General features: G+C 62.1%; 52 protein-coding genes, 1 tRNA gene and 1 riboswitch (1 of these 54 only partly in view). Of the genes, 26 read left to right on the forward strand and 27 right to left on the reverse strand.

The window, feature by feature from the left end; translation table 11 throughout:
- A protein-coding gene (hrpA, locus tag H7E91_RS00270) for an ATP-dependent RNA helicase HrpA (protein WP_182353070.1) crosses the window boundary here: on the reverse strand, positions 1–1,647 show its start. It extends 2,145 nt beyond the left edge of the window; 1,647 of the gene's 3,792 nt are visible here — the first part of the coding sequence; its start codon is at positions 1,645–1,647; its stop codon lies beyond the left edge, outside the window.
- Positions 1,648–1,687: 40 nt separating this feature from the next.
- On the opposite strand from hrpA, the gene H7E91_RS00275 reads away from it, so the two are divergent.
- A complete protein-coding gene (locus H7E91_RS00275; RefSeq protein WP_182353071.1) occupies positions 1,688–2,695 on the forward strand; it encodes an endonuclease/exonuclease/phosphatase family protein in 1,008 nt (335 codons plus the stop codon).
- Positions 2,696–2,765: 70 nt separating this feature from the next.
- Here H7E91_RS00275 and H7E91_RS00280 read toward each other — a convergent pair whose 3' ends face one another.
- The gene (locus tag H7E91_RS00280) at positions 2,766–3,356 is read right to left on the reverse strand and encodes a hypothetical protein (RefSeq protein WP_182353072.1); all 591 of its coding nucleotides are present in this window, start codon (positions 3,354–3,356) and stop codon (positions 2,766–2,768) included.
- Positions 3,357–3,523: 167 nt separating this feature from the next.
- Between H7E91_RS00280 and H7E91_RS00285 the strand changes: the two genes are divergently transcribed.
- Complete coding sequence (locus H7E91_RS00285) at positions 3,524–4,600, forward strand: VIT1/CCC1 transporter family protein (RefSeq protein WP_182353319.1); 1,077 nt, start codon at positions 3,524–3,526, stop codon at positions 4,598–4,600.
- 31 nt (positions 4,601–4,631) lie between these two features.
- Complete coding sequence (locus H7E91_RS00290; protein WP_182353073.1) at positions 4,632–5,594, forward strand: ADP-ribosylglycohydrolase family protein; 963 nt, start codon at positions 4,632–4,634, stop codon at positions 5,592–5,594.
- Between the two features lie 26 nt (positions 5,595–5,620).
- Here H7E91_RS00290 and H7E91_RS00295 read toward each other — a convergent pair whose 3' ends face one another.
- A complete protein-coding gene (locus H7E91_RS00295; RefSeq protein WP_182353074.1) occupies positions 5,621–6,733 on the reverse strand; it encodes an App1 family protein in 1,113 nt (370 codons plus the stop codon).
- A gap of 269 nt (positions 6,734–7,002) precedes the next feature.
- Between H7E91_RS00295 and H7E91_RS00300 the strand changes: the two genes are divergently transcribed.
- Positions 7,003–7,740: a CPBP family intramembrane glutamic endopeptidase gene (locus H7E91_RS00300; protein ID WP_182353075.1), complete on the forward strand. Its 738-nt coding sequence runs from the start codon at positions 7,003–7,005 to the stop codon at positions 7,738–7,740.
- A 139-nt stretch (positions 7,741–7,879) separates the two neighbouring features.
- Here H7E91_RS00300 and pgm read toward each other — a convergent pair whose 3' ends face one another.
- Genes pgm through H7E91_RS00325 form a run of 5 tightly spaced genes read right to left on the reverse strand, consistent with a single transcriptional unit; the run spans position 7,880 to position 15,084 of the window.
- Positions 7,880–9,532 (reverse strand): phosphoglucomutase (alpha-D-glucose-1,6-bisphosphate-dependent), encoded by a 1,653-nt coding sequence (gene pgm / locus H7E91_RS00305; protein WP_182353076.1) that lies wholly within the window; start codon positions 9,530–9,532, stop codon positions 7,880–7,882.
- Between the two features lie 45 nt (positions 9,533–9,577).
- Positions 9,578–10,861, reverse strand: a complete 1,284-nt coding sequence (locus H7E91_RS00310) for a DUF2079 domain-containing protein (protein WP_206680302.1) — start codon at positions 10,859–10,861, stop codon at positions 9,578–9,580.
- Positions 10,858–13,443 carry a lysylphosphatidylglycerol synthase transmembrane domain-containing protein gene (locus tag H7E91_RS00315; RefSeq protein WP_182353077.1) on the reverse strand — a complete coding sequence of 862 codons (2,586 nt, stop codon included), beginning with the start codon at positions 13,441–13,443 and terminating at the stop codon, positions 10,858–10,860. The genes H7E91_RS00310 and H7E91_RS00315 overlap by 4 nt, the downstream gene beginning before the upstream one ends.
- A 10-nt stretch (positions 13,444–13,453) precedes the next feature.
- Positions 13,454–13,699, reverse strand: coding sequence for a hypothetical protein (locus tag H7E91_RS00320; RefSeq protein ID WP_182353078.1), 246 nt, complete (start codon positions 13,697–13,699; stop codon positions 13,454–13,456).
- Positions 13,696–15,084: a hypothetical protein gene (locus H7E91_RS00325; protein ID WP_182353079.1), complete on the reverse strand. Its 1,389-nt coding sequence runs from the start codon at positions 15,082–15,084 to the stop codon at positions 13,696–13,698. The genes H7E91_RS00320 and H7E91_RS00325 overlap by 4 nt, the downstream gene beginning before the upstream one ends.
- Before the next feature lie 54 nt (positions 15,085–15,138).
- On the opposite strand from H7E91_RS00325, the gene H7E91_RS00330 reads away from it, so the two are divergent.
- Positions 15,139–16,083, forward strand: a complete 945-nt coding sequence (locus H7E91_RS00330) for a Ppx/GppA phosphatase family protein (protein ID WP_182353080.1) — start codon at positions 15,139–15,141, stop codon at positions 16,081–16,083.
- 101 nt (positions 16,084–16,184) lie between these two features.
- Here the strand turns inward: H7E91_RS00330 and H7E91_RS00335 are convergent, their stop codons facing one another.
- Both H7E91_RS00335 and purB read right to left on the reverse strand, forming a co-directional pair.
- Positions 16,185–16,889, reverse strand: a complete 705-nt coding sequence (locus H7E91_RS00335; protein ID WP_206680303.1) for a DedA family protein — start codon at positions 16,887–16,889, stop codon at positions 16,185–16,187.
- On the reverse strand, positions 16,886–18,223 hold the full coding sequence (gene purB, locus H7E91_RS00340; RefSeq protein WP_182353081.1) for an adenylosuccinate lyase: 1,338 nt from the start codon (positions 18,221–18,223) through the stop codon (positions 16,886–16,888). Before purB ends, H7E91_RS00335 begins: the two co-directional genes overlap by 4 nt.
- Before the next feature lie 129 nt (positions 18,224–18,352).
- Here purB and H7E91_RS00345 point away from each other — a divergent pair, with 129 nt between their 5' ends.
- Positions 18,353–20,029, forward strand: a complete 1,677-nt coding sequence (locus H7E91_RS00345) for a long-chain-fatty-acid--CoA ligase (RefSeq protein WP_182353082.1) — start codon at positions 18,353–18,355, stop codon at positions 20,027–20,029.
- 17 nt (positions 20,030–20,046) lie between these two features.
- Here the strand turns inward: H7E91_RS00345 and H7E91_RS00350 are convergent, their stop codons facing one another.
- Both H7E91_RS00350 and H7E91_RS00355 read right to left on the reverse strand, forming a co-directional pair.
- Positions 20,047–20,805 (reverse strand): fructosamine kinase family protein, encoded by a 759-nt coding sequence (locus H7E91_RS00350; RefSeq protein ID WP_182353083.1) that lies wholly within the window; start codon positions 20,803–20,805, stop codon positions 20,047–20,049.
- Positions 20,802–21,185: a phage holin family protein gene (locus H7E91_RS00355; RefSeq protein ID WP_182353084.1), complete on the reverse strand. Its 384-nt coding sequence runs from the start codon at positions 21,183–21,185 to the stop codon at positions 20,802–20,804. Before H7E91_RS00355 ends, H7E91_RS00350 begins: the two co-directional genes overlap by 4 nt.
- Positions 21,186–21,220: 35 nt before the next feature.
- Here H7E91_RS00355 and hisC point away from each other — a divergent pair, with 35 nt between their 5' ends.
- The gene (gene hisC, locus H7E91_RS00360; RefSeq protein WP_182353085.1) at positions 21,221–22,276 is read left to right on the forward strand and encodes a histidinol-phosphate transaminase; all 1,056 of its coding nucleotides are present in this window, start codon (positions 21,221–21,223) and stop codon (positions 22,274–22,276) included.
- Between the two features lie 57 nt (positions 22,277–22,333).
- Here the strand turns inward: hisC and H7E91_RS00365 are convergent, their stop codons facing one another.
- From H7E91_RS00365 to H7E91_RS00375, 3 genes are all read right to left on the reverse strand, one after another.
- Positions 22,334–23,113 (reverse strand): YwiC-like family protein, encoded by a 780-nt coding sequence (locus tag H7E91_RS00365; RefSeq protein WP_182353086.1) that lies wholly within the window; start codon positions 23,111–23,113, stop codon positions 22,334–22,336.
- A gap of 110 nt (positions 23,114–23,223) precedes the next feature.
- Positions 23,224–24,057, reverse strand: coding sequence for a hypothetical protein (locus H7E91_RS00370; protein WP_182353087.1), 834 nt, complete (start codon positions 24,055–24,057; stop codon positions 23,224–23,226).
- Positions 24,058–24,130: 73 nt separating this feature from the next.
- A complete protein-coding gene (locus H7E91_RS00375) occupies positions 24,131–26,125 on the reverse strand; it encodes a cytochrome c oxidase assembly protein (RefSeq protein ID WP_182353088.1) in 1,995 nt (664 codons plus the stop codon).
- Positions 26,126–26,143: 18 nt separating this feature from the next.
- Between H7E91_RS00375 and H7E91_RS00380 the strand changes: the two genes are divergently transcribed.
- From H7E91_RS00380 to H7E91_RS00405, 6 genes are read left to right on the forward strand one after another with little or no spacing between them, the layout of a single operon-like run.
- A complete protein-coding gene (locus H7E91_RS00380) occupies positions 26,144–27,184 on the forward strand; it encodes an AAA family ATPase (protein WP_338401677.1) in 1,041 nt (346 codons plus the stop codon).
- Positions 27,181–28,071 (forward strand): DUF58 domain-containing protein, encoded by an 891-nt coding sequence (locus H7E91_RS00385; RefSeq protein ID WP_182353089.1) that lies wholly within the window; start codon positions 27,181–27,183, stop codon positions 28,069–28,071. Before H7E91_RS00380 ends, H7E91_RS00385 begins: the two co-directional genes overlap by 4 nt.
- On the forward strand, positions 28,064–28,486 hold the full coding sequence (locus H7E91_RS00390; RefSeq protein WP_182353090.1) for a hypothetical protein: 423 nt from the start codon (positions 28,064–28,066) through the stop codon (positions 28,484–28,486). The genes H7E91_RS00385 and H7E91_RS00390 overlap by 8 nt, the downstream gene beginning before the upstream one ends.
- Complete coding sequence (locus tag H7E91_RS00395) at positions 28,480–29,481, forward strand: vWA domain-containing protein (protein WP_182353091.1); 1,002 nt, start codon at positions 28,480–28,482, stop codon at positions 29,479–29,481. Before H7E91_RS00390 ends, H7E91_RS00395 begins: the two co-directional genes overlap by 7 nt.
- Entirely contained in the window at positions 29,463–30,455 is a 993-nt protein-coding gene (locus tag H7E91_RS00400; RefSeq protein ID WP_182353092.1) for a vWA domain-containing protein, read from the forward strand. Before H7E91_RS00395 ends, H7E91_RS00400 begins: the two co-directional genes overlap by 19 nt.
- The gene (locus H7E91_RS00405) at positions 30,452–31,036 is read left to right on the forward strand and encodes a tetratricopeptide repeat protein (protein WP_182353093.1); all 585 of its coding nucleotides are present in this window, start codon (positions 30,452–30,454) and stop codon (positions 31,034–31,036) included. Before H7E91_RS00400 ends, H7E91_RS00405 begins: the two co-directional genes overlap by 4 nt.
- Position 31,037: 1 nt before the next feature.
- Here H7E91_RS00405 and H7E91_RS00410 read toward each other — a convergent pair whose 3' ends face one another.
- The 3 genes from H7E91_RS00410 to H7E91_RS00420 form a co-directional block, all read right to left on the reverse strand.
- Complete coding sequence (locus H7E91_RS00410) at positions 31,038–31,694, reverse strand: TetR/AcrR family transcriptional regulator (RefSeq protein WP_182353094.1); 657 nt, start codon at positions 31,692–31,694, stop codon at positions 31,038–31,040.
- 111 nt (positions 31,695–31,805) lie between these two features.
- On the reverse strand, positions 31,806–32,222 hold the full coding sequence (locus H7E91_RS00415) for an NUDIX domain-containing protein (RefSeq protein WP_182353095.1): 417 nt from the start codon (positions 32,220–32,222) through the stop codon (positions 31,806–31,808).
- 165 nt (positions 32,223–32,387) lie between these two features.
- Positions 32,388–33,644 (reverse strand): glucose-6-phosphate dehydrogenase, encoded by a 1,257-nt coding sequence (locus H7E91_RS00420; protein ID WP_182353096.1) that lies wholly within the window; start codon positions 33,642–33,644, stop codon positions 32,388–32,390.
- Positions 33,645–33,744: 100 nt separating this feature from the next.
- On the opposite strand from H7E91_RS00420, the gene H7E91_RS00425 reads away from it, so the two are divergent.
- A complete protein-coding gene (locus H7E91_RS00425; protein ID WP_182353097.1) occupies positions 33,745–35,550 on the forward strand; it encodes a glycoside hydrolase family 15 protein in 1,806 nt (601 codons plus the stop codon).
- Between the two features lie 17 nt (positions 35,551–35,567).
- Here the strand turns inward: H7E91_RS00425 and H7E91_RS00430 are convergent, their stop codons facing one another.
- Both H7E91_RS00430 and H7E91_RS00435 read right to left on the reverse strand, forming a co-directional pair.
- Positions 35,568–36,503: an aldo/keto reductase gene (locus H7E91_RS00430; protein ID WP_182353098.1), complete on the reverse strand. Its 936-nt coding sequence runs from the start codon at positions 36,501–36,503 to the stop codon at positions 35,568–35,570.
- A 102-nt stretch (positions 36,504–36,605) separates the two neighbouring features.
- A tRNA-Gly gene (locus H7E91_RS00435) sits at positions 36,606–36,679 on the reverse strand.
- 154 nt (positions 36,680–36,833) lie between these two features.
- On the opposite strand from H7E91_RS00435, the gene dcd reads away from it, so the two are divergent.
- The gene (dcd, locus tag H7E91_RS00440; protein ID WP_182353099.1) at positions 36,834–37,412 is read left to right on the forward strand and encodes a dCTP deaminase; all 579 of its coding nucleotides are present in this window, start codon (positions 36,834–36,836) and stop codon (positions 37,410–37,412) included.
- Positions 37,413–37,519: 107 nt separating this feature from the next.
- Here dcd and H7E91_RS00445 read toward each other — a convergent pair whose 3' ends face one another.
- From H7E91_RS00445 to H7E91_RS11900, 5 genes are all read right to left on the reverse strand, one after another.
- Positions 37,520–38,482 carry a carbohydrate ABC transporter permease gene (locus H7E91_RS00445; protein WP_206680305.1) on the reverse strand — a complete coding sequence of 321 codons (963 nt, stop codon included), beginning with the start codon at positions 38,480–38,482 and terminating at the stop codon, positions 37,520–37,522.
- On the reverse strand, positions 38,479–39,834 hold the full coding sequence (locus H7E91_RS00450) for an ABC transporter permease (RefSeq protein WP_206680306.1): 1,356 nt from the start codon (positions 39,832–39,834) through the stop codon (positions 38,479–38,481). Before H7E91_RS00450 ends, H7E91_RS00445 begins: the two co-directional genes overlap by 4 nt.
- 71 nt (positions 39,835–39,905) lie before the next feature.
- Positions 39,906–41,273 (reverse strand): ABC transporter substrate-binding protein, encoded by a 1,368-nt coding sequence (locus tag H7E91_RS00455; protein WP_182353100.1) that lies wholly within the window; start codon positions 41,271–41,273, stop codon positions 39,906–39,908.
- 206 nt (positions 41,274–41,479) lie between these two features.
- Positions 41,480–41,995 carry a GNAT family N-acetyltransferase gene (locus tag H7E91_RS00460; RefSeq protein ID WP_182353101.1) on the reverse strand — a complete coding sequence of 172 codons (516 nt, stop codon included), beginning with the start codon at positions 41,993–41,995 and terminating at the stop codon, positions 41,480–41,482.
- 5 nt (positions 41,996–42,000) lie between these two features.
- Positions 42,001–42,957: an AEC family transporter gene (locus tag H7E91_RS11900; protein ID WP_182353102.1), complete on the reverse strand. Its 957-nt coding sequence runs from the start codon at positions 42,955–42,957 to the stop codon at positions 42,001–42,003.
- Between the two features lie 203 nt (positions 42,958–43,160).
- Between H7E91_RS11900 and H7E91_RS00470 the strand changes: the two genes are divergently transcribed.
- Positions 43,161–44,129 carry a flagellar basal body-associated FliL family protein gene (locus tag H7E91_RS00470; RefSeq protein ID WP_182353103.1) on the forward strand — a complete coding sequence of 323 codons (969 nt, stop codon included), beginning with the start codon at positions 43,161–43,163 and terminating at the stop codon, positions 44,127–44,129.
- A gap of 60 nt (positions 44,130–44,189) precedes the next feature.
- On the opposite strand, the gene H7E91_RS00475 is transcribed toward H7E91_RS00470, so the two are convergent.
- A complete protein-coding gene (locus H7E91_RS00475; RefSeq protein WP_338401679.1) occupies positions 44,190–46,370 on the reverse strand; it encodes a heterodisulfide reductase-related iron-sulfur binding cluster in 2,181 nt (726 codons plus the stop codon).
- A gap of 132 nt (positions 46,371–46,502) precedes the next feature.
- On the opposite strand from H7E91_RS00475, the gene H7E91_RS00480 reads away from it, so the two are divergent.
- The 10 genes from H7E91_RS00480 (at position 46,503) to H7E91_RS00525 (ending at position 56,873) form a co-directional block, all read left to right on the forward strand.
- Positions 46,503–49,532 carry a Na+/H+ antiporter subunit A gene (locus tag H7E91_RS00480; RefSeq protein WP_182353104.1) on the forward strand — a complete coding sequence of 1,010 codons (3,030 nt, stop codon included), beginning with the start codon at positions 46,503–46,505 and terminating at the stop codon, positions 49,530–49,532.
- Entirely contained in the window at positions 49,529–50,002 is a 474-nt protein-coding gene (locus H7E91_RS00485) for a Na(+)/H(+) antiporter subunit C (protein ID WP_182353105.1), read from the forward strand. The genes H7E91_RS00480 and H7E91_RS00485 overlap by 4 nt, the downstream gene beginning before the upstream one ends.
- Positions 49,999–51,570 carry a Na+/H+ antiporter subunit D gene (locus H7E91_RS00490; RefSeq protein WP_182353106.1) on the forward strand — a complete coding sequence of 524 codons (1,572 nt, stop codon included), beginning with the start codon at positions 49,999–50,001 and terminating at the stop codon, positions 51,568–51,570. Before H7E91_RS00485 ends, H7E91_RS00490 begins: the two co-directional genes overlap by 4 nt.
- Complete coding sequence (locus tag H7E91_RS00495; protein WP_182353107.1) at positions 51,567–52,202, forward strand: Na+/H+ antiporter subunit E; 636 nt, start codon at positions 51,567–51,569, stop codon at positions 52,200–52,202. Before H7E91_RS00490 ends, H7E91_RS00495 begins: the two co-directional genes overlap by 4 nt.
- A complete protein-coding gene (locus H7E91_RS00500; RefSeq protein WP_182353108.1) occupies positions 52,199–52,579 on the forward strand; it encodes an MrpF/PhaF family protein in 381 nt (126 codons plus the stop codon). Before H7E91_RS00495 ends, H7E91_RS00500 begins: the two co-directional genes overlap by 4 nt.
- The gene (gene mnhG, locus H7E91_RS00505) at positions 52,569–52,949 is read left to right on the forward strand and encodes a monovalent cation/H(+) antiporter subunit G (RefSeq protein ID WP_182353109.1); all 381 of its coding nucleotides are present in this window, start codon (positions 52,569–52,571) and stop codon (positions 52,947–52,949) included. The genes H7E91_RS00500 and mnhG overlap by 11 nt, the downstream gene beginning before the upstream one ends.
- Before the next feature lie 41 nt (positions 52,950–52,990).
- Positions 52,991–53,251 carry a DUF4235 domain-containing protein gene (locus H7E91_RS00510; protein WP_182353110.1) on the forward strand — a complete coding sequence of 87 codons (261 nt, stop codon included), beginning with the start codon at positions 52,991–52,993 and terminating at the stop codon, positions 53,249–53,251.
- A 15-nt stretch (positions 53,252–53,266) separates the two neighbouring features.
- Positions 53,267–53,371, forward strand: a riboswitch (TPP riboswitch).
- A gap of 49 nt (positions 53,372–53,420) precedes the next feature.
- Positions 53,421–54,401 (forward strand): thiamine ABC transporter substrate-binding protein, encoded by a 981-nt coding sequence (locus H7E91_RS00515; protein WP_182353111.1) that lies wholly within the window; start codon positions 53,421–53,423, stop codon positions 54,399–54,401.
- A 1-nt stretch (position 54,402) separates the two neighbouring features.
- Entirely contained in the window at positions 54,403–56,028 is a 1,626-nt protein-coding gene (locus H7E91_RS00520) for an ABC transporter permease (RefSeq protein WP_338401680.1), read from the forward strand.
- Complete coding sequence (locus H7E91_RS00525; RefSeq protein ID WP_182353113.1) at positions 56,025–56,873, forward strand: ABC transporter ATP-binding protein; 849 nt, start codon at positions 56,025–56,027, stop codon at positions 56,871–56,873. Before H7E91_RS00520 ends, H7E91_RS00525 begins: the two co-directional genes overlap by 4 nt.
- Here H7E91_RS00525 and H7E91_RS00530 read toward each other — a convergent pair.
- The gene (locus H7E91_RS00530) at positions 56,830–57,642 is read right to left on the reverse strand and encodes a glycerophosphodiester phosphodiesterase family protein (RefSeq protein ID WP_182353114.1); all 813 of its coding nucleotides are present in this window, start codon (positions 57,640–57,642) and stop codon (positions 56,830–56,832) included. The genes H7E91_RS00525 and H7E91_RS00530 overlap by 44 nt on opposite strands.
- Positions 57,643–57,671: the final 29 nt, after the last annotated feature.

Consider the following 57,671-nt stretch of genomic DNA (forward strand, 5'->3'; position numbering starts at 1 on the left):
GAGCTGAAGGACAACGTCCCGCCACTCCCGGAAGCGCAGATAGTTGAGATACTCGGCGCGGCATAGCCTCCTGAACGCGGAGCCAGAAAGGTCGCGCTCCATAACGTTGAGATACCGCCAGACGTTGAGGTAGGCGATAAAGTCCGAGCGGGGGTCCGTGAACCGCTCGTGATAGGCATCGGCTTCGACTCGCTTCTCGCTCGGTCGTTCTCGGACATCTTGGACCGAGAGGGCGGCGACGATGACGAGGACCTCGGAAATGACGCCATTGGTTTGGGCTTCGAGCAACATGCGACCGAGCCGCGGATCGATAGGAAGCTGCGCGAGCTTGCGGCCGACCTGGGTGAGCCGTCCACTCTTGATCGCACCGATCTCATCGAGCAACTGGAGCCCGGCCCGGACGGCCGTGACCTGGGGCGGGTCGACAAACGGGAAATCCGCCACTTCTCCAAGGCCCAAAGCCGCCATCTGCAAAATGACGGATGCGAGCGAGGTCCGCTGGATCTCCGGCTCCGTGAACTCCGGCCGGGACTCGTAGTCATCCTCGGAGTAGAGGCGGATCGCGATACCGTCAGCGACGCGACCGCATCGTCCCGACCGCTGGTTGGCGCTCGCCTGAGAAATGTCCTCAATGGGAAGACGCTGGACCTTCGTCTTGTTCGAGTAGCGGGAGATGCGGGCGGTGCCGGGGTCGATGACGTACCGAATGCCGGGCACGGTCAGCGATGTCTCGGCGATATTGGTCGACAGGATGATCCGCCGCCACTCGTGATGAGCGAAGATTCTGTGCTGCTCGGCGGAGCTCAGCCTCGCGTACAGGGGTAGGACCTCGATCATCCCGGGACGGCCGTGCCCGGGAGCGGCGTAGTGCCGCAGGGATTCCTGTAGAGCCTTGTCAGCATCACGGATCTCGCCCTCCCCGGAGAGGAACACGAGAATGTCTCCGGGACCTTCAGCCGTGAGCTCGTCGACTCCGTCGACGATGCCGGAAATGAGGTCGCCGTCATCCGGCTCCCGGTAGCGGATCTCGACTGGGTACGTCCGTCCGGAGACGCTAATGATCGGTGCGACCTCCTCCGGTACGGCCTGTTTCGGACCGAAGTGCTCCGCGAACCGTTCGGAGTCGATCGTGGCAGAGGTGATGATGAGTTTCAGGTCCGGGCGCTGGGGCAGGAGCTGTGCGAGATAGCCGAGGAGGAAGTCGATGTTGAGGGACCGCTCATGCGCCTCATCGATGATGATCGTGTCGTATCGCGTGAGCAACGGGTCGCCCTGGATCTCGGCCAAGAGAATGCCGTCGGTCATGAGCTTAACGAGCGTGCGGTCTGATACCTGGTCAGTAAAGCGAACCTGGTAGCCGACTTGCTCGCCGAGCTCGACACCGAGCTCGAAGCTGATCCGCTCCGCAACGGAGCGCGCCGCGATCCTGCGTGGCTGTGTATGGCCGATCATCCCGTCGATTCCACGGCCGAGTTCGAGGCAAATCTTCGGTAGCTGGGTTGTCTTCCCCGAACCGGTCTCGCCCGCCACAATGACAACCTGATGATCGGCAATTGCGCGCGCGATCTCATCCCGCCGCGCTGAAACTGGCAGGTCGGGGTAGATGATTGTCGGAAGAGCGGCTCGCCGGGTCTCGCGGTCTGTCATATCTGCATCGTCACCTATTATCGGCCCTGAAGGAGAATGGATGAAATACCTGTACGCGATGCTCGTGATCATCGGGCTCGCGATCGTTGCCGTCACCCTGGATCCGTCGCTCGTGCCGTACGACGGTTCCAACCTGGCACTCACCTACCCGATCAGCCAAATGATCGCTATGAGGGGGATCGTTGCCGCCGTTCTTGCCACGCTCGGCTTCATCTTCGCACTCATCGCTATCGTCCGCGCGCTCATGCTCCGCAAGGGTTTCTTCCTCGCCGTTTTCGGGTTGGGTCTCATCGCCGTCGCAGCGGGACATGTCGCCATCCTTGCGGACAGGGGACTTGATGCGGGACGTATGCCTCCGGATCGCGGCCTCACCCACGTGTCGCAGGGCACCGGCGAGCTGACCGTCATGTCCTACAACACGCTCGGTGGGGAGACGACGATGGACGATCTCCTGCCCATCGTCCTCGACACCGGTGTTGACGTCATTGTCCTCACCGAGACATCCACACAGAATGGGGAGCGACTGGCGAACCTCCTCGGGAACGAAGGCAGGCCGTTCACGATCTTCCATTCGGATGCCGACCCGTATGATTCTCAGATCAAGTCGACCGTCGTTCTTGTGTCGGGAGCGCTTGGTGAATATCGGCAGGGCCCCAACCTTGGGCTGACGTGGGGTTCGGTCCACATCCGCTCCGTCGCTGGCGGCCCCGACATCATCGCTGTCCACCCGGTCGCGCCCGTCGGCGGCCTCGCGGATACGTGGCTCGAAGAGATTACAGCGGTCTACGAGCAGTGCGACACGATGACGAACACAATCATGGCTGGCGACTTCAACTCGACAATTGACCACATGCACGCAACCGGCGCCTCATGCACATCCGCACTCGACGGGACAGTTGGCGGTTACGGTACGTGGCCCGCATCTGTCCCCGGGATTCTCGGCTCGCCGATCGACAACGTCTACACCGACTGGGAGACACGAGCCGCCGCCATCATTGACGTCGGCGGATCTGACCACCGAGGAGTGCTCGTCAGGCTGGCCCAATAGCGGGAACCCTCCCGAGTCGAAACCAAACGCTCATGAAGAGGCTCTGCGGGCAACGGTGGCCGAGGGTCTGTCAGTCCCGGAACAAAGCCGCCAGACGTTCGAGCGCATCCTGCCAGAACTGTTTTGTCTCGGGCACGGCTTCGCGGCCGAGGCGCATGTGATTGATCGAGATTTTGCAGCGGGGCCGTCCCGACTTTGTCGGTGGCGTTGCATCGAGATTGAGAGCGACTCGGGTCCTCTCCCCGCCGTCGAAGCGAATCGACTTCTCGGACTGGGCGACTTCCTGAAGCTCGAGATCAAGCCAATCGCGACGTAGTTGATCATCGGCGAGGTACGGCCACACGTCTGAGACCTTCGCAGAAAGCGTCTTCGAACTGTTGACGGTAAAGCTACCGTCCTTCGCCTGGCCGGGGGCTCGGAGCCCGCGTGACTGCTCGTAGCTCACCGTCACACCCTGCGCCCACCACGCATCGACTTCGTGCTTGCCGCCCATCCAGCGGGCGATCGTCGCATGGTCCCAATGCCGCGCGCCCGCCTCGTCGAGCAGCTCAAACCACTCTTCGCGGGTCCGGCCCGTCGCTTTCATCACCGCATCATCGGACACCATGGATTCCTGTGCCCGCACGGCGGAAGGCACGTTCTCATCATTGTGATCGGCCATACATCGACCTTACCCCGCTCGCTTGACAAGGTCACGAAAAGTCTGACGGTGACGCGAGAAACAACGTTTAAGTGCATCACCCGCACCGTCGCGAGTCTCGTGATGTGATGACGTCGGCCAAACTCCGATCGTGCGCATCGGCAGCGATGGGGGAGAATGGTCCGGTGATGGGCGAGAAGCGTAAGAGCGAGCGACAGATTCGCGAATGGCGGCGCAACCTTGCCGAAGAGCGGGCCGAATACTGGGTCTACCGGCGCCTGGCCGACACCCGGACCGGTGAGGAGCGCGAGATTCTGCTCGATCTGGCCGAGGCTGAGAAGCGGCACGCAGATCATTGGTGCAACCTGCTTGGCCCTGATGTCGGCATGCCGCTACGGCCGTCCTTTCGCACGCTCCTGCTCGGCTTCCTCGCCCGTTGGTTCGGGTTCGTGTTCGCACTCGCTCTCATGCAGGTCTCGGAAGAACGTGCCACCCGCCGACGATCTGACGACGACTGGGGCACTCCGACGATGGCGGCTGATGAAGCCGTCCACGCCGAAGTCATCCGCTCCCTTGCCACCCGAGGCCGCAACTCGATGTCCGGCACGTTCCGTGCCGCGGTGTTCGGAGCTAACGACGGGTTGGTCTCCAACCTTGCCCTCGTCATCGGCGTCGCAGCGGCCGGGGTGCCAAACTCAACCGTCCTCCTCACCGGCCTGTCAGGCCTGCTCGCTGGCGCGCTATCGATGGCGGCAGGAGAGTGGGTGTCGGTCCGTTCCCAGCGGGAGCTCCTCGACGCCTCAACTCCCGATGAGACATCGAACAGACTCCTTCCCGCGCTCGACTACGAGGCGAATGAGCTCTCGCTCGTCTACCGAGCGAGAGGCATGTCGTCCGAGGAGGCAGACCTCATGGCGACGAGGGCGCTCGATAAGATCCGCGCCCGCGAGCACGTCAACGCGCTCGGCACCCAGCGTATGGATTTCGAGGAGATTGGGTCCCCCTGGCGGGCAGCGACGTCGTCTTTCCTCTTCTTCGCGACCGGCGCGATCATGCCCGTTCTCCCCTTCTTCTTCCTGTCGGGCACGCCAGCCATCCTCGCCGCGAGTGCCGTTGTGGGCATGGCCCTCCTCATCACCGGCGGGATCGTCGGCATCCTGTCCGGGAAGCCGCCGGTACCGCGTGCACTCAGACAGTTGCTCATCGGCGCCGGGGCCGGACTCGTGACGTTTGTCTTGGGTCTGATTTTCGGCACGGCTGCTTAACAAGTGCGCCAAAGAACATTAAACTCAGGTCATGGAGACGTTCGAATTGACCGATGCCGTGAGGAGCCGCGCGCGGGGGACTCTCCTCGCTTCCGCAGTCGGTGACGCCCTCGGTGTGCCCTACGAATTTGACACGATCACGTTGGAGGGCGACCCGCAAATGCTGGGTGGCGGCCTCGGCGATTACGAGCCCGGTGAATGGTCCGACGATACGCAGATGTCCATCTGCATTGCGCAGGTTGCTGCGACCGGTGTCCGCCTCACCTCCCAAGCCGCCCAGGATGATATTGCGGCGAAGTTCCTCGCCTGGGCGAAGGACGGGGCAACGGATATTGGCATACAGACGTCTCGTGTGCTCGCTGACGCTCAGCGCCGGGAAGGAACGCCGTCGCAGACGCTTCGCGCCGCAGCCGCGTACTTCGCAGCGACTTCTGACCGTGCGGCAGGCAACGGCGCCCTCATGCGCACAGCACCAGTCGGCCTCGCCTTCCTCCACGATCGTGAGCTCACAGCCCAGGCCGCCAGAGAGATCGCGGGGCTCACGCACACTGATCCGATGGTGGGTGACACGTGCGTTCTTTGGTCGGAGGCCATCCGACATGCTGTGACCTCGGGTCGCATCGACGTCTACGCTGGCCTTGACCTGCTACATCCCGATGTTCATCCCTCTCTCATTGCCACGCTGAAGGAAGCCGAGGATCCTGATTTCCGCCCGGAAGCGAACTCCTTCACGATCACCGCCATGCAATCCGCCTGGCATGCGGTCGTCATGGCAAAAGACACCGACGATCCGATCCGGAATGGTCTGTTCGAGGCGATCAGGCAGGGTTCAGACACTGATACGACGGCGGCCGTCGCCGGCGCTTTGCTCGGGGCGGCGTTCGGTGAAGAGATGGTACCGGACTACGAAGTCCACGGATGGCCGGGGATGACGGGATCGGACCTTGCTGACCTGGCCGAAACGATCGTCGAGAAGTGCCGTCCGCGCTACTGATTCTCGGTTACACAGGGGAGAGCCCCCTAGCGGCGCTCCTTCCTGCGAGCGTTGAGCTCGTGCAGTTTGATGAGTAGCTCATATCCGTCTTCGCCTCTGATTGTTGGCACTCCATGGCGGGCCTCGTCATGCCCGTCGAGACGCGGATCGTCAATCGCCTCGGTCATGCCGTGGGACAGGACCTGCTCGACTGGGTTGAGCTCCCGGATCGCGATGCCGGCAACGTGGCGAGGATGCTCACGGGCCAGCTCATCAAGGATGAGCGGGTCGTGCTGCCCATCATCGCCGACAAGAATCCATCTGATATCCGGGAACGTGATGATGAGATTGCGTAGCTGGGTCTTCTTATGCTCCTGGCCGGACCTGAACAGCCCCGTCGGGGTCGGCCCCCAGTCGGTGAGCAGGAGAGGCCCCGTTGGGAAACCGTTGAGGGTAAGGAAAATCTCCAGCGTCGGTAGGGTGTTCCAGGCTCCGGTCGACAGGTAGAACACCGGTGCGTCGGGGTACTCAGAGAGCACTTCCTGGTAGAACTCCGCCATGCCCGGCACGGGCTGACGAGTGTTCGTGTGCGCTACCCACGAGTTCCATGCGGCAAGCACCATTCGCGGGAGCCACGTGATCATGACCGTGTCATCGATATCTGAGATAAGTCCCCGCCGGGCAGAGGGTGCGACGATGAGGACTTTCGCGGTAATTGGCTCCGACGCGGCCGCTTCGATTCGCACTTCGTGCCAGCCGGGCTCAAGCCCGTGATCTTCGACGAGAACGTCGAAGTAACCTGACCGATCCGTGCGCGTTGAGATCATCCGGTTGCCAGCCCACACCGTGACAGGAAGGAAGCCGACCTGGGTGGTGAAAAACTGCCTCCAGCCTCGCTGGGCGGTTTCGGACAGCTTCTCAGCGTGATCGAGCGCCTCCTTGACGACGGTGTGGGTGGAGGTCGGAAGTCGGGGTGGTTTGAATAGCGGCTTCGCATCGGGATCTGCCATGACTGCCCGGCCGAGCACATGAAGAGACTGGGTTGAGCCGTAACCCGTAAAGCCGATGATCGAAGGACGCCAGCCCTTCTCGACGCGTTTGACGGTTCCGCGTCGATTGAGGGAGTCTTCGAAGCGTCGTGCGAAGTCTGCGAGGGCCATGCCGCAAGTGTACGGACATTCGCTTGCGAGACAGGCTGATCTGGGAGAGCGTCAACGGTGGAGCATGCGCGTGCGACACGATCGCGAGTGCCGTTGAGCCCCGCCTTGCGCGCACGTACGCCACGGTTGAGCGAACCGTCAGATCACAGGCATGGAAGTGGACAATCGGGACATTCTGTGTCCACTCTGGGAAATGCCTGGCGAGTGTCCCCAGGAAGTACGTCACGTCACTGTTCGCGGTGGCGTCGGCCGGTTTAGACTTCGTAACGATGACCGCAATTGTCGCACCTCAGCTCACGCACTCCCGCCGTTTTCCGGTTCGGGAGATTCTTTCGGTCTTCGCTGTGGTTGCGCTACTCGTCGGACTTAACCTCGTCGCTCATTTCACGCCGCTGTCAATGTGGTTCTTCACCGTTCCGGTCGGCGCCATTATCGTCCTCGGAGTCGGTAAAGCGCTCGGGCACACCTGGGCTGACATCGGCCTGTCACGGCGTACGGTCAAGAAGGGAATGCTCTACGGCGGGATCGCTGCGGGTGCCGTTCTACTCGCCGTCATCATCGGCATGCTTCTGCCAATTACCCGCGACTTCTTCCTGAGCGACACCTATTCTTCTGCGCGCAAGGCTCTGCTGGCTGCGTTCATCTTCATCCCGATTCAGACAGTCCTGCCGGAGGAGCTGGCGTTCCGCGGCATCCTTCACAGCTCACTGCATAAGCTCGGTGGATTCAAGACTGTCCTCGTCGCTGGCTCCCTTCTTTTCGGCTTGTGGCACATCGGCTCATCTCTTCAACTGACGTCTGGCAACGCGGGACTCACTGAACTTTTCGGCTCAGGAACGGTCGCTCAGTGGGCTGGGATCGGTGTCGCAGTCCTCGCAACCTCTGTCGCGGGCGCCGCCTTCACGTGGCTACGCCACAGGTCCGACTCGATCCTCGCCCCCATCGGGCTCCACTGGGCGTTCAACGCGTTCGGCGCGCTAGCGGCCGCCGCTGCATTCAAGCTCTAAGGCTTCCGTCACTCCATCGGTAGCCTCGTTCGCACGGGCGGTTCGCACCGAGGGTTTGTGGGTGTCTCGACAATAGCGCAAAGCCGAGGGGAGGGACCCGCCGTCCGGCGAATCCCTCCCTGTGATCATTGGCTACGTGTCAGCAGTTGAGGGCGGCGTTGACGACGTCTCGCGCAGCTTCCTGGACCTCGGCCAGATGCTCCTCGCCCTTGAACGATTCGGCGTAGATCTTGTACACGTCCTCGGTGCCCGACGGTCGCGCCGCGAACCAGGCATTTTTCGTCGTTACTTTGAGTCCGCCGATCGGCTCGCCGTTGCCGGGAGCGTCGACGAGGCGGTCGGTGATCTCTTCACCGGCGAGCTCTGTCGCCGTGACATCGGATGGCGACAGGGCGCCGAGCTTTGCCTTCTCCTCCTTGGTCGCGGGAGCATCGATGCGAGCGTAGGCCGATGCGGAGTGCTTCTCGACGAGCTCGGCATGCAACTGAGACGGAGTCTTACCCGTGACGGCGATCATCTCGGCTGCGAGAAGGCAGAGGAGAATGCCATCCTTGTCGGTTGTCCACACCGTCCCGTCCTTGCGAAGGAACGATGCGCCAGCGGACTCTTCTCCACCGAAGCCCAGCGAACCATCGAGAAGTCCGGGCACAAAATACTTGAAGCCAACCGGGACCTCGACGAGCGTCCGACCGAGGTCGGCGGCGACGCGGTCGATGAGGGCTGATGAGACGAGTGTTTTTCCCACTCCCGCGTCCGACCGCCATCCGTCACGATGCGTGAACAGGTAGTCGATCGCGACGGCGAGGAAGTGGTTCGGGTTCATGAGCCCGCCATCCTTCGTGACGATCCCGTGCCGGTCAGCATCGGCATCGTTGCCAGTCGCGATATCGAACGGGGCATCCCCGCTCATCCTTTCGCGTAGCGCCGCCATCGCGTACGGGGAGGAGCAGTCCATGCGGATCTTCTCGTCCCAGTCGAGAGTCATGAATCGCCAGGTCGGGTCGACCTCGGGATTGACGACTGTCAGGTCAATTCCATAGCGCTCGGCGACCGCTCCCCAGTAGTCGACGGAAGCGCCACCCATCGGATCTGCCCCGATCCTGACACCGGCAGTGCGGATCGCCTCCATGTCGATCACGTTCTCAAGGTCGTCAACATAGGCGGAGAGGAAGTCGTGAGTTCCGCTCGTCGACGCGACACGGGCCTCCTCGTAGGGCAGGCGCGGGATCGAGCGCCAGTCCTTCATGAGCTCGTTCGCCCGATCTGCGATCCAGCTGGTCGCATCCGAATCAGCGGGGCCACCGGTTGGCGGGTTGTATTTAAACCCGCCATCGCGAGGCGGATTGTGAGAGGGGGTGATGACGACCCCATCAGCTAGGCCGGGTCCCTCGACACGCACCCCAGCATCCGTACCCGCGCCGTTGGCGCGCAGGATCGCGAGAGAGACGGCTGGTGTCGGAGTGAAACGATTGCGCGCATCAAGTCGGATCGTGACCTCGTGGGCGGCGAATACCTCGACTGCCGTGCGCTGGGCCGGCTCTGACAGGGCATGCGTATCGCGGCCGATATAGAGCTCGCCGTCATAGCCCTGCTGCTTGCGATATTCGACGATGGCGGCGGCGATGGAGACGATGTGGCCTTCATTGAATGCACCATCAAGGGATGAGCCGCGGTGACCCGAGGTGCCAAACACGACGGGCTCGACCGGCTCGCGGTCATAGTAGGCGGATATGACCTCGTCGACGTCGATGAGGTCTTCTGGGCGTGCTGGGGTACCTGCTCGATCACTCATATATCAATACTGCCACCCAAGTCGTGGAAAGGGGTGGGAGAACCGTTAATCCACAGGTTCTACGACCTGCCAGCGATCATCGACATAGACGGTACGCCAGTCGCCTCCGATGTTCTGTCGCCCCCATTCCGCCGCGTCGCCGAGTCGGCGCCAGTCGACCGCGACCGCGTCAGGCACGACATCTCCGAGTGTCCCCAGCCAGTACGTGTCAGTATGGGGAACGAGATATGCCAGCAGAGAAATGTCGCTTGCGACAGTGTCGTAGGACCGGGCGACCTCGAGAGCATTGGATGCGTCCCCCTCCCATCCGTCGCGATTCCACAGGACGTCGACATGCGTCTGGGTCAGCATTGCCGCCGAGGTGAGGAAGGCGATGAGTGGGGCGACTGTCCGCCACCTGCCGGTGGCGGCCTCGATGAGGGCGATAGCGGCGATAGGGATAAGGGGCGCGGAATAGTGGAACTCCCACCCCCAGTAGTAGCTGACGTTTCCAACGAAGCGCCACGCAAGAGTCGGCAACATGATGAGCATGAGCGGCGAACGAAGGCCGATGATACCGGCGGCGAGGATGAGGAGTGCGACGGTGGCAATCTTCTCCGGTAGCCCGGTGGTCAGCTGGTCGACAACCGACAGGTTGTCGGTATAGTCCCACTGCCCTTGCGGATTGAGGGCGGGGAGGATGATGATCGTCGACAGTGCAGTCCATCCGATTCCCCACACGGCGAAGAACACGCCGTATGTCAGGTTGTCGCGCGTGCGCTCACGCAACCAGATGGCAAGGCCGACGGCGGCCACGGTCAAACCGAGGTCTTCCTTGACGAAGACGAGGAGGGCAATCGCGAATGCGGCCTCGACCTTCCTGTCCCGAACCCACCACACGAGGCCGAACGACAGTAGCGGCACGGCGAACGCAATCTCGTGGAATTGCGCCCACACTGCGTTGATGAGTCCCCACGACAGGACGTAGGAACCGCCGAGGAGAATGGCGGGGATGCGGCCAAGACGCTCCTGGGCGAGGGAGACGAGTGGCCACGCCGAGATTGCGAACAGGGCCGATTGAATGACGAGAAGCGTGAAACCGGAAGGGAAGAGCCGGTAGAACGGAGCGAGGAGGACGAGGATCGGGTGGAAGTGATCCCCTAACAGGTTGTAGCCCTCTCCCTTAATGTCGACGATCGGCGCCCCAAGGTTCGAGTACGCCTTCGCCAGCTGGGTGAAGATGCCCAGATCCCAGGACGGGGAGATGTAGTTGGTCCACATGACCCACGACAGGGCCGTGTAGAGAATGAAGGCGGTGCCCGTGAAGCCTGCTGGGAGCAGGCGCTTCACGCGAGATCCTTGCGCTGGAGGTATCGCAGCGCGAACCACCCGAGCGGGACCCTTCCCCAGAACGTGAGGACGCGGTAGATGAGGGCGGTCGACAGCGCGATCGAGTACGGGATGCCAGCGACTGCGAGACCGCCCGTCAGGGCCGCTTCGACGGGGCCGATACCTCCGGGGGAGGGCACGACCGAGCCGAGCGTATTAGACACGAGGAACGTGATGGCGAGAGTCATGACCGGTAGCGTGTATCCGAAGGATGCGAGAGAAAAGCCGAAGGCGGCGACGTAGCCGACAGTCTGGAGAAGCGACCCGACGACGCCGAGAAGGATCCTGTTCGGATGCGAGGTCAGCCACACAACGCGTGGCCATACCTGATTGAAGGTCGGCTGGATCTTGGCCGAAAGCCAGTGCCGGAGAGGCTTGATGAGGAGCAGGGCACCGACGATGGCAATGATGGCAACGACCGTGAAGATAAGAGAACCGGACGGTAGCGACAGCGACCCCATTTCCCCCGTCAGCAACGCGATGAGGAGGAGCGTGATGATTGTCGTGAGGAGCTGGGCGATCTGGACAAGCGAGACCGTGGCAACCCCGAGGGTTGTTGGTATGCCCTTCTTGTTGAGGTAGCGCAGGTTGAGAGCGGCGGGCCCGATGCCAGCGGGCACGACGAGTGTGATGATGGAGGCCGCCACCTGCACAGTTGCAGCTTCGACTAGGTGAAGTTTCTCTGGGGTGTAGGCCTTGAGGTGGAGGGCCGCACCGAAATACGTGAGGATCGAGCCGGAGATGAAGGCGATGACAAGATAGATGGGATTCGCCTGGCGTAGCGCCGCCCACACCTCGGTGAAGTTGATGGAGCCGACGAGGATGTAGACCGCGAACACGCCGATCGTGACCGAGATGACGGTCTTCGGTGAGAAGCGCCGCACCTCGATCTGGGTCGGCGTCTCATTTGAGGGCACACGCGCTGAGATCGCCTCACGTAGGCTCGCCGAGACGTCCTTCCCGAGTCGTGCCACCGTCTGCCTGGGCATAATGCTTCGCTGCATGATCGGTGCGGTCGTCAGAAGTTGCTCACGGCTGTTGATCCGTTCGAACGAGGCGAGCGCACGTTCCGTTCCCACCAGCGCAGCCAGCATCGTGATGCCCTGGGCGAGGTCGATGCGGCGCGAGATCTCGGACGAGGCGATCGTCCCGTCGTGCCAGTTCGTGATGATGAGTTCGCCCTTATCGAGTAGCACAATTCCGGCGTGAATGTTGCGGTGGGCGAGACCTTTCCTGTGGGCGGTCGCGAGCACGGTCCACAATTGGTCGATGACGTCATCCGTGAGATCCTCCTCCGGCACCTTGGCGAGCGTTGGGGCGCGAAGCAGCTTCGTCACGATGATGACCGAATCATCTGAGGAGGACACGCCAACCAGGTCGGGGCCGACGACGCCGCTGTGCTGGGCTGCGAGCGTCATGAGGGTGACCTTGTCAGCCGTGCCGTGGATTGTTGCATCCGACTCACGGTATTGAATTCGTAGCCGAATTTTCGACCAGGTCGACGCCAGCCAGGACAGGAGGTGCCGGTCGCCGTCGAGCACCGCGGCGTGGTGGGCGGCCCCAGCCGCGTCGATGACGATGTAGTTGCGCGAGACAGTGTCGGATCGTGGCACCGAAAACTTCCGGTAATCCTCGAAGACGGCAACGGGATCGACAAGCGCTTCAGAGACGATCGCTTCCGATGTGGAATCGTCGTCGACGATGTCGACCGGATCGAAAGCCCGGTTGAGGAGCTCCTGCAACTGGGCGATCCCGAAGCGGTCGAGATAGCCGACGGGGGAGGACGTCGTCACCCGCCACGCGCAGAGATTGTCGATATCGATGCCGCCGACCCGAACGACTTCGGTCGCGTCGACGCCGGCTCGGCGGATAAGGCGGATGAGGTTGAGGCCGCTCGCCCGCTCCGGCACGGTTCCGATGAGGAAGACGACGAGCTGGCCAACGACGGAGCCGAGGAGGACGATCGACAGGGCACCGGGGAGGGTTTGATGACCCTGGAGGATCGAGAGAATGACGACGAGCCAAAGGAGCGGCCACGTCCATCGCACCGACACGAGGGAGCCGCGAGTGCCCGCCGCCGTGCAGAGTGCGGAGATGATCGCCATGTACGGCACGAGAAGGATGATGGCCTGGCCTTCGACCGCGACCGCGATTGTTGTCGTAATGGGTGAATCCGGCAGGTATTCCTTGAGGAGCCACACTGTCACGTTGGACAGGATGCCAGCCAGCACCATCGCCAAGACAGCGCTCACGAGCGCCCGCCATCGCCTCGTCCACATGAGTTCGATGAGAACCGCGAGCGGTGCGAAGAACGTGAGGAGACCCTCGAGCACGTTGACCGGCATGAGGAAGACAGCGGCGAGAAATTCGTTCGTTGCTTCTCGCACGTCGGTCGTCACCGCCACGGTCGTTGACGAGGCGTAGACCGAGAAGGCCAAGATGAAGACGATCCCCGCGAAGGAGAGAAGCGCACCGAAAAGGTCGCTCGGCCGGCGAATCCACCGGTCCTCGGCATCGACGAGGAGTGCGGCTCTTCGGTTCATGGCGGGAAGTTCAGCGGTCCTGGTTGTAGGGGTCGATCCCCTGGCGTTCGATGTTGACAAGCGAATAGCTACCAGCCTTCGAGATCGCGTCGCGTAGCTCGCTGTCATCCGCATCGCCAGTGACGATGATTGTCGCGCTCGAATCGGAGCCGAGGGTCACCATGATCTCGTTGAGGGAGCCGATGTTCTCGAGCCGCTCGACGATCTTCGCGACGTCGCCATCGCTGTTAATGCCCGTCATATTGAGCTGAATCATGAGGCTCCCTCCGCGGCTGATTTGAATAGTTTGCCGGTTGTGGCATCGATGAGCCAGTCGGGAGTGGCCGATCCGGGCCGCGGATATTCCTCGAGGTCGTTCTTCCATTCATGGACAGGGACTTGGGAGGCCCACATCGGTTGATCCTGCTTGTTGAAACCGAAGTTGCCTGTGCCGGTTGAGTCAAACTCGAACTTGGCGAGGAAGAACCCTCCGTCCTCGGGGGTGTACGTGTTCTTCTTCAGCTGGCGCGTGTAGTGGACGAGCGAGGTTGGGATCGAGCTGAGCCGCTGCGTCTCGCCGTCCTTCGCGTATTCGCCGAGGAAGACGAAATGGTTCCCGACAATCTGCATGAAAAGCGTGATGGACGAGAAGCCGTCCGGTACCGCGTTGACGATGAGCTTGAACATGTCAGGGATGAGGGCCTTCGTGTCCGTCAGGTCTTTCCCGACCATGTCGTTCGAGAGCGCTGGCTGGATATCGTCGATCACCCACGTTTTCGGGGTTGCGTTGCGAACCTGGGCCTTCGTACCTTCAAGCGGCACGGCCTTGACGAACACGGTCGGGGCGTAGCGGGAGTACCCGTTCGCCCGGGCGTACGGAGCATCCGGTAGTAGCGCCTGCACCTCAAGCATCGTCTCGTTGTCGCGCCTGATCGGCCGCAAGACACGGGCGGGCAGTCCGTCGATCTTCGCGATCTTCTGAGACTCGTAGATCTCCATGTCCTCGCTGTAGGCGATCCTCTTCGCCCACAGCCCCGACTCGATCTGCATGAACCCGTCCTCGTTGGGGGGATCAGCCGGGGACACAAGGGTGACAGCGATCGGCGTTCCGTCCTCCAGCTCAACGTCGCATGGGATCTCTCCCCACGAGCGCTTAATGACGGTGCCGATGAAGTTCGATGGGACGATGGCCTTGAACCCTGCTTCTGTCTCCCAGCCGTAGGCGATGCCGTGGTAGGCAGCCACCATCTCCGGTTCGTCGTCGCCGGGAGTGTACTTCCAGATAGTTGAACCGGTGGTCACCCGCGCGGGCTCAACCCACAGCAGGCTCGTCTCGATGCCCGCGGCCTTCGCGACGCCTGTTGCGTCGAAGGGGAGGACTTCAAAAATGCCGCCGAGGAACGCTTCGGGGTGGAGCGGGCCCACGGCCCTGCGGGACTGGACGAGGGGTCCAGCGATCAACTCCATAACGTAGAGCGGCTCATCAACCTTGAACGGGCTGCCCTCGAAGCCGAGCTGGAACAACTCGATGAGGTCAGCGACGTCGGCGATCTCATCAATGTCGTCGGCATCGACGGCGAGGCCCGAGATGTAGTCGAGACCGTTGTCCATATAGCCGCGAACTTGGCCTGGTGTCAGGGGCAGAGCGTAAGTATTCGACACTATTCCTCAATCTTTCTGGGTCCATTACCGAGGGTACTGCATTAGGCTGACTGCATGCGTCTCGGTGTTCTTGATATTGGCTCAAACACGGTCCACATGCTTGTGGTCGATGCCCACTATGGTGCACGGCCTACCCCGGCTGCAGACGACCGAACGGTCGTTCGGCTCATGAAGTACCTGGATGATGACAACCGTGTTGTCGATGACGGTATCGAGGCGTTGCGTGCGGCAGTTAGCCGCGCCATGCTTTTCGCGGAACGATTCGGTGCCCAACGAGTCATCGGGATGGCGACGTCGGCGCTACGCGAAGCCGCGAATGGCCCCGACGTTCTCGCTGGCCTTGAAGAGCTCGCCGGAATCAATCTGACAGTCCTGTCTGGCAAGCAGGAGGCGGACCTGACATTCCTCGCCGCCCGCCGCTGGCATGGCTGGGCCGCTGGTCGGCTCCTCGTCCTCGACATTGGCGGCGGTTCCTTCGAGGTCGCCTACGGAACAGATGAGAACCCCGAGTTCTCCGCGTCCGTGCCGCTTGGCGCTGGCCGGTTGACACGCCAGTTCCTCAAGGCCGACCCGCCGACGTCCGAGCAGGTGGGCGAGATGAGGAACTACATCAAGATGGAGATGAAGCCGCTGGCGGATTCTCTTAAGCAACTCCCCAAGCCCGACCATGTCGTCGGCACGTCGAAGACCTTCCGCTCCCTCGCTCGTCTAGGCGGGCAGCTCGTCGCCGTCGTCGGTCCGACAGAACGGCGCCGCATGTCCCGCTCGGACCTCGAGGACTGGGTCCCGCGGCTCGCCAAGATCCCGGCGAAGGCACGCACAGAACTCCCCGGGATCACGCCTGAGCGAACCTTCCAGATCGTGGCTGGCTCCGAGGTCGCGTGGCGGGCAATGAAGTCCCTTAAGCTCGACCGCATTGAGATCTGCCCGTGGGCGATGCGGGAAGGAGCAATCCTTCACTACCTCGAGAGCCAGATGCGCAATGGTGAGGCCACCTAACGGAGCGCCGCCAATGAGGTGAGCAGCTCGAGAAATGGAAGAAGCGGGAGCCGTCAGGCTCCCGCTACTTCGTCTCCCACGTGGCGGACCACTGCGGGGAGTCAGCGTTCGCGGGGCTCCTCGGGTGTGGCAGCGCTGGAGACATGAGTGCTGGAAGAGCCGGTTCCGGCATCGTCATTCGAGGTGTTCTTCTTGGAGTTGACGGCGCGGTGGATGATCCACCATGCGAGGAAGGCGAGGATGAGGATGAGGACGACGGTTGAGAACGTTCCTACCCAGTCCTCGACGAGGTGCCAGTTCTCACCGAGGACGTAGCCAGCCCCGATGAGGATCGAGTTCCAGATGAGGGAGCCAGCGAGCGTGAGGAGAGTGAAGCCCGCAAGCTTCATGCGCGTCACGCCAGCGGGGATGGAGATGAGGGACCGGAAGATCGGGAGCATGCGGCCGAGGAACACGGTCCACTTGCCATGCTTGTCGAACCAGTTCTCCGTCCGCACAATGTCATCGACGTTGACGAGCGGAAGGGCTCCCATGAGCCTGCGGGTGCGTTCACGGCCGAGGGCCGCACCGACCCCGTAGAGGGCCCACGCGCCGGCCACGGATCCAGCCGTGCACCACAAGATCATCTCGACAACGCTGAGGGTGCCGACAGATGCGGTGAATCCGGCCAGCGGCAGGATGATTTCGGACGGTAGCGGGGGAAAAAGGTTTTCCAGACCGATGAGGAGGAAGGCTCCAAAGCCTCCCAGTGTCTCCATGACATCAACGGCCCAACCGGCGATGCCGGTGAGATCTTCCTGCATCATTCTCCCAAGTAATCGACGAGCTTCGAGGCCAGCCCAGTGTAGGTCGCTGGCGTGAGCTCACGTAGTCGAGCTTCTATCTCGGCGGGAATTCCTAGAGATGCAATGAAGTCGCGCAGCATCCCTTCCGTCACCTTCTGACCGCGAGTGAGGTCCTTCAGCCGTTCATACGGGTTGTCCATGCCGGTCGCACCGTTGATCGACGCGGCCCTCATCGCCTGCTGGATTGGTTCGCCCAGCACTTCCCACGCGTTGTCGAGGTCGCGGGCGAGAGTCTCCGTGCCGACATCGAGGCCCGCGAGGCCGCGCGTGACGTTGTCGATGGCGAGGAGGGAGTGGCCGAAGGCGACGCCGATGTTTCGTTGCGTGCTCGAATCGGTGAGATCTCGCTGCATGCGGCTTGTCACGAGCGTCGCGGCGAGCACGTCGAATAGTGCGCACGAGATCTCGAGATTCGCTTCAGCGTTCTCGAAACGGATGGGGTTGACCTTGTGTGGCATCGTCGATGAGCCGGTTGAACCCTGTGCGGCGAGATTCTGATGGAAGTAGTCGAGCGAAATGTAGGTCCACATATCCGTTGCGAAGTTGTGGAGTATTCGATTGAAGCGCGCGATGTCGGAGTACAGCTCGGCCTGCCAGTCGTGGGATTCGATCTGGGTCGTTAGCGGATTCCACGTCAGCCCGAGCGATTCGACAAAGAGTCGAGAGTGGGTAATCCAATCGACGTCGGGCAGGGCTGCGACGTGGGCGCCGTACGTGCCGGTTGCACCATTGATTTTGCCGAGATATTGGGTGGTCGCGATGCGGTCGAGCTGCCGGCCGAGCCGCCACGCGAACACCGCCATTTCCTTACCAAGCGTTGTCGGTGTTGCGGTCTGGCCATGTGTGCGAGAGAGCATCGGCTGATCGCGTTGCTCGTAGGCGAGCTCGGTGATCTCGCCGACGAGATTCTTCGCGGCGGGGAGCCACACGCGGTGGACAGCATCCCTGATCGTCAGCGCATACGCGAGGTTGTTGATGTCCTCGGAGGTGCAGAAGATGTGGACGATGTCGGGATACGTGACGCGGCGGCGCAGGTAGTACTCGACCGCTTTGACGTCGTGCCGTGTTTCGGCCTCAATCTCGCTGAGCTCGGCCGTATCGACGACGATCCCCCGCATCTTCTCGCGCTCGTCCGGGCTGAACTCGCCCGGCAGGATTCCGGCGTCGACGAGGTAGATGTACCATTCGACCTCGACCGTCACTCGTGCCCGATTGAGGGCATCTTCGGAAAGGTAGTCGACCAGGGGGGACACTGCTGATGCGTACCTGCCATCTAGCGGGCTGAGAGTGCTCATGGGACCATGCTAGCCACAGCGGTATGGGCGATGCCCCTAGGGCCCCATAATGTGGCGCTTCTCGTTCGAACGGCGGCGGCATGTCCCGACATCCCACAATCTCTGCGATCGATGTCCGAAGATGGCTGTATGACCCACAACGCGAAACCATGGACGGTCCATTACCAGCCGGGGGTTCCCGTCGAGATCGAGATGCCATCAGATTCCCTCATTGAACTCGTCGAGACTGCTGTGACAGAGGGCCGCGACCGGCCCGCGATGACGTTCTTTGGCAGGGAAACGACCTACACGTCCCTCGGAGAGCAGATCGCTTCCGCGGCCGAGGGTCTGCGTCGGCTCGGTGTGAAGCCCGGTGACCGGGTCGCTCTCATCTTGCCCAACTGCCCCCAGCATGTCGTCGCCTTCTATGCGGTGCTACGACTCGGCGCCATTGTCGTTGAGCACAACCCGCTGTACACGAAGCGCGAACTCCGCGCCCAGTTCGAGGACCACGGTGCTCGCGTCGTCATTGCCTGGGATAAGACGGTCGAGAAGATCCAGTCGTTCGACCTCGACACGATCATCGCCGTCAACCTGCTCGACGAGTTTCCACCTCTGAAGCGCCTTGCCCTCAGCCTGCCGATAGGGTCGATCCGTGAAAAGCGGGACGCGCTGACAACGGCGACGACGGGGACCATGCCGTGGAAGGAGTTGCTCGCGAACTCACCCATCGCCCCAGACCATCCGCGGCCGACGGTCGATGATATCGCTGTCATCCAGTACACGTCGGGGACGACGGGTGATCCGAAGGGTGCGGTGCTCAGTCATCGCAACCTGTACGCGAACGCGCGGCAGGGCGAGGCATGGATGCTTGACGCTGAGAAGGGGAAAGAAATTTCCTATGCGCTACTGCCGATGTTCCATGCGTTCGGCATGACGCTCTACCTCACCTTCGGAATCCTCAAGCAGGCGAATCTCGTTCTCTTCCCGCGGTTTGATGCGGACATGGTTCTTGACGAGGTGAAGAAGTACCCACCAACGATCTACTGCGCGGTGCCGCCGATCTACCGCAGAACGGCGGAACGTGCGAGCGAGCGCGGGATTTCCCTCACGTCAGCTGTCTACTGCATCTCCGGCGCGATGAAGCTCACCGACGACATCGTCGAGCTATGGGAGTCGCAGTCCGGCGGCCTCCTCGTTGAGGGGTACGGCATGACAGAATCATCGCCGGTTGCCCTCGGCAATCCGTTCCACCCGAGCCGACGCACAGGAACAATCGGGATTCCCTTCCCTTCGACTGACATGAAAGTGGTCGACATCGAGGATCCGAGTCGGGAGGTTGCCCAGGGTGAGTCGGGAGAGCTTCTTCTGCACGGACCGCAGGTATTCCAGGGCTACTGGGAGAACGAGGAGGAGACGGCAAAAACCCTCCTTCCGGGCGGCTGGCTTCGCACCGGTGACATTGTCACGGTCGATGAGGCCGGGTTCGCCACAATCGTCGACCGGGTGCGCGAGCTCATCATTACCGGCGGATTCAATGTCGCTCCCTCGGAAGTTGAGCGGATCCTCGCGAAGCACCCGAGTATCGAGGAGGCCGCCGTTGTCGGTTACGACAGCGGATCCGGGGAAGAGGTTGTCGCCGCGGTCGTCATGACGAAAGGAGAGACCCTCGACACGGACGAGGTTCGTTCCTTCTGCCGCCAGTACCTCGCGCGCTACAAGGTGCCGCGACGGATTGTGCCCGTCGACGAGTTGCCAAAGTCGATGCTCGGCAAGGTTCTCCGCAAGGAGGCGAAAGCCAAGATCGAGCCCTATCTCAGCCGCTGATGTCGTTTGTCCGCAGCCTAGGTGTATCTCGCCGCAGTGCGGACGGTCTGGTTACCGTAGCTACCACCGAATAGTGATGCGTGGACAATAAGAATGTGGAGCTGGTGCAGGCCGACACGTTCCTGCCACGCCTCCGAGAGCGGAGACACCTCTTCATAGCCCGCCACGATGTGCTCGCCATGAGGAACACCGAACACGGTGAGTTGGGCAAGATCAGACTCCCGGTGCCCGGTGTGGGAGGCCGGGTCGATGAGGACGGCACCGGTTGGGGACCACATAACGTTCCCGGACCAGAGGTCTCCGTGAAGGATCGAGGGAGTGTCGTCCGTGTCGAAGACGCCATCCTTCAGCCGTTCAGCGAGCGCGGAAATCGTATCGGCACCCTTCGAGTCGATCGATCCGTTGGCCATGGCTGACGCGAGGTAGGGCAGGATCCGGTCCTCCGCATAGAACAGGCCCCACGGCCGCTCGCCGCCGCTCACCAGCGGCAGCATCTCATTGCCCATGGTTCCAGCACCGTGCTCGTCGAGGTCGAAGCCGGGCGGGGCCTGGCCGAAGACCCGATCCCCACCGTGGGAGTGAAGGCCCGCCAGCATTCTGCCGAACTCGCGAGCATGTTCGAAAGTTGCCTGCCCGGACTCGATCCGCACTGTCGCCAGCGACGTGTCCTTCACCCACTGGAGTTCAGCTACACGGGCACCGTTCTCCAGGAGATCTGTCAGTCCTGCCGCTTCAAAGGCAATTTGGCGGCGACTACCCCGCTTGACGAACGTCATCGGCGCAGGCTCTCAGGCAGGATGGCGTCGATGATCATGATGATGACGGCGATGACGAAGCCGCCAGCGACCGCCCACCAGAATCCATCGACCATCATGCCCCACCCGAACTGGTTCGCGATCCAGGATGAGAATAGGAGGATGATGGCGTTGACGACCAGTGCCCACAGCCCGAGCGTGAGAATGTATAACGGGATCGACAAAACGACAATGATCGGCCGGATGATCAACGAGACAAGGGTGAAGATCGCGCCTATGCCGATGAGGTAGAGGACGAACTGCGTATCAGACTGAGCCTGCGGAGCTTCGATTCCGGGGAGCAGGAGGCTCGTCAGCCACAGCGCCAAGGCGGCGACGAGGGTGCGAACGATGAACTTCATGCCCACCACCATACTGTTTGAGAGAAGATGGGGACATGAGCCTTTTCCGACATGACCTCTCAAGGATTCCCCCCTATGTGCCCGGTAAGCCCGGCGGGGACCCATCGGTCATCAAGCTCTCGTCGAATGAGATGGCGTACGGCCCGTTGCCGTCAGTGCAGGCTGTCATCGCCCAAGGTATCGGCTCACTCCACATGTACCCGGACATGTATGCGTCCGAGCTGTCGGCAAAGCTGGCCGCGTTCCATGGTGTCCCAGCGGACAGCATCGTCCCGTCAAACGGGTCGGTCGCCATGATCGAGAAAATCCTCACCGCCGTCTGCTCCCCGGGTAGCGAGGTCATCATCGCGTGGCGCAGCTTCGAGGCCTACCCGATCGCCATCACCGTCGCCGGCGGGACGGCCGTCACCGTTCCGCTCACCCCCGAAGGTGGTCACGACCTCGACGCGATGGCCGACGCTGTCAGCGCAAGAACGGCTGCCGTCATGGTGTGTTCGCCGAACAATCCCACCGGCGTCGCGCTCACGCATGGGGAGCTGTCACGCTTCCTCACAAGAGTGGGGGATGATGTGCTCGTTGTCCTCGATGAGGCGTACGTCGACTTCGTCCGCATGGTCGACCCAGTCCGGTCAGTCGACCTACTCGCCAATCATCCAAATCTCATCATTCTGCGCACCTTCTCGAAGGCCTATTCACTCGCCGGCCTGAGGGTCGGCTATGCGATAGCCCGCCCGGAGGTTGCCGCAACCCTGCGCGCCGTTGCGACACCGTTCGGCGTCAACGCGCTTGCCCAGAGCGCCGCGATTGCCGCACTCGACGAGGTGGACGAGGTGCGGATGAGGACCGATTTCGTGACCGCTGAACGCATGCGGGTCGCGGCCGAGCTTGACGAGCTCGGATTGCTCGTTCCCGACTCGCAGGCAAACTTCGTGTGGCTGGAGATGGCGGACACGCAACCGTTCGTCGACGCTGCCGCTCGGTGCGGGATCACCGTCCGTGCGTTTCCCGGCGACGGGGTGCGTGTCAGTGTCGGGTCCACGGCTGCGAACGAACGGATCCTGTCGGCCGCCCGCCTCTACACGGCGCGGTGAGGTCGTCGGCCGTCACGGCAGGTGAACGGCGTTGAGAGATTCGGGTCAGGGTAAAGGTCAGATGAGGAGAGACCCGGTCATGGCGAGGGTCGTGACAACTTCCCACATGCCGATCGCCTTAGGGGACACTCGCCGGTCGATCTTCCGTGAGTAGGTGGCGACGGCCCACGTTCGGAAAGTGACGACCCACCAAACGAGTGCGTGGAGTATCGGGACAACTCCCATGACAGCGAGCACTGTGGCCGCGGCGGCGAACACGGCGTGGTATGCCACCGCCAGCCAGAAGAACCCCTCGTTGCCGCGCTCGCGGATATTGGTCTTGACATAAAAGGCCGTGCCAATGAAGTACGCGGTGATCGAGGCCGTCGCGAGCCACATCCACTCCCACGCCTCCCAGCCAAAGCGCCCTGTGGGTACAGTGCCGAGCACGGTGGCGAGGTGAAAGGCGACCGGTGTGAGAAGTCCGGCTGCGACGACAGTGACGGTGTTGTTGATTAGCGAGCGGTCCTTCCGTCTGAGGGACTGGAAGAACGTGATGACGATGAGCGGAAGGAAGACTGGTACCCAGATGAGGAGCTCGGGTACGAGGATTGCGAGCGGCAGACCCGCGAGCGCTGTGAGCGCACCGTAGACGATGACGGGTGTGCGGTATCGAGGCTTGCGGCGGGACCGCAACCAGAGCCCTGTTGAGAAGAACGCAAAATAGCCGATCCACCACACGGCGAGCAGGAGCAGATGCTCGAGGTGGAAGGAGGAGAGGATCGTGCCGACGAAGGGTGGGACGATGATCATCGCCCACGCTCCGTGGTAGTTGGGTACCCAGCCTTTAGAAGCCATACTTCATTATCACGGATTTAATCGTGAACATTTAGGACGATGGGACGCTGCGGCGGAGGTGTCTGCGAGAGGTGAGCGGCTCCGGTTGGCTCTCGTTAGGTCTCGCGCGATCAGAAGGTCCTTGAACCCGTCCGGTTCACCTCGAAGCCCTTGCCCGACAGTTGCGACCAGCATTCGACCGAGGAGTTGTCTTTCACCTGGCAGGCGAAGTTTTCGCTGGCGTAGGTGCCGGGCCCGACCTGGTTCTCGGACTGGACCCGCCACGAGCACAGCCCGCTCGCATCCGTCGATTCCTGGACAACAAATGTTTGGGTGTACGTCTCGCAAGCGGCAGGCTCGGAGGGGAAAGAATACGAATAGATCGAGCACGCAACTCGGGTGTTCTCGAGTGTGCAGTGGATGTTGCGATTGTCGGTTGAAAAGTGAGCAATCGTCGCGGCGTCCTCGGGAGCGGGCCGGGCTCTGCTCACCCAGTCAGCGTCCGCGGAGATCTGAGCCAGTTCGAGTGCGGCCTCCGGGCCTGAGAGGCGGGCCGACAGCTCGAGCGTGAAGTCTTTCGGACACGTGGAGTCGATCCGGCCGAGCGTGTCGATGACGAGCTGGCGATCATCCTCGGACAGTCCGCCAGGGGACGCCGCGACAAACTCTGACAGAAGCGCGGCGTCGTTCTCTGCGTTTTCGCACGCAGGCGCGTCGACCATGGCAATGATCGGCTCTCGTGCGAGTGCGACGGGATCGGTGCTCGAGTCCTCATCGTCAGTTGGCTCGGCCTCCTCATCGTCCGAGCGGACAGAGTCGATGGAGCCTGCCGCCACGTTGCCTGCTTCCCGGAGGATCGCCGACCAGATGAGGAAGATGATGATCGACAGCATGATCGCCAGGATGATGAGCATGGATTTCACTCCGGCACTCAGGCCCGTTTTCTCCGGCTCGTTCTCTTTCATCTACGCATCCATCTTCTCTCCCCCGCCGTTCGCGGCGGGATGAGTCAATCTTGGCACAGGTCCCGTACTCGGGTCATTTTCCGCCCCGTGCCCGGGCCGCGAGCATCTCGTTGTACGCCTTCAGCTCAGCATCGTCATCCCGATCAGCGCGCCGATCGATCTGCTTCGCCTGCTTGTCCTCCGACATGCTCCACGCGATGGCGACGGCGATAGCGAGAGCAACGGTCGGGAACTCGCCGATTCCCCATGTGACGGCGCCGCCGACTTCCTGATCCGCCAGAGCGTCCACGCCCCACGGCAGCCCCAACCATCCGAAGAATTCGTTCGCGAGCACGCTCGTCGAGGAAATGACAGCGATTCCGAAGAAAGCATGGAACGCCATCGTCGCGAAGAGGAGAACAAGCCGCAGTGCATAGGGTGGACGCTTCGGACCGGGGTCGATCCCGATGAGAGCGTTTGCGAACATGTACCCGGCTAGCGTGAAGTGAGCGACCATGAGCAGGTGTCCGACATGGGTTGTGAGAGACACGGCGAAGAGGCCCGTGAAGTAGAAGAGAATGAGGGAGCCCGCGAAGTTCATAGCGGCAATGATCGGATGAGCCCAGAATGCGCCGTAGCGTGAGTGGGCGACAGCGAGAAGGATTTCCCGGCCGCCTCGGGACCCGTCGGTGCGCGCTGGCACCGCTCGCGCCATGAGAGACACCGGCGCCCCGAGGACCATGAGAATCGGGATGACCATGGCGAGCATCATGTGCATGAACATGTGGGCCGAGAACAGGACTGCCCCATACACGGTCGGCCCGCCGTTCGTGATCCAGAAGAACACGATCATGCCGAGCACCCACGAGAGAGCCCGGGGGCTTGACCACGCATCACCGCGGCGTCGCAGGCGCGCCACCCAGCGCACGTACTGCACGATGCCGAGCACGGCAACGAGCGCGAGGATTGGCTCGAGCCGCCACTGGGTGAGGTAGCTGATGGTCTCCGGGTATGGCGGCACGGGGTTCTGGGACAGGAGGAACGTCGGGGAGGGATCGGGGACCGGATCCTGCGGTACGGGCGGTGCCGAGTTCCCGAGTGCGGCAGCGATCCCGATAATTCCCGCCATGAGGATTCCTTCGCCGACCGCGATGCGGGTAAATGGCCGCGGAGTTGTTTCAATGACGGCGATGGTGCGCCGGCGGTGCATGAGGCCGGCGAGGGCGAGCACGCCGGTTGCGAGGATCTTCGCGAGCAGGAGCCGACCGTAGCTTGTCGTCACAAGTTCGCCGATGGAGTTGAATCGGATGAGGCTGGCGAGAAAGCCCGAATAGACGGTGAGGCCCACCGCCCATCCCGCAATCGTCGAGTAACGCTGCACGTACGAGGTGAGGCGGCGCTGCCGGGAAGCTGTCATGAGGAAGGCGATGAGACCCCCCGCCCATGCGCTCATCGCCAGCAGATGGATGTACATCGATGACACGGCGAGAGTATGGGAGGCGGCTCCCGATGCGTGCCCGGTCAGGGCGATCGGCACCATGGCGACGGCGGAGAGAGCGGCGCCCCACGCAGCTCCACCGAGCGTGGAAACGATGACGGCGACGATCGAGACGAGAATGGTGAGGATGATGGACCACGTCATGATTTGGCCCAGCTCGATCGCGGTCATGAACTGCCACAGGCCGGGTCCGAGCGCGGGGGAGGTGAGTTCGACTCCGCCGACTTGTGAGTACGTGACGATGAGGAGTGCGCTCTCGACGATCGGCCAGAGAACGGCCGCGGTGCGAGAGAATCGCATGATCCGCGCCCATTCAGGCGAGTCGTAGGTGACCTTCTTCCTCGGCCTTTCCAGCATCGTCGGGGAGTAGACAGTCGCCGCGATGAGAAAGCCGCCGAGCGCCAGCGCTGCCGTGAAGTCTCGAGCGTACGTGAGGATCGGGACCGCCCACCGAGTTGCCGCCCCCGGATCCGCGAGAAGCGCTTCGGCGTAGATCCCGGTGGTGAGACCAGCGATGATCGTGGCGAACACGCCACCGATGATCGGCCAGGAGATTCCAGCGGGATTGAGCAGGCGTAGGGTAGTGGTCACCCTATAAGGGTATGTCCTGTGGCAGGTGAGCGTGATGCAATGAAGGGCGGCGAGGGGAGAGACATGCAGGTCGCGAACGGACAAATCTCGATCGAGGAGATGACGAAAGCCCGCGAGGCACTCGCGCGGATTGGGGAGATCTTCTCAGCGACCGTCGTCGGCCAGGACGCCCTCTATCGCGCCCTCATTGTCGCCCTCATGGCCCGTGGGCACGTCCTGCTCGAATCAGTTCCGGGGCTGGCGAAGACAACGGCCGCGGTCACCCTGTCGAAGGCGATCTCCGGAGCCTTCTCCCGCATTCAGTGCACCCCGGACCTCATGCCGAACGATATCGTCGGCACTCAGATCTACACGTATGAGACGGGCACGTTCTCGACTCAGCTGGGCCCGGTCCACGCGAACATGGTGCTGTTGGATGAGATTAACCGGTCGTCTGCGAAGACACAGTCGGCAATGCTTGAGGCGATGCAGGAACGACAAACGTCGATCGGTGGGACGATCTATCAGCTGCCCGACCCGTTCATGGTGCTCGCCACTCAGAACCCCGTCGACGAAGAGGGAACGTACATCCTCCCCGAGGCGCAGATGGACAGGTTCCTCCTCAAGGAGGTTCTCACGTATCCGAGCCCGTCTGAAGAGATTGACATCCTTACGAAGAGTGCGGAGAGGGACTTCGGACAGTCGCTGGCAGAGCCGGTCACGACAGATGACGTCCTGTTCCTCCAGTCCATCGCAGACCGAGTGTACGTCGACCAGTCGATCAAGGCGTACATTGTTGCCCTCATCAACACAACGCGCGGGGGCGGGCCCCGCCCCATCCCCGACATCGTCCATCATGTCCGTGTTGGCTCCTCGCCCCGCGGATCTCTCGCCCTCATGAGAGTCGGCCAAGCGCATGCCCTCCTCTCGGGCAGGAACTACGTGGTACCGGACGATATCCGGGTCATGAGGTACTCCGTGCTCCGGCATCGCCTCATCCGAACCTATGACGCGCTCGCGGCAGGTATCCCCGCAGAGCACATCATTGACGACGTCTTTCGGGCGGTGCCCGCGCCATGAGGCGCAGGGGGAATGTTGCCTCCCGCATGGCTCTCGTGCGGGCCAGACTCGAGCTGCCGACAATCCGCCGCGCAGCCGGCCAGTCCGAGGGACAGCATTCCTCTATCTACACCGGTCACGGCATCGACTTCGACGACCAGGTCGACTACGAGGTCGGCGATGAAGTCTCTGCCATTGACTGGAAATCGTCCGCCCGGGCGGGCCGGCCGATCATACGACGCTTCGAGCGCGAATCAGACGTGTTCACTCACCTTGTCCTGGATACGGGGATTGAGATGTTAGCGGCGGCCCCCTCCGGCGAACGGAAATCCGATATCGCCCTGTGGGCCGCCGACGTTCTCGCCTATCTCGGCTCGAGCCGCGGAGACAGGCTCGGTCTCGTGTGGGGCGATGCCGTCTCGGGTGGTGCGATACCGGCCCGGCACGGCCGTGACCATCTCGAGTTCCTCCTCAATCGTGCCGCGAGTGCATTCGAGCAGGCGCGTGCGGGTAGCGACGTCGCCGGATTGCTCGACCGAGTTCTCACACTCACGCGCCAGCGCTCCCTCATAGTTCTCGTGACTGACGAGGCATGGCCCCAGCCGACCGACGTCGATGTTCTGCGCAGGGTGCGGGCCCGCCACGAGCTTCTCGTCGTTCGTGTCGCTGACATGCCGATGACGGCGGAGCATGATGAGATGGTCGACATCGGCCAGGGCGTCGCCTTGCCTGCCTATGTCCGGCGCGACCGGGAGGTGGCCCGTATGCTCGCCGAGCAGCGGGCGGCTCTCATGGAAGGCTCGCGCGGGCTACTGAGAGCACATCGTGTCAAGCAGGCTGTCATCTCTTCATCCGATGACGCGGTTCCGGTCATTGTTGAGACTCTCCGCAGGGGCATCCGTGGCTGACTTTCTTGCCCCTCCGTTTGGACCGCCCGTGCTGTTCCTCATCATGACTGGCGGTCTTCTCATTCTTTTTGCGCTGTGGCTGGGGTGGCGGATTTCGCAACTACGGGTCCAACCCCGCCTCACTCCCATTCGTATCCGCACATGGCAGACGACGATAGATGACGCCATGGCTCGGCATGGCGGGGATCCGAGGGTTGCGGCCCTTGCTCTCGCACAGGTGCTTCGCGACTGGGGTGGCGAGTTGTGGGGCGTGCCGATGGCGAGCATGACCGCGGGAGAAATCGAGGCGGTGACCGGACGTGCGAGCTTCGCGCGGCTCGTCAGGCAGCTCGAGGAGCCGTCATTCAGCCCATCTGGGCAGGCCAGCGTTGAGCAGCTCGCCGCGGCCGCGAAGGCGGAGGTCGGATCATGGTGAACCCGTGGGCCCTCGCCCTGCCCCTCCTCCTTCTCGTCATCGTCGCAGTCAGGTGGTCGACACCGCCCAGTCGGGACACGGTCTTCGTCGCCAATACGATGCGGGGCAGGCTGCTGCCGCGATACCAGTCGCGGTTGCGGCGCCTGCGGGTCGCAGGAGCTTTGTCGTTCGGTGTCCTCGCAACCGTCGCCGTTGCCTCATCGGTCCTTGTTGCCCGCCCGCACTCGGGCGAGATGTGGGACGAGGAGCTCGCCTCACGCGATATCGTCCTCTGTCTCGATGTCTCCGGCTCCGTCTTTGGTTTTGGGTCGGAAGTCATGGAGGCGTTCGCGGACATGGTCGAGGAGTTTCAGGGGGAACGAGTTTCACTCATCATCTGGAACTCCAACTCCCGGGTCGTCTTCCCGCTCACCGACGACTATGAGCTCATCCGCGCGACGCTCCTAGAGGGCGCTCAAGCGTTGCGGGCCGTGCCATACACCGACGCCCCTGCGGACCCAGAGGCGTTCTACAGCTTCACGGCGGGAACGTTCATCACGAGCACGGGCGGCGCTTCCCTTGTCGGTGACGGCCTCGTCAACTGCGCCCTGCAATTCGACCGTCCGGAGGAGGAGCGTTCACGCAGTGTCATCCTCGCGACCGACAATGAGGTAGCAACGCCTGAGGCGCAAATTTACACTCTGCCCGAGGCGGTGCGCTTCGCGGATGAGCGCGGGGTCATGATGCACGGCATGTACATCCAAACCTATTACGGCGTCGACAATGATGACGCCCGGCAGTTGCAGTCAGAGATGGAGGCGGCCGGAGGCTACTATCTTGTTGCTGGCGACCGGCAAGCAGCGGCTGAGCTACTGGAACAGATCCAAGCCCAGCAGGCGGTTGCCCTCGAAGCTGACCCGGTCATGATCGCGCTCGACAATCCTGGTTCGTGGCCGATACTCGCGACCGCCGGCGTTGGTCTTCTCCTCGTGCTCGGATGGCGGTTCCGGCTTTGACGCTCATGATGATGTGGCCGTGGTGGGCCACCCTTGCCATGACCCTGTCGCTCGCGGGGCTGTGCGTTGCTGGCTGGCGGCGGTCCGGGGATACGGCGACGTGGGTGAGGCGTAGCCTCATGGTCGTCGCGGTCGCCCTGCTTGGGCTCACCCCAGCCACTCACATCACAACCCAGGAACGAGCCTCGAACGCCGATTACTTCTTCGTTGTTGACCTCACCGGATCCATGGCGGCAGAGGACTTCGACGGCAACGAGCAGCGTCTGACCGGTGCCAAAGCTGACATGTCTGACATCATCGCCGCCAATCCGGGCGGTCGATACTCCGTCATAGGTTTTTCATCTACCGCCACCGAGCAGTTGCCGTTGACGACAGACTCCCGGGCGATGCTCGCCTGGGTGGAGACCGCCCGCAGGGAATCGACGAACTTCTCGCAGGGCTCCTCCCTCGGCCGCCCTGCGCCCGTGCTTAAAGCGGCCCTGCAACGGGCCGCTGAGAACAACCCTGAGAACGTCCGCATCGTCCTGTTCTTCAGCGACGGGGAGAACACGGACAGCGAAGCGGACGAGGTTGACTACGGCTCGCTTGCAGATTTCGTTGATGACGGTGTTGTCTTTGGGTACGGCACCGAAACTGGCGGGCCGATGCTCCGATCCTCGTGGGGCACAGACGACCGAGGGATCTACATCGAAGATCCCGAGACCGCGGAGAACGCGATCTCCCGCATCGACGAAGAGAATCTGCGTGCCCTCGCGGACCAGCTCGGCATCGACTATGTTCACAGGGATTCACCGGGAGGTGCCGGTGACCTCGTCGCGAGCATCCCGGTCGACCTCATCGCCGCTGACGGCAGAGATGACCGACGCAACCTCAACCCGGTCCTGTGGCCAATCGGTCTTGCGCTGTTCGGATTGGTTGGGTGGGAGCTGTGGCACCTCGTCCCGCAGGTGGCCGCCCTGAGGAGGTCGCGATGAGAACACATCACGTTGCGACCGCCGTCATTGGCACACTTATCATCTCTCTCGCGGTGTGGGCTCTCGCTATGTGGGCGACGATGGAGCTCGGCAGGGTCGCATACGAGAACGGCGACTACGAGACGGCGGAGCGCCGCTTCGAGACAGCTGGTCGGATCACTCTTTTTGAACCGTGGCGCCCCGCCTTCGGGCAGGGCACCGCTCTTCTCGCCCAGGGAAAGACCACCCCCGGCATCCTCAGACTCGAACATGCGCTTGAGGATGTTCCGAAAGCGGATGAGATCGACGGTGTGAAGGACCCGAACTCCTACGAATGTGTCGTGCGCGCCAATCTCTACCTGGGATATGCGGATGCCGGGAGGGAAGAGGAGGCGAGTTCTGTCATCGACTCATGCCCAAATCCTGACCCGACGGCCGTCAGCACCGACAGTGAAGAGGAGACCGGTGAAGAGCCAGCGGAACCATCTGATGAGGTGGATCCGCAACTGGAGGAGCTCGAAGAGCGCAACGAGGACAGCCGCCGTCAGAGACAGGACGAGATGGAATGGAGCGGCGGCGGAGGATCCGGTCAGAACTGGTGAATCAGCGAGACGGCGAATACGCCAATTCGCCTGCTGGCACGGCACCGAGGTCGGTCGGATCATCGGGCATCGAACCGCCCAGGGCCTGCAGAACAAACTGTTCCGCGTAGAGGAAGAAATCCGTGCGGGCCGGCTCCTCCTGAGGGACTCGCCGCCCCGTCAAGGCGCCGTTGATGAGCGTGATGGCGACGTCAACGTTCTGGTCGGGAATCGTCCCATCGGCAATAGCGCCGTCCAGGATTGTGCGAAGCAGATCCGACGTCTGTCGGATGTGCTGGCCAAGCTTTCTGCCTGCGTCGGGGCTGATGACGTCCTTGAGCGGCGGTCCAGGAGCCATGAGATAGCGACGCTCGGCGAGCAACTGTGTACGGACGTAGATCCGGATCCGATCGATTGAACTGTCGACTCCGCGAAGCATCGACCGCGTGGTCGACAGGTAGCTCGACATCTTTTCCTCGACGAAGGCGATGAGGAGATCTTCTTTATCGGTGAAGTGGTTGTAGATCGTCGTGCGACGAATCCCAGAGTGATTCGCCACGTCCGACATCGACACACTTTCGAAACCGCGCTCCGTCATGAGGGCGTCGAGTGTGTCCATGAGACGGCGCCGTGTCGTGTTGCGGTGCTCGAGCAGACTGCGTCCGGTGATCTTGGGCATGTTCGCAGTCTACGTGTTGAGACACAAATGGGGAATACGTCGGAAAAGGGCTGGAGTGTGACATGCGCTGTACGGCATGTGCCTAGACATTATTGGAGGTCCAGACCCCGATCACGCGATGTTCGACTCCTCGACCATCCAGGATGCGAGCTTGGCAGCTAACGGGATGTCGCCCGGCAACCAATCAAGACCGGCCGTTTCACGCGCGGAACACCAGCGCAACTCTTCATGGTCAGGGCCACATTGGGGCTCCGAGTCGATTGTCGCAAGCCACACTCTCATCGTGTGCCGGCCGATCGGCCAGTCACCGTCGGGACCGAGCACGAGCCGGTCCAGCGTCGCAGTCACGCCGAGCTCCTCGCGGATCTCTCTCCTGCACGCGGATTCCGGGTCCTCGCCGTCCTCGACCTTCCCGCCGGGAAGCTCCCACTTGCCGGCCAGATCTTTCGGGTAGGAGCGCTGTGCGGCCAGGAGCCTGGTCGGCTTGTCGAGGGAATCAACGATGGCGGCGGCGGCGACGAGTGACACGCTGTCACGATACCGCAGCCATCAGCGTAAGCTTCGCGACAGATTGCGGGAGGCGGTCCCCACCCGGCCCGACGGTTACGAGGTTTCCAGAGTTCTGAGACACGGATAGCGGACGCAGGTGAGCCGTCTCCGACCGCATCGCGGCAGGAGCCCGCCAGGGAGCTGTCAGTCGATGGAGCGGGTACCCGCCGGGTATGTCTCCATGACCGCGGATTCGAGCTCTGCATTAACCCGCTCCATAACGTCCCATCCGAGCTCGGCGGCATGAGCCGGAATGGCGAGGTAGTCGATGTGCTCGACGATGCCCTTGACGACGCGACCGTAGGCTGACATTCGGGCCTGTGAAAGATCGGTGTGGAGCGAGATCTGGGTGCAGCCCTCGCTAGCCGGGTCGGCCGCGTTGAGGGTGATCTCCACATCCTCCGTATCGAAGCCGAGCGTGAGCGTGTTGCTCGGGTAATCCTCGTTCTTCTTGAAGGTAACCTCGATGTGCTTAACATCCTCGCCGAAGGCTTTGCCGGATTCGAGAGTGATGGGGACACCGCGCCACCTGTCGGTCTCGACATCGACGACGACGCGGAACCACGTCTCCGTGCCGTTGTGTGGGTCGACCCCTTTCTCATCGACATAGGACGGAACACGTTCGCCGTCGACCTCGCCTTCTGTGTAGCGGCCCTTGCGGACACCATCTTTCGGATGAATCGCGCGGAGAATGTCCTCGGGCGTTGTCTCGTCAACGGCGAGGATGCGTGCGAGGGTCTGAAGCAGGTGGGATTGGAGCATGTCTTCTGCGGCGCCCGTCGACTCATAGAACTCAGCGCGGCCCTCGAGGGCGACAGTCTCGTTGTAGATCAGCCGGATCGACTCAACATCATCGTTCGACCACGACGACGTGATGAGACGGTTTGCCGAGCGTAGGACCTTGAAATTGAGGGTGCCCGATGTGGCGAGGAAGTGATCGACCCGGAAGATCTGCTCTTCGCTCACAAGCTCGAGAAGGAGCCTGTTGAGCTCCCGGGCGCTATCGGCGTCCGCACCGAATGGCTTCTCCATGGCGAGCGTCAAACTCCCGGAGAGCTTGACGTCCCTCAGCGCCTTGATCGACTCGACCACAACCGAGGGAGACAGGGCGAAGTAGAGGACAGCATCCGTGCGGCCCTCGAGAAGCTTTGCGAGGTCCTCTCCCTTCGTCGCATCGGCGACGACGAACTCGGCTGTCTCCGCAAGTTTCTCCGCAACCTCGTCGCCAACAGTCCGAGCAGCATCTCGGACGAGGGCCGGGTAATCCTCACGCTCGCGCCGGCCAGCGCCAACGATCGTCATGTCGGCGCCATGGGTGGAGACGTATTCTGCAATGCCGGGGATGAGGAGGCGCTGTGCGAGATCGCCGGCGCCTCCGAGAATGATGAACATTGTAGCCATGTGACCCAGACTTTCGAATGAAACTGGGAAGACGCATGGAAAATATGGCGATGCTCCGAATGTCGTTTGCTTACGGAGCTTTCGCTGTCAGGATGAAGGAATGAGTATCGAACTAGAGAGATACGCACTTCTGTCCGATATGCGCACCGCCGCACTCGTCTCAGACGAGGGCTCAATCGACTGGCTCTGCTTCCCCCGCTTCGACAGCCCAGCTGTTTTCTCAGCGCTTCTTGGCGACGAATCGCACGGCACATGGAAGCTCGCACCCGTCGACGGGAAGGTCGTGACCAGGGAGTACCGCGACGGCTCCTTCGTGCTCGACACCGAGTGGCAGACACCGACCGGCCGGGTCCTCATCACCGAGTACATGCCGGCTGGCGGAAAGGTGGCCGATGAGTCGGACCTCATCCGCGAGGTGGTCTGCCTCGAAGGGGAGGTGGATCTGGCGATGGATTTCCGCATCCGCTTCAACTACGGGGAGTCCATCCCGTGGGTCGAACGCATCGACATGGATGGTAGTCCCGCCATCCACGCCATCGCCGGCCCCAGCGCCGTCTACCTGACAGGTCCGCTCCCTCAGGCGGACGGTGAAAGCCATAAGGGCTTGTTCACCGTGCGGGAGGGAGAGCGACTCCGTTGGGATCTCATCTGGTCGCTGAGCTACAGACCAGCTCCGACGCGTGAGGACTACGACAAGCTTCTGGAGCCTACACTCCAGTACTGGCGCGAATGGTCCACGCGCATCGAGGCCAACGGGCCGTATGCGGAGTACATCACGCGCTCCCTCCTCGTTCTTCGGGCCCTCACTCACCACGCCACGGGCGGGATCGTCGCGGCGCCGACGACGTCGTTACCCGAAGATTTTGGCGGCGTACGTAACTGGGATTACCGCTACACGTGGTTACGGGACTCCGCGCTCGCCATCGAAGCCCTTGTCGCCCATGGGTTCACGAAGGGCGCGATGGCGTGGCGGCTCTGGCTACTGCGGGCCCTGGCCGGCGATGTCCTCTCGCTGCGAATCATGTACGGACTCGCCGGCGAGCGGCACATCCCCGAATTCGTTCTCAAGCATTTACCCGGATACGAGAATTCCGCGCCGGTGCGGATCGGAAATGGTGCGGCCAGCCAGTTCCAGGGCGACGTTGTCGGCGAGGTTATGCTCGCGCTCGAGCAGATGCGGAAAGCCGGAATTGAGGAGGATGAGCGTTCCTGGGGCCTGCAGATCGCGCTTCTCGATTATGCGACGGCAAACCTCGACAGGCTCGAACACGGCATCTGGGAGATGCGGGGCGAACTCACCGAGTTCACGCACTCGCGGGCCATGATGTGGGCTGCGTTCGATCGTGGGATTAAAGCCGTCGAGGAGTACGGCTTTGACGGGCCTGTCGATGACTGGCGGGCGTGCCGCGAGCACCTCGCACGAGAGATCGAAGAAAAGGGCTGGAATGAGGAGATGGCGTCCTACACTCAGACCTACGGATCCACAGAGGTCGACGCGTCACTGCTCCAGCTTCCACACGTCGGCTACCTTGCCTACGACGATCCGCGCATGCTGTCGACAGTAGCCCGCATCGAACAGGACCTCGTCGACGACGAGGGCTTCGTCAAGCGCTACAGGACCGAAGCTGGCAAGGACGGCCTCGAGGGAGGCGAACATCCGTTCATCCTCTGCACGTTCTGGTTGGTCGAGCAGTACGCGATGTCGAACCGCATGGATGATGCACGCGAGCTCATGGACAAGGTCATCGCTGTTGCCTCGCCCCTCGGCCTCTTGTCGGAGGAGTACTCGACCGAGCATGGGAGGCTTGCCGGCAACTATCCGCAGGCGTTCTCACACCTCGGTCTTATCCGCGCAGCCGACGCCGTCTCGGGCCGGGATCCTTCGAGCGGACGCTCCGCGAACTGAGCCATCCGAGGCGGTGGTCACGGCACCTGCCACCCCGCCGCGCGAAATAGTCCGTACCATTCTGCTCGCGTGAGCGGAAGGTCAGATCCAGCCGCCGCCGCTCTGATCCGGGCCGGTGTCGTCGTTCCAAGGATCACCTGCATGTTGGCCGGGTGGCGAGTGATCCAGGCGGCTGCGATGGCCTCGGGTTCCACCCCGTAGTGGGCTGCGAGATCGTCGATGCGGTCGTTCAGCCCAGGGTGCCGTTCCCGGTCGAAGAGGACGGTCTCGCCGGAGCCGGACTTGAAGGGGGACCAGGCCTGAATCGTGATCCCATTGACTCGGCAGTAATCAACCAGCCCTCCGCCATCGCGCACGACTGACTGGTCGGAATCCGGCGCGTTCGCGGCGATTCCCTGCGCGATGATCGGAGAGTGTGTGATGGAGAGCTGAACTTGGTTCGCGACAATCGGGCGGGTCACAGCCGTCTTCAACAGGTCGATCTGGCCCGGCGTGTGGTTGGAGACTCCGAAGTGACGGACCTTCCCCGATAAGTAGAGCTCGTCGAACGCACGAGCAACCTCCTGAGGCTCAACAAGCGCATCGGGCCGGTGGAGGAGGAGAACGTCGATGTAATCGGTTCCGAGAGCGCGTAACGATTCCTCCGCCTGAGCCACGACATGCTCGTAGGAGTGGTCGTAATACCCGCCATCGGGCACGATCCCGATCTTCGTCTGAATCGTCACCCGGTCGCGCTCGGAGCTACTGAGTTGGAGAGCCTGGGCGAACCTCTCTTCGCAGTCGTGTAGCCGGGTGCCATAGATGTCGGCATGATCGAAATAGGTGATTCCCGCGTCCCGAGCGGTTGCGACCAGTGCGCGTATTGCATCGTCCGAAAGTTCAGCAATCCGCAAAAGTCCGAGCGCAAGGTTCGGCACCGTAAGGTCGGCGTGTTGCAAATGGATGGTTTTCATGACGCCACACTACTCAGCCCGACGCAGCTACGGCCTGATGTCAATGCGGGAGAGTGAGGGTCGGTACTTCTCACGTGTGCACGTGCATAGGTCACCGAAAAATGGAGCGGGTGACGGGAATCGAACCCGCGCTACCAGCTTGGGAAGCTGGAGTTCTACCATTGAACTACACCCGCGTATTGCCCCATCCTAGCGCTTTCCTGCTTCCGCGACCAAAGTGGGTAACTGTCGATTCTCGATTCAGCTGTCTGTGCACAACGGCCGGGGTTGCCGTGAGAGCTTCTGTGCAAGCAGGGGTGTCGGGAGCCGTTTATCTGGCACACTCGGGGTGTGCTTCTTTCAGACAGAGATATCCTCGCTCAGGTCGATGCTGGCCGGATCAAGATCGACCCGTGGGACCCCGGTTTTGTTCAGCCGTCCTCCCTCGATATTCGGATCGACAAGTACATCCGTCTGTTCGATAACCATCGGTACTCGGTCATCGACCCTGCTGCCGAGCAGGAGGATCTCACACGCTTAGTCGAGATCACGCAGGAGCCGTTTATTCTCCACCCCGGCGAGTTCGTTCTCGGCTCCACGTACGAAAAGGTGGCGTTGCCCGATGACATCGCGGCACGTCTCGAAGGGAAATCTTCCCTCGGCCGGCTCGGCCTCCTCACCCATTCCACGGCCGGATTCATCGATCCGGGCTTCACGGGACACATCACACTTGAACTGTCGAACATGGCGACGATGCCGATCAAGCTGTATCCGGGAATGAAGGTCGGCCAGCTGTGTTTCTTCCAGCTCTCCTCGCCAGCGCTCGCACCCTATGGCAACGGCGCCCACGGCTCGCGCTATCAGGGCCAGCGGGGTCCCACCGCCTCGCGCTCATGGATCAACTTCCACAGGACCGTCATCGAGGACTGAGTCTCGAGTCCGACAGGCAGCATTCGATGTATTGAGCGCCCCATCTCTGGGGCGCTCAATACATATCCAATGCTCTCCGGATGGTCAATCGGGCATCGACCGCCCGCCTACTTCGTTGTTCCCGCCATGATCGCGGAGACGAAGTACCGCTGGAAGGCGAAGTAGACAATAAGGGGGACAACCATCGACACGAATGCTCCAGCGGAGAGGATGTCAATGTTCGAGGAGAACTGCCGAAGCTGGGATTGGATCGCGACTGTGATCGGCTGAGACCCGGGTCCGGCGAAGATGAGGGCGACGAGCATGTCGTTCCAGGACCAGAGGAACTGGAAGATCGCGAGCGACGCGATTGCCGGCATGGCGAGTGGTAGCGCCACCTGACCGAAGATCCTCATCTCGGAGGCTCCGTCAATGCGGGCGGCTTCCAGCATCTCTTCACTGATGTTCGTGAAATAGTTCCGAAGGAGGAACACCGCGAACGGTAGGCCGAAGGCGATGTGGAAGAGAATGACCGCGGCGTAGGTTCCGAAAATCCCAATGCTGCCGAAGAGTCGTGCGAGAGGGATGAAGGCGACCTGGAGGGGCACTGCCATGAGGGCAACGACACCGATGAGGACCCAGTCACGGCCCGGGAAGTCGATCCAAGCCAGCGCATAGCCCGCCATAGCGCCGATGGCGACGACCGCCAGCGTGGTTGGAACGACGATGATGATCGTGTTGATGAGCGACTGGACCATCGTGTCGTTGCCGAGCAACGACCGGTAGTTGTCGATCGTCAGTTCGTGGCTCTCGAAGAGGACTGTCCACCAGCCCGAGGTCGCATTCGCCTGGGATGATCGAAGCGAGGAGAAGAAGAGACCGATGGTCGGCACCAGCCACATGAGGGCGACGATGACGAGGAGGATGTTGACAAGCGAATTGTTGAAGAGAGCGACGATTCGGCCGCCCACAGTCTTTTTCCGCTCGCCCGCCATCATCATTCTGCCCGAGCCCTTGGGCTTCACGTGCCGCCGGACCTCACCTTCCTCGGAGCGTTCGTCGATCTTCTGCTCGACGTCTGACGTGCTCATGAGCTGCCTCCCCTGCGGAAGTTTCGGATGTTGATGAGCATGAACGGGATGACGAGGAGGAGCAGGACGATGGCGAGCGCCGAACCGAGCCCCTGATCGTTGCCTCCGCCAAACGACACGGTCCACATGCGAGTGGCAAGCACGTCGGCCGCGTTCTTCGATGCGCCAGGAGGTATGACGTACACGAGATCGAAGATCTTGAGGACGTTAATCATGAGCGTGACGATGACGACCGTGAGAACTGGCATGAGTTGTGGAACGGTGATGTGCCGGAACACCTGCCACTCCGATGCGCCATCGGTGCGTGCAGCCTCCTGTAGGGACCGGTCAACTGCAGCGAGGCCTGAGCCAATCATGACCATCGCGAAACCAGCCCAGATCCACACGTAGGCGAGGATCATGACGGGGGTGACGAGGTCCGGACCAAGCCAGTTGATGCCGGTCGGCCCCGATGTGAAGTTCGTGGCTGGAACGCGGATTGTCAGCGGTTCTGAGACATCCTCGAAGACGAAGGTACCGTCATCTGCTGTCGTTGTCTCCCATACGTCGCCGACCCGGTTGACCGCCTCAACTGTGACCCCGCCGAGGCCGGGTTTGTCCGCATCGATCTGACCATTTTCACCGCCGCCGCCACGGACGAAGTCGAGCCACACGGTGCCGGTGATTGTCCCGTCCGCTGCCTCGGGTTGCACCGCTGGAGCGGGATCGTCACCCACGTGCTCGGGTGCGATGCCGATGAGGGGGATAAGGGCGGTCTCGCCCGGTGCAATCTCGCCTGTCGACATGATCTCTGAGCCCGGTCCGCCCTGCTGTTCAAAGCGGGAGAACTCGGCGCCTTCACGGAGCCGAGCCTCAGGGTAGTGGGAGCCCGAGGAGAAGAACTCCTGCACGGTGACGGTCACGGCGTTGGCAAGGCCGATTTCCGGGTTTTGCTGGAACACCGTGCGGAAGATGATGCCTGCGGCAAGCATTGAGATCGCCATCGGCATGAAAATGATGAGTTTGAATGCGGTCGACCACGCAATCTTTTCCATGAGGACGGCGAAGATGAGGCCGAGCACGGTACACACAAGGGGTGCGACGAGCACCCAGATGAGATTGTTCTTGAACGCTGTGAACGTCTGCGGGTCCGTAAAAACCCGCGTGTAGTTGCCGACTCCGACGAAGTCCTCCCCGCTGCGGGAGTACGTCGACCGGACGAGCGAATATCCAATCGGATAAACGACGAAGACCGTGAGGAAGAAGAGTGCCGGTCCGAGCAGGACCGCGAGCAGCCACCGATTCTGCGTCGTCATCGGTGCCTTGCCTCGCAGCTTCTTGACTTGTTTCTCAGTGACTGCGGTATGCGACATGGGTACCTCTATCGGGCGCGAGGCGCCAACGGGGAGCGGGACGCACGGGTGCGTCCCGCCCCTGGTTGAGATCAGCCGCCGTAGGCGGAGACGGCTGCGTCTTCGAGGGCCTGCGCAGTGCCTTCGACATCATCGGGGTTCTGGTAGAACTCGATGAGAAGCTGCCACATGCCCTCACCCTCCGTGCCACCGAAGGCGGACGGGGTGAGATCCGACAGGTCGAACCTGAAGACCTCGGCAGAGGTCAGCTGTTCGGCGATGGCGAGAGCGACATCGTCCGGGTACAGGTCCATATTCGCGTTCTGGTTCGGCGAGGTGAAGCCGCCGAGCTCGATCCAGATGTTTGCCGCATCCGGTGACGCGAGGTACGACATGAGAGCCATGGTGCCCTCATCATCGTTGAACGCGATCGCGACGTTACCCGCACCCATGACGGCGTCCGGGGAGTCATTGATCGACGGGAAGGCGTAGAAGTCGGCATCCTCACCAACGACGGAGTCGGTCTGCTCAGCGATATTGCCTGCGACGAAGTCACCCTCGTAAACCGTGCCAGCCTGCGGCGGATCGGAGAACACCGCCGTGACTGAATCGGGGAAGGAGCGCTGTGCGCCGCCAGACAGGAGGAGAGTCTCGTCGCCCCAGACCTCGCCGAGAACCTCGAGGGCCTCAATGACAGAGTCATCCGTCCACGGGATCTCGTGAGCCGCGAGCTGGTCATACATCTCCGGGCCTGCGGTGCGTAGGTACACGTTTTCGAACCAGTCCGTCAGCGGCCATCCCACATCAGCGCCAACAGCGAGGCCGGGAATTCCGGAGTCGGAGACGAGCTGGAGGGTGCTGATGAAGTCTTCCCAGGTCTCTGGAATCTCTGCGCCAGCGTCTTCGTACACGCCGACGTTGTACCAGACGGTCGACTTGTTGGCCGCTTTGAACCAGACGCCGTAGAGCTCGCCGTCGTAGGTCGACAGGTCCTTCCACGTGTCGGCATAGTTCTCTTCAACGGCCGAGACGACCTCATCTGTCACCGGGACAATGTCGCCCGACTCAACGAGCTGGTCGACGAGGCCAGGTTGGGGAACAAGAGCGATATCGGGGGCGCCCCCGCCCTCGATCTGTGTGCCGAGCGCGGTCGACACGTTGTTGCCAAGCGACTGGTACGTCACCGTCGCACCGGTCTCCTCCTCGAAGAAGGCGAGAACCTGCTCGAAGTTCTCCTGCTCAGCACCTGACCAGTCGGATGCGACATCGATCGTCTGACCTGACAGATCGGGATAGTCACCGCTGGTTTCGCCAGTCGAGTCGCCGTTGTCGGTGTCCTCGGCCATGGTTTCGTCTCCGGCTCCGCGTGTTTCCGTATCCTCTGCGTCTCCGCCGCCACAGGCGGCGAGAAGTGCAGACGCTGATACGAGCGCGGCTACAGTTTTCATGCGGCGTCGCATGTTACCTCCTCTATCTAAATGGTGTGAGACAGTCCACACCCTGATACGGCCAGGGTAAACCTAAGTGCCGTTCGTGCAAAGTGGAGAGAGGAAGACGTCATCGCTTAAAAAGAGTTTGACACGAGAGACCCGTGTTTGCTTCACACTGAACCGAGCGCGTGACAGGACAATCTGGGATACACGTTCCGCACGGGCGAGCGGTTTAGTCAAAGACGTGAGGTGTGGTCTGCGGGCCACGGATCGGTTCGCAGGCGACCACATGTCATGACATCGATCCGCTTGCCATCAATGAGAAACTTCTCGCGCTCGCGGCCTTCAATGATGAAGCCAGCGCGCTCGGCTACCCTGCCGGAAGCGCGGTTGTCGACACGGTAACCGAGCTCGAGTCGATACAGGCCGTCGCGTAGGAGGTCGTTGCAGAAGTTACGAACGAGATCGGACGTGATCCCCGCTCCCCAAGCGCGGGCATGCGCCCAGTAGAAGACCCATGCGCTCGCATTGGCATGATCGAGTTGGGCGCTGACGAGGGCGAGGAGCTGGTCGGTACCGTGCTCGGCTGCCACACGGGTGCGGTGGTCCTGCCCCATCAGCCGGCTGACGTAGATCTGAGCCGTCTCCAACGACACGACATGGCCCTGACGGTTCATGTCCGCATTCGAGCGGAACGCATCGAGCACGCTGTCGGCATCGCCCACACCGAGATCCCTGCCGTGCCATTCCATGAGCATTAGCCTATGCCGACGACGAGGGCTGCAATGACGTTGAATGTCACGAAACCGCCGGCGGTCGTGGTGAGGATGACGGAGGCGACAACGACATTATCGCCGCCAAATCTCTCCGCGAGTATGGACGTGTTCGCCGCGGTAGGTAGCGCGGCGATGAGAACGAGGGCGGCCAGCTCCTCGAACGGGACGACACGCGAGACAGCCTGCCCGATGAGCCAGACGACGGCAGGTAGAGCCAGGAGCTTGAGGAAGGTCAGCCAACCGATCTGGATTTTCATCCGCCGGCTACTTGCCCCCTTCGCGGTCGTCTGCTCGCGGGCGAGCACCCCGCCGATCGTAAACAGAGCGACGGGCGTCGCGGAGTCGGCAAGGAGGGCAAGGGTCTCCGCTATCGGACTGGTTAGCGACCAGCCACTCGCACCCCATGCTGCGCCAGCGATAATCGCCCACACTAGCGGGTTCGCGAGGACCTGGCGGGCTGTTTTCGTTACCTTCGCCCACGGCGAGCCTCCGACATTGCCGCGTTGCGCGAGGGCGATGACAAGTGACTGGACGATGAGGATGTCGATAATCATGACCGGCATGAGGGGCCCGAGCGAATCCGCCCCCAGGAGGGCAAGAAGAAGCGGGATCCCCATGAAGCCCATGTTGGGGGAAGCGACTGTCAGGCCGCCGAAGGCGGCATCTCGCCAGGGAACTCCGCGGGTAACCGCGGGTCCAATACCGAGCGCGAGGCAGAATAGGGCGGCGCTCAGCCACGTCGCCATGACCCACGGGTTGAGTACCTCGGCTATCGGGGTCTGGGAACCCAGCTGGAACAGCATCGCCGTCAGAGCAAAATAGAGGACATACGTGTTGAGTCCCGGTAAGGCGACCATCGGTAGCAGACCGAGCCTGGTGGCGAGATAGCCGATGAGAATGAGCGCGAAGAACGGCGCACTCACTGTCACGACATCCACTGTGCACCGCCTTCTCCCTGCACTAGTATGCCGAACCCAGATCGAGCTGTCAGAGGGAAGATGTCGGATGGCTTCACGTCATACTCGATGACACGCTTTCGATGATCATTGCAAAAACTTTAAGTTTCTATTACCAATCACCGTTTTTGCGAGTAGGCTGGCAGTGAACGTAACCGGCTATGCGAGCACGATGGAGTGTTGACATGTCAGAGAATACAGATGGTCGCCGTCCGGGCGACGAAGGCCGAGATTTCGAGCAATCCGGTGGTACCGCTCCTCGCGAAGATGCCACGCAAGCCTATCCGCCGCAGGCGGGGCAGTATCCGCCCGCCCATCAAGCTGGCCAGCCGTACCCGTACGGGAGCGACTCTGGCCCGCAACATGGTCAGCCTGGTTATGGCCAGCCTGCCGATGGCCAGACCGACCACGGCCAACCTGCCTACGGTTCCCCGCAATACCCCCAACAGGGGTATGGTCCGGAAGGCTATCCGCCGACCGCAGCCTACCCGCCGGGAGGCGGCGGAGGCGGATATCCCCCGCAGGGCGGCTATGGTCAACCGCCCAAGAAGAAGGGCCCTCTTATTGCCTGGATCGTACTAGCGGTTCTGCTCTTGGTAGCTATTGTCGTCGGCATCCTCTTCGCGACGGGCGTGCTCGGTGGAGATGACGAACCGACGCCGGGCGCGGAAGAAACGCTTGTTCTCGAGCCAACAGAAGACGCAACAGAAGAGGCGACCGAAGAGGCGACAACGAGAGAACCCACTGTCCAAGAGCCCTCCAGTTACGGCGACGACGCAGAACTCGATGCCCTGTGGGACGCGTGCGAAGAGGGCGACATGGAGGCCTGCGACGAGCTGTGGTACTCCTCCGGGTTTGACACCGAATACGAGGAGTTCGGAGCCACGTGCGGTGGAACCCAGGAGTACTCGCCCGGCATGTGCAACTTCGACCCTGACAGCGAGATGACCGGTGGTGCGTACGGTGACGATCCTGCTCTCGACGAGCTGTGGGATGCGTGCGAAGCTGGCGATTTCGAAGCCTGCGACGAGCTCTGGTGGGACAGCCCGATTGACAGCGATTACGAGGCATTCGCGGAGACCTGCGGCGGACGCACCGAGGGATCGCTTGCAGACTGTGTGATAAGAGCGGAAAACGGCGAGATTCAGCCGTAGCACACCGACACACAAGTGAGCCGCGCCCAAGGGCGCGGCTCACTTGTGTGTCATTCGCGGTTACCTCTCCTGGCCGCGGCGCACTCCCTCGAGGAGGAGCAGAGACACATCCTTGACCTCGATGTCGGCTCCTTCCCCGCGGACGCCGTCATTCAGCATCGTCGTGCAGAACGGGCATGCGGTCGCGATGACCTCGGCACCGGTCGCCATCGCCTGCCGCGTCCGTATCTGCGAGATTGGTTCCCCGTTCTTATCTTCGAAGAAGGCGTGCGCGCCGCCGGCTCCGCAGCACATCGCGCGTTCGCGCGTTAGCTCCATCTCCTTGACGTCACCGAGCAGTTCCCGCGGTGGGCTGTAAATGTTGTTGTGGCGGCCGAGGAAGCACGGATCGTGGTACGTGATGTTCTTCCGCTCATCCTCAGACGGAGGGACGGGAGTCAACCGGCCGTCGCGCACGAGACGGTTGAGGAGCTGGGTGTGGTGGAGAACCTTGTAGTAGCCACCGAGCTGCGGGTATTCTTTCGCGATCGTGTTGAAGCAGTGGGCACACGAGACGACGATGTTCATCGCCCCAACCTCGTTGAGTGTCTCGATGTTCTGCTCGGCCAACATTTGGAACAGCACCTCGTTACCAGCCCGGCGAGCCGGATCGCCCGTGCACGACTCGCCGTCGCCCAGAACGGCAAAGGATACCCCCGCCGTATTGAGAAGTTCGGCAACAGCCGCCGAGGTCTTCTTGGCCCGGTCATCGAACGCTCCAGCGCAGCCCACCCAGAACAGGTAATCGACGTCCGCGGCGGATTCAACATCGAGCCCAACCTGCGGGACCTCGAAACTGAGGTCTTTTGCCCAGGCAAGCCGTTTGCGTGGGTTCATACCCCACGGATTGCCCTTGTTTTCCATGCCCGTGAACATCTTTCCGAGCTCGGCAGGGAAGGCTGATTCCATGAGGACCTGGTGACGGCGCAGGCCAATGATGAGGTCGAGATGCTCGATGTCGACAGGGCACTGGTCGACGCACGCGCCGCACATCGTGCATCCCCACAGCACGCCCGGAGTCACAACATCGGGCATGAGGGGAGAGTCGGGAGTTCGCTCTACGTGCTCGCCGATCGCATCTCTTTCGAGGAGCGCTCCGAGCAGATCGCCGCTGTGTACATCCTCGAGAGAGGCTGCCGCCTTCGCGAACGGGGCCGACGCAAAGGCATGGTCGCGAACCGTCGTGACGAGAAGTTTGGGTGACAGTGGCTTGGCCGAGTTCCAGGCCGGACACAGGTCCTGGCATCGGCCGCATTCGGTGCATGTCGCCGTGTCGAGCAGTCCCTTCCAGGAGATGTCGGAAACCGTGGCGATGCCGAGAGTTGCGTCCTCATCGATATCCTCGATGCTGTCCATCCGCAGCGGCTGGCCGTCGACATAGAGGTCGGGAAGCGGCCCGAGCGCCGGTCTGCCATCGGCATTCGTTTGCGCGTAGATGTTGACGATGGCGAGGAAGCGGTGCCAGGCGACGCCCATGGACGGGACGAGCCCGATGACGACGAGCCACGATACAGAGAGGGCGAGCTTGAGAGCGGAAAAGATCGTGATGATCCAGCCGAGTGCACCCTGGGACAGGCCCCCCATGAGCGATCCGATCCAGAACGTCAACGGGAAATTGATAATTTCGTTGTCTTGAAGATATGCGTAGTCGGCGCCCCGGATGATGATGACGCAGGCGACGACGCCGATGATCGTGAACTCGACGTAGCGGGCCTGCCAGTTGGCAGATCCGAAGAAGCGAGATGTCTGTGGGAACCCGTCGCCAGAGGCGAGGACATCGGTTGGTTCGCCCCCGCGACCCGTCCGCGTGCGGACGATTGTGAGATAGATGCCGCCGATAAGGCCAGCCCACGCGAATACCTCGACGAGCCAGGCCCATGGGGCGAACGAGCCGAGGACCGGCATCGTCCATCCCGGATCAGCCAGCTGGAAGAAGGCGGTGATGAGGGTGAACGCAAGTATGGGAAAGGACAGCATGACGACCCAGTGGGCTATCCTCACCCAGGGCCGATGCTTGAAATGCTCGTGAGAAAGTGTCTCCCGAACGACCCGCCACAGGCGAGGACCAACCGGGGCGAGCCGGCCGGGCGCCGAGGTACCCATGCGGGTCACGCCGACGATCCGCGCAAGTCCGCGCGCGAAAACCCCGACGCAGACTGCAGTAATGGCACCGACAATGGCAAGAGACCAGGTAGGGAGCACGGTGGCCTTTCTGAGAGATGTTCTCCTCTCAAATTAGCCTGTTCGCAGGCAATTGTTAAAGATGTTAGAAGTCTGACAGCGCGTGTGACAACGCGTCGGTTAGAGTAAACGGTGGACTACCAGGGAGCGTTGATGATCGAGCTGCTCATTGCTTTTGGGGTAGTTGCGCTCGCAATGCCGATCGTAATGAAGTTGCTTGGCAGGAAAGGCTTCTTCGTTGCAGCGCTTGTCCCACTCGCCGGATTCGTGTGGACGCTCGCGCAGACTTCGGCAGTACTCGATGGCGACTACCCTCAGCAGACGCTTGCCTGGGTGCCCGAACTGGGACTCGTTGGCGAGTTCAGGCTCGATACTCTGTCATGGATTATGGCGCTACTCGTCACCGGAATCGGTGCACTCGTCCTTATCTACTCAGCTCGGTACTTCTCCCGAACAGCAAGCGGGCTCGGTCGATTCGCGGCCTTCTTTGTCGCATTTGCTGGCGCCATGTTCGGCGTAGTCACGACGGACAACACGCTTATCCTCTACACCATGTGGGAGCTGACAACAGTCTTCTCCTTCCTCCTCATCGGGCATTACCGCGACCGTCGCGCGTCCCGCCGCGCGGCGATGGAGGCGATCATCGTCACGACCGCGGGTGGGCTCGCGATGCTCGGCGGAGTCATCCTCCTCGGCGAGTTGCCCGGGGGCTCGTATTCGCTCACGGAGCTTGTTGATGCCGCTTCGGCTGGCACCTTGCTTGATGGAGCTCCTGGCGGCATTGGCACCGGTTATGTGACCACAGCGGTCGTCCTCATTCTTCTCGGCGCCCTATCGAAGTCCGCGATCTTGCCGTTCCACTTCTGGCTACCGGCCGCGATGGCGGCGCCAACCCCGGTCTCCGCGTACCTGCACGCCGCTGCCATGGTCAAAGCCGGTGTCTATCTTGTTGCCCGTCTTGCCCCGGGCTTCGCGGACATGGACGTGTGGCTGTGGATCATCATCCCCGCCGGTCTGTTCACGATGATTCTCGGCGGATATCGGGCTCTTCGGCAGAACGACACGAAGCTTGTCCTCGCGTACGGCACCGTGTCGCAACTCGGTTTCATGCTCGTCCTCGTTGGCTACGGCACGGCAGAGGTTGCACTCGCCGGGCTTGCTGTTATCATGGCCCACGCCCTCTTCAAGTCCGCGCTCTTCCTCAGTGTCGGCATCGTCGACTGGATGACGGGCACCCGCGACCTTAGGGAGCTCAGCGGCCTGGGCCGCCGGCGGCCCGTCCTCGCGGTGGCCGCAGGCCTCGCTGTCCTGTCAATGTCGGGTGTGCCGCCATTCGCTGGGTACGTCGGCAAGGAGGCGGCGCTTCACGCGCTCACCTATGGCAGCGCGCTCGACTTGGTCGTCGCCTGGATCATCGTCCTCGGGTCCGTCCTCACCCTCGCCTACGGCCTGCGTTTCTGGTGGGGCTGCTTCTGGGACAAGCCGGGTGTGGAACCAACTGAGCTAAAGAACCGCTCCGTCATCATCATCGCCCCGCCCGTTATCCTCGCAACCGCCTCCCTCGTCTTTGGTCTCGTCCCGAGCTGGTGGGAGTCCCTTCTTATCGCGCACGCAGACCTGTACCCGGGAGAACCCGGCCACCTGACTCTGTGGGCTGGCTTCGGTTTGGCAGTCGTCATGACCCTTATCGTCATTGTCGGAGGCATCATTCTCTTTGCTATGAGGTCGCCGTTTGAAGATCTTCAGCGCCGGGTCGCAGTCCCGTTCTCGGCCGAGGGAGCTTACCGCCGCATCGTTGTCGGGCTCGAGCACTTTGCCGGTGACGTGACTGGCCGTGTCCAGTCGGGCTCCCAGCCCATGTATCTTTCGATCATTCTCGTCACGGCCGCAGTCGCAGGCACAGGTGCGTTGCTCTTCGGAAACACCGCCGTCGACATGGATTTCCGCTGGTTCGACTCGGTCTACCAGCTCCCGGTCGTCATCATCGCCTGCATCGCTGCCGTTCTCGCCGCGCGTGCGCGGCGCCGGCTCAAAGCGGTCCTTCTTCTCAGCATCTCCGGCTACAGCGTCGCCCTCATTTACGAGCTTCACGGCGCACCTGATCTTGCCCTTACTCAGGTGCTCGTCGAGACGGTCACCCTTGTTGTGTTCGTCCTCGTCCTCCGGCGCCTGCCGGCGTACTTCTCGAACAGGCCGATGGCAACATCCCGCTGGTTCCGCGCAAGTCTCGGCGTTGTCGTTGGTGCCTGCGTCGGGGCATACGCCTTCATCGCAGCCAACGCCCGGCAGCATCCTCCGGTGTCCTCACAATTTGCGAGTGAAGCGTATGACTTCGGCTATGGCAAGAACATCGTCAACGTCACCCTCGTCGATATCCGTGCCTGGGACACGATGGGGGAGATCTCCGTCGTTGTTGCCTGCGCGATCGGCGTGGCTTCTCTCCTGTTTATCCGAGACCGCGAGGGCAGGATCGATCCGCGGCGCAACATCGCCAAACCGGACACGAAGTACCGGGTCTGGTTGCGTCCGCAAGATGATGACCAGCTCCGCCTTGCTGCGGAGAAGCTTGACGCTCAGATGAGGGAGCGCCAGGTCCGGGCTCCTGGACGCAACCGCCGCTGGTTGCCGGGTGCGAGTACGCTCGCCCCAGCCCGCCGCTCCGTCATCTTCGAAGTGGGCACGAGGCTCGTTTACCACACAATGCTCATCGGCTCCCTCTTCCTTCTCTTCTCGGGGCATAACCTCCCCGGCGGGGGCTTCGCGGGCGGGTTACTCGCTGGCATCGCACTGACGATGAGGTACTTGGCCGGTGGTCGCTACGAGCTGGGGGCGGCCATGCCGCTCCACCCAGGTATCCTCATGGGCTCCGGTCTCATGGTCGCGACTCTTGCCGGCCTGGCACCGATTGTGGCTGGCGGAACGACGCTCCAATCGGCGAGGTTCGATCTCGTTATGCCGATTTTTGGCGAGGTGAAGTTCGCGACCGCGATCATCTTCGACATCGGTGTCTATCTCGTCGTTCTCGGACTCGTTCTGGAGATCCTCCGCTCGCTCGGCGCTGAGGTGGACCGTCATGGCGAGCTCGAGGGGCTCGATGCTGATGATTCGGTCGTACCGACCCCGAAGGGCGATAGACGTAAGGAAATCGTCACTTTGCGCGAGGCGAAGGAGAGCTCGACATGATCGACACAACCCCGTCCCTCAGCCTCGTCGTCCTAGCCGCGGTGCTCGTTGCCGTTGGCGTCTACCTCATCCTCGAACGCTCACTGTCCCGAATCATCCTCGGGTTCTCGTCGCTGGCGAACGGCGTCAACATTGCCTTCCTCATCGCGGGAGGCCGTGCCGGCGCGCCGCCACTCGTCGGTCAAGCCCCTGCTGATGAAATGTCGGACCCGCTGACCCAGGCCATGATGCTGACCGCGATCGTCATCACGATGGGGACGACAGCGTTCATGCTCGCTCTCGCGTACAGGGCGTGGCAACTCGACGCTAATGACGAGGTTCAGGACGACATCGAGGATAAGAGATTGGCCGCTATGGCAGAGCGCGATGAGCGCCTTGTCCGTGACGAGCAGAACCAGATCGATGAGGCGGTCGCGGAAACGTACGACGAGATGCAGGATGACTCGCTCTCCGTGGGAGACGATCGGTGAACTGGCTCGTCGCATTACCCGTCGTTCTGCCGCTCCTTGGCGCTGGCATCACGCTCGCCTTCTCCACGTATCGGCGGGTCCAGTGGCTTATCTCGGTCACGATCCTCACGATCTCGCTGGCAACCGCGTTCGCGCTTGTCGTCCTCGTCAACAGCGGACCCATCGTCTTTGACGTAGGTGAATGGGCTGCCCCCGTCGGCATCACCCTCGTTGCGGACCGGTTGTCGGCCCTCATGCTTCTCGTTTCAGTAGCGGTCACCCTCGCGGTCCTCATTTACTCCCTTGCTCAGGGCGTTGAAGACGGCGAAGAGGCAGCGCCCACCGCCGTCTACCACCCGGCCTATCTCATTCTCTCCGCAGGCGTGTCGAATGCGTTCCTCACGGGCGATCTGTTCAATCTGTTTGTCGGCTTCGAGACGTTGCTTGCCGCGTCGTTCGTTCTCATCACGATGGGTGGAACGCGGGAGCGGATTCGGTCGGGCACCGTCTATGTTGTCGTCTCCATGGTCTCGTCGATCATCTTCCTCATCGCGATTGCGATGACGTATGCGGCAACCGGCACGCTGAGCTTCGCGCAGCTCGCGACGAGGCTTCAAGAGATCGACCCGGGCGTGAGCCTTGCATTGCAGGCGATGCTCCTTGTCGCTTTCGGCATCAAGGCCGCACTCTTCCCGCTCCACGCCTGGCTGCCAGACTCCTATCCCACTGCGCCAGCCCCCGTGACAGCCGTGTTTGCGGGCCTCCTGACGAAGGTCGGCGTCTATGCGATCATTCGCACCCAGGTGCTTCTCTTCCCGCAGGGCAGGCTCGATGATGTGCTCGCCATCCTCGCGATCGCGACGATGGTCATCGGCATTCTCGGTGCGGTCACCCAGCGCGACATTAAGCGCATGCTGTCGTTTACTCTCGTGTCCCACATTGGGTACATGATCTGGGGCATCTCGATCTCGACCGAGTCTGGGCTGGCTGCGACCATCTACTACGTCATCCACCACATCACTGTCCAAACGGCACTATTCCTTGTCGCTGGTCTCATCGAGCGTCACGGAGGGTCGACATCGTTGCGGAGGCTGGGATCGATCGCGAAGACAGCTCCCGTCATCGCTGCCTTCTATCTCATTCCGGCCCTCGGTCTTGCCGGTGTCCCGCCCATGACGGGATTCCTCGGCAAGGTCGGCCTCATCTCCGCATCAGCCGACAGCGGCCAGTCGATTGACTGGTGGCTCATCGGCACAGGTCTCGTCACCTCGCTACTCACGCTCTACGCGGTGCTCCGGGCCTGGAACCTCGCCTTCTGGCAGGACCCTGAGGAGGAGGTCGAGCCGAAGCGGATCCCGATCGGCATGTATGGCGCAACAGGTGGGCTAGTCGCCATGTCTCTTGCCATCGCAGCCTTTGCCGGACCAATCTATGATTACGCAAAGCGAGCAGCGGTTGATCTCGAGCAGCGTAGCCCCTACATCGTTGCCGTCCTGCCGGACGGCGACCGGGGCACGGGAATCTCCGATGAGGTTACCGACCCGGATACGGCCGATAGGGTGGCAGACGAGGAGGAAGATAGCGAATGACTGAGTCCAGTGCACGCATCTCGATCCGCCGCGCAACCTATCGTCCTGGCCGGTTCCCGTATGCGACGGGCGGCATGCTTATTTGGCTGACGATCGTGTGGACGCTCCTGTGGGGAGAGGTGAGCACTGGCAACGTCGTTGCAGGCTTCCTCCTTGCACTTCTCCTCACGACGATCACCCCGCTACCAGATGCAACGTTCGATGGCGGGTTCCGACCGATTGCACTGGGCCGGCTCGCCGTCGCCTTCATTTTCGACATCGTCAAAGCGTCGATTCAGATCGCCACGTTCGCCATTCTCGGACGACATCCGAAGGGCGCTGTCATCCGAGTGCAGTCGCGTGGTCATTCGGATGTGTTCCTCACGATGGTGGCGGGCCTGACATCTCTTGTCCCGGGGTCTGTCGTCATCGATGTCCACACCACGTCCGGCACCCTCTACATTCACGTGTTCGACATTGAGATGGCGGGCGGGCTTGAGGCCGCCCACCAGGCGGTGCTCGATCAGGAGGAGCGTGTCCTACGCGCATTCGCCTCCCACGACCAGCTCGTTGATGCTGGCTTCGTTCCAGGTTGGCGGATGGGGGAGCGGTTGCCCGTTCCGTACGCTCCACCGGCGGGGGAAGAATCATGATCGTCGTCGCCGCAATCTCCGGAGCGCTTCTGTTTCTTTCCGCGCTCGCCGTCATCGTGCGTGTCTCGAACGGTCCGTCAATGCTTGATCGCATGGTTGGCGTCGACTTGCTGACGTCAATTATCCTCTGCTCGGTCGCTGTCATTTCTGCAGTCTCGGGCCGTACGGATCTCCTCCCCGTTCTCGTCGTCCTCGCGGTTGTCGGATTCATCGGATCGACGACAATAGCCCGTTTTATCGCGCACGAGCCGACTGCTGACAAACGGATCCTCACAAAGGATGAGGTTGCGAAGATCCTTGAGGACGAGCGGATGCGCGATGATGAGCTCGTCCACGATTCCACTGACGACGACGCCAAGGAGAAGCATGCTGGGTGACATTCTCACTGCGCTCGGCGGAGGCCTCCTTATCGCAGGCTCTGCCCTTACCCTCGTCGCCGGCATCGCTGTTCTGCGGTTCCGTGACCTCCTGTCCCGCCAGCACGCGGCAACCAAGCCGCAGGTGCTTGGGCTGATTCTGTCGATGATCGGCATGGCCCTCATCGTCCGCGACATTCCGCTTGCATGGACGGCGAGCCTCGTCGTTGCGCTCCAACTCATCAGCTCCCCGATCTCCGCCCATATGATTGGCCGTGCGGGATATCGGACAGGCGGGATTGTGTCCGCCGAACTTGTTGTCGATGAACTTGGCGAAGATATCGAGTCAACCCGCGTCGGTGGCAGGCTCGGCCCAGGTGCGACACAATAGGCACAGCTCACACAAGGTCGTAGCAATCGAAAGGACGAGGCATGGATATCGGGTGGAAGATCGTCAGTACGGGCGGGGGCCTCGTCGCTGGCCTTATCGCGAAGAAGATCGTCGAGTTTGGGTGGCAGGCAGCGACGGGCCATGATGCGCCGAACGAGGATGACTTCCAGTCAAACCTCCTCGAGGCTGTCGTGTTCTCGGTCGTCGCGGCGGCAACGAACACGATTATCAGGAACCTCGTCATGAAAAAGGCGAGCTCCTGGTACGGCGAGGGCGCGAAGTCGGTCGCAGTCAACACCTAATCTCACCTATACTGGGGTAGACGACAGGGGAGCGCTCACCACGCTGAGAGTGCACACAACGTGCAGACCCTCGAACCTGCTCCGGTTAGCACCGGCGAAGGAAGTCGGGAATCTCTCAGACCCCTGCCCACCGGGCAGGGGTCTTTCCCCTCCAGCTATGGAGGTTGATATGAAAAAGACAGCAGTCGGTCTCGTCTCGCTCGCGCTACTTGCAGCCTGTGGCAGTGGCACATCGGACGAACAGGCCGTCACGATCCTCACTCACGACTCGTTCGTCATGAGTGAGGAGCAGATTGCAGCATTCGAGGAAAAGAGCGGTTTCACGCTCCAGACGATCGCACCGGGCGACGGCGGAGTGCTCGTCAACCAACTCATCCTCAACCGGGACAACCCGCAGGCCGACGGCGTCTATGGAATTGACACGTTTATCGCCCGCACTGTCATTGAGGAAGGTTTGCTCGCCCCCTACAGCTCCCCTGCGCTACCCGAGTCCGCGAATGATCTCGTCGTGGCGGATAGTCTCACGCCGATCGACCAGGGCGATGTGTGCGTCAACGTCGACACGGCCTGGTTCGAAGCAGAAGGAATGGCCCAGCCAGAAACCTTCGAGGACCTTCGTGAGCCCGAGTATGCTGAGCTACTGGCCGTCATCGACCCTGCCTCCTCTTCGCCGGGATATGCGTTCCTTGTCGCGACTGCAACGGAATATGGCGAGGACTGGCAAGGTTACTGGGCTGACCTTCTCGACGGCGGGGCGCGGGTGGCGAGCGGCTGGTCGGACGCCTACTACTCGGATTTCTCCGGCGCTGATGGGAAGGGTCCCTACCCGCTCGTCCTGTCGTACTCGTCCAGCCCAGCTGCGGCAGCCGGAACCGACTACCTGCCGGAGACATGCGTGCGTCAGGTGGAATATGCGGGGGTTGTGAAGGATGCGGCAAATCCCGAGGGTGCGCAGGCGTTCGTTGACTTCATGTTGAGCGATGAGTTCCAGTCTTCGATCCCCGAGAACATGTACATGTACCCGGTCACTGACCAGGAGCTACCCGCACAGTGGCAAGAGGTTGCCGAACTATCCGAGACCCCGATCATGGTCGACCCACAGCAGGTCGACCGCGATGAGCTCCTCGACGCGTTCGCCGAGCTACGCTGACGTGAAACTGTGGAGGGCGGCGTGGACCGCCGCGGTGATCATCCCCGTGGCGTTCCTCGCCGTCTTCTTCCTCTACCCGACAGCGGCGATGCTTGCGAGGGGAATCTGGCAGAGCGGTAGCGAGAGCGGTATCTTCTTCGACGTTCTCACAGACAGGCGGACGTGGCTTGTCACCGGCCAGACCCTCTATCAGGCCGCGCTCGGGACCGTCGGCGCCATCGTTCTCGGTGTGCCAGGGGCCTATGTGCTCTACCGGTGCACGTTTCCGGGGCAGAAGGCGGCGCGAGCTCTCGCGACAATTCCCTTCGTTTTGCCGACAGTTGTTGTCGGCGTCGCCTTCCGGGTGCTACTTGGCCGAGGCGGCCCGCTCGAGTTCCTCGGCCTCGACCAGACAGTCACGGCCGTTATCCTCGCCCTCGTGTTCTTCAACTACGCCGTCGTCGTCCGGACGGTCGGTGGCCTGTGGCAATCACTGGATCCGCGTGCTGTCCAGGCCGCGCGCACGCTCGGTGCCTCCCGCTTGCGAGCCTTCGTCACGGTCACCGTGCCACAGTTGGCGCCAGCTATAGCTTCGGCTGGGGCGATCGTGTTCCTGTTTTGCTCGACAAGCTACGGGCTTGTCCGGACTCTCGGATCACCCGGGTACGGGACCCTGGAGACCGAGATCTGGCGACAGTCGACGAGCTTGCTCGATAACCGGACGGCGGCTGTTCTCTCTCTCCTCCAAATCGTCATCGTCATTCTCACCCTCGTTGTCAGCGAAGCCCTCAGCAAGAGAACCGCTGGGCGACTTCAGTTGCGCAATCGCCACGTCACCCCGCTCGCACGAACCGACGCCGTACCCCTCGTGATGACGATCGTGACGATGATGACCCTCATAGCCTTCCCACTCCTTGCTCTTGTCGCCCGCTCCTTGAGGGTGGGGGACGAGTGGAGCGTGGACAACTACCGGTTACTCGGCACGTCCGGCACCGGCTTCGCGGGCGGAGCCACAGTGACGGAAGCGATCGGCAACTCCTTGCGAATCGGGCTCGTCGCCACACTCCTGTCGCTCGCAATCGGAGTGCCCCTCGCGCTCGTTCTGTCTCGTCGTGTCCACGGTCCGCTCGCAAGCGGGCAGTCGATTCTCGCCGGTGCCATCCTGCTACCGCTCGGGGTCAGTGCCGTCACGGTCGGTTTCGGGTTTAGCATCGCCCTTGACAGTCCACCGCTCGACCTGCGGAGCTCTCCCCTCCTTGTCCCCATCGCCCAGGCCGTTGTCGCTTTGCCGCTCGTCGTTCGATCTCTCACACCAACTCTCGCCTCGATCGCGCCAGGCCGACGAGAGGCCGCGGCAACGCTTGGCGCTTCACCGTGGCGGGTGCTCGCGACGATCGATGGTCCATTCTTGCTGCGAGGACTCGGTATCGCGATCGGCTTCGCGTACGCCACCTCGCTCGGCGAGTTCGGTGCAACGTCATTCCTTGCCCGGCCGGACAGCCAGACACTGCCCGTCATCATCGTCCGCCTACTTGGACGCCCTGGCGAGAACAATTATGGGATGGCAATGGCGGGAGCGGTCGTCCTCGCGTTGCTCGCCGCGTCGATCATGGCCGCCGCAGAAGCGGCACGAAAGGATCCCCGATGATCGAGCTCAAGAACCTCACCGTCTCCTACGGAGCGCTTCGTGCTGTGGATGGAGTGAGCCTGACGGTTGGCACTGGCGACATCCTTTCCCTTCTCGGCCCGTCCGGGTGTGGGAAGTCGTCGCTCCTCCGGGGCGTTGTTGGCCTGGAGCCGTCGACGGGGGAGATCCTCGTCAACGGTGTCCCGGTTGCGGGCGTCGCCGTTCATCAGCGCCGCATCGGCATGGTTTTCCAGGACGCTCAGCTGTTCACCCACCGCACTGTCGCAGGAAACATCGCCTACGGCCTCAAGGGTGAGAGCAGGGAAGAGATTGCCCGCAGGGTCGGGGAGATGCTTGAGCTTGTGGGGTTGGCGGGGATGGGGGAGCGAAGCGTCACGACCCTGTCCGGTGGGCAGGCGCAGAGGGTCGCCCTCGCCCGCTCGCTTGCGCCCCGCCCGGACGTCCTCCTCCTCGACGAGCCGCTGTCAGCTCTCGACAGGGTCCTGCGCGAACGGCTTTCACAAGACCTTCGCGCCATCCTCAAAGGGGCGGGAGCAACCGCGATCTATGTCACCCATGACCACGATGAAGCGTTCACGGTGGCGGATCGAGTGGGGATCATGGATGACGGCAGGCTCCTGCAGATTGGTACCCCGGAGGAGCTCATTCATTCCCACACAACGGAGGTCACCGACTTCCTCGGCTCTACCACCATCGTCGAGGGCCGCGTCACCGAACCATCCGAAGCGAGGACGAGGGTCGCGTTACCGGCGGAAATCGAGATTCCCGGAACCGTGACGGGTGACACCGTGCGGCTTCGGATCACGCCCCTCGGAGTGATAGGAGCCGATCTGGACGATCGGTGAAGATTCCGTCGACCCCCTGGTCGAGCAGGCGTCGCATCCGATCCTCCCGGTTGATCGTCCACACCCGCACACCCATGCCCATCTCGTGGCTCATGGAGATCATCCGGTCAGCGAACGTCACTGAGCTCATGAGGCTGATCCCGGCTGGCTGCCACCCGATGTGAACCCAGGCGCCGGATGAGAACGATGCAGGCGGCGTGGTGCCAGCCTTCGCGTGCGCAACGAGCCTGGCAAGCCCCTCCCATCCCAAACTGCGTTCGAGCTTCTCGCTCGTCAGCTCACGGACGCCGTCCAGCCACGAATCCCACGCGTGCGCAACACAGACGTGCGATGCGGTGCCGGTCGCGTTGATCGCCTGCGCGAGCGGGACGATCGAGTCCCCGTTCTTCACATCGATCGCCCATCGGGCATCCGGGAATGCGTCAAGTAGCTCGGCAATTGTGGGAATCTGGCCGACCTGCCCATCTGGGCCATACACGGCGGCCCCGCGCACCTGCGCGAGGGTGAAGGAGCGGATCGGGCCGGCCAGGTTCGTCACCCTGTCCATCGTGTCGTCATGGAACGCGACAGCGTACCCGTCTGCGGTTAGCTGGACATCGGTCTCGAGCATGTCGGCGCCGAGCGCGACAGCCTGCTCGAAGGCCAGTACCGTGTTCTCCGGCGCCAACGCGGCCCCGCCCCGGTGGGCGATGACGAGTGGCCGATCATGAGGAGACCACGTGCGGGTAGGCACGGGCATAGAGGAGAGACGCAAGACCGAAGGGATCACGAGTTCAGTCTAGAGAGGTGTCCGCGAGA

This window comes from Flaviflexus huanghaiensis (genome assembly GCF_014118685.1).
GTDB classification, from domain to species: domain Bacteria; phylum Actinomycetota; class Actinomycetes; order Actinomycetales; family Actinomycetaceae; genus Flaviflexus; species Flaviflexus huanghaiensis.

Coding starts and splice junctions, on each gene's coding strand:
- purB (WP_182353081.1), bottom strand. CDS start 18,223: ATGAGCACTCTCAGCCCGCTAGATGGCAGGTACGCATCAGCAGTGTCC.
- H7E91_RS00335 (WP_206680303.1), bottom strand. CDS start 16,889: ATGATGCAGGAAGATCTCACCGGCATCGCCGGTTGGGCCGTTGATGTC.
- H7E91_RS00500 (WP_182353108.1), top strand. CDS start 52,199: ATGATCGTCGTCGCCGCAATCTCCGGAGCGCTTCTGTTTCTTTCCGCG.
- H7E91_RS00410 (WP_182353094.1), bottom strand. CDS start 31,694: ATGCCCAAGATCACCGGACGCAGTCTGCTCGAGCACCGCAACACGACA.
- H7E91_RS00510 (WP_182353110.1), top strand. CDS start 52,991: ATGGATATCGGGTGGAAGATCGTCAGTACGGGCGGGGGCCTCGTCGCT.
- H7E91_RS00330 (WP_182353080.1), top strand. CDS start 15,139: ATGCGTCTCGGTGTTCTTGATATTGGCTCAAACACGGTCCACATGCTT.
- pgm (WP_182353076.1), bottom strand. CDS start 9,532: ATGAGTGATCGAGCAGGTACCCCAGCACGCCCAGAAGACCTCATCGAC.
- H7E91_RS00285 (WP_182353319.1), top strand. CDS start 3,524: ATGGGCGAGAAGCGTAAGAGCGAGCGACAGATTCGCGAATGGCGGCGC.
- H7E91_RS00295 (WP_182353074.1), bottom strand. CDS start 6,733: ATGGCCCTCGCAGACTTCGCACGACGCTTCGAAGACTCCCTCAATCGA.
- H7E91_RS00385 (WP_182353089.1), top strand. CDS start 27,181: ATGAGGCGCAGGGGGAATGTTGCCTCCCGCATGGCTCTCGTGCGGGCC.
- H7E91_RS00290 (WP_182353073.1), top strand. CDS start 4,632: ATGGAGACGTTCGAATTGACCGATGCCGTGAGGAGCCGCGCGCGGGGG.
- H7E91_RS00370 (WP_182353087.1), bottom strand. CDS start 24,057: ATGAAAGAGAACGAGCCGGAGAAAACGGGCCTGAGTGCCGGAGTGAAA.
- H7E91_RS00355 (WP_182353084.1), bottom strand. CDS start 21,185: ATGAAGTTCATCGTTCGCACCCTCGTCGCCGCCTTGGCGCTGTGGCTG.
- H7E91_RS00280 (WP_182353072.1), bottom strand. CDS start 3,356: ATGGCCGATCACAATGATGAGAACGTGCCTTCCGCCGTGCGGGCACAG.
- H7E91_RS00320 (WP_182353078.1), bottom strand. CDS start 13,699: ATGATTCAGCTCAATATGACGGGCATTAACAGCGATGGCGACGTCGCG.
- H7E91_RS00275 (WP_182353071.1), top strand. CDS start 1,688: ATGAAATACCTGTACGCGATGCTCGTGATCATCGGGCTCGCGATCGTT.
- mnhG (WP_182353109.1), top strand. CDS start 52,569: ATGCTGGGTGACATTCTCACTGCGCTCGGCGGAGGCCTCCTTATCGCA.
- H7E91_RS00455 (WP_182353100.1), bottom strand. CDS start 41,273: ATGCGACGCCGCATGAAAACTGTAGCCGCGCTCGTATCAGCGTCTGCA.
- H7E91_RS00485 (WP_182353105.1), top strand. CDS start 49,529: ATGATCGACACAACCCCGTCCCTCAGCCTCGTCGTCCTAGCCGCGGTG.
- H7E91_RS00470 (WP_182353103.1), top strand. CDS start 43,161: ATGTCAGAGAATACAGATGGTCGCCGTCCGGGCGACGAAGGCCGAGAT.
- H7E91_RS00345 (WP_182353082.1), top strand. CDS start 18,353: ATGACCCACAACGCGAAACCATGGACGGTCCATTACCAGCCGGGGGTT.
- H7E91_RS00365 (WP_182353086.1), bottom strand. CDS start 23,113: ATGGCTTCTAAAGGCTGGGTACCCAACTACCACGGAGCGTGGGCGATG.
- H7E91_RS00515 (WP_182353111.1), top strand. CDS start 53,421: ATGAAAAAGACAGCAGTCGGTCTCGTCTCGCTCGCGCTACTTGCAGCC.
- H7E91_RS00425 (WP_182353097.1), top strand. CDS start 33,745: ATGAGTATCGAACTAGAGAGATACGCACTTCTGTCCGATATGCGCACC.
- H7E91_RS00460 (WP_182353101.1), bottom strand. CDS start 41,995: ATGGAATGGCACGGCAGGGATCTCGGTGTGGGCGATGCCGACAGCGTG.
- H7E91_RS00315 (WP_182353077.1), bottom strand. CDS start 13,443: ATGAACCGAAGAGCCGCACTCCTCGTCGATGCCGAGGACCGGTGGATT.
- H7E91_RS00400 (WP_182353092.1), top strand. CDS start 29,463: ATGGCGGTTCCGGCTTTGACGCTCATGATGATGTGGCCGTGGTGGGCC.
- H7E91_RS00395 (WP_182353091.1), top strand. CDS start 28,480: ATGGTGAACCCGTGGGCCCTCGCCCTGCCCCTCCTCCTTCTCGTCATC.
- H7E91_RS00300 (WP_182353075.1), top strand. CDS start 7,003: ATGACCGCAATTGTCGCACCTCAGCTCACGCACTCCCGCCGTTTTCCG.
- H7E91_RS00430 (WP_182353098.1), bottom strand. CDS start 36,503: ATGAAAACCATCCATTTGCAACACGCCGACCTTACGGTGCCGAACCTT.
- H7E91_RS00450 (WP_206680306.1), bottom strand. CDS start 39,834: ATGTCGCATACCGCAGTCACTGAGAAACAAGTCAAGAAGCTGCGAGGC.
- H7E91_RS00495 (WP_182353107.1), top strand. CDS start 51,567: ATGACTGAGTCCAGTGCACGCATCTCGATCCGCCGCGCAACCTATCGT.
- H7E91_RS00480 (WP_182353104.1), top strand. CDS start 46,503: ATGATCGAGCTGCTCATTGCTTTTGGGGTAGTTGCGCTCGCAATGCCG.
- H7E91_RS00405 (WP_182353093.1), top strand. CDS start 30,452: ATGAGAACACATCACGTTGCGACCGCCGTCATTGGCACACTTATCATC.
- H7E91_RS00350 (WP_182353083.1), bottom strand. CDS start 20,805: ATGACGTTCGTCAAGCGGGGTAGTCGCCGCCAAATTGCCTTTGAAGCG.
- hisC (WP_182353085.1), top strand. CDS start 21,221: ATGAGCCTTTTCCGACATGACCTCTCAAGGATTCCCCCCTATGTGCCC.
- H7E91_RS00445 (WP_206680305.1), bottom strand. CDS start 38,482: ATGAGCACGTCAGACGTCGAGCAGAAGATCGACGAACGCTCCGAGGAA.
- H7E91_RS00420 (WP_182353096.1), bottom strand. CDS start 33,644: ATGGCTACAATGTTCATCATTCTCGGAGGCGCCGGCGATCTCGCACAG.
- H7E91_RS00525 (WP_182353113.1), top strand. CDS start 56,025: ATGATCGAGCTCAAGAACCTCACCGTCTCCTACGGAGCGCTTCGTGCT.